Origin of the sequence: Paenibacillus sp. FSL H8-0122, from assembly GCF_038005345.1 — a bacterium.
In the GTDB taxonomy this organism is placed as follows: domain Bacteria; phylum Bacillota; class Bacilli; order Paenibacillales; family Paenibacillaceae; genus Paenibacillus_AQ.
This window is the reverse complement of record NZ_JBBOTB010000001.1, coordinates 1,267,660-1,325,330: the sequence shown is the minus strand read 5'-3', so window position 1 is coordinate 1,325,330 and position 57,671 is coordinate 1,267,660. Positions and strand designations below refer to the sequence as shown.

Genomic DNA, 57,671 nt, shown 5'->3' with positions numbered 1-57,671 from the left:
GCACCGTTCCGGCGGGCGGACAGAGCGTGTGGTTCAAGATTGATAAGAAGGCCGCCGGCAAAACCATGACCGTTACGGCTCCCTCAAGCGGCGGATACGTTGTCTATGATGCGGACGGGATGATCGTAAGCCACTCCAGAGTGAGCCAGGCCCCGTCGGTCAAGTTGCCGCAAGGCGGAATGGCCGTCTTCGGCGGTCAGGCGGGCGATGTGTTTAGGATTGAGCTGAGATAACGCTTTCATATTTTCATTCACTATTTTTCCCTTTTCCCAAACTTGCTTAATGGTATACAGGTGTGTTTTAATGTTATCAAATTGAATAATACTCTTATCCAGAGTTCGGTGGAGGGCTTCGCCCGATGATACCGCTGTGACCGGAATGCTAATGAGCATCTCAGGTACAGCACTAGAGGCGTCCAGGATGCCTTGCAAAGATGAGAGGGTGCTGACAGTTGATGAGACTGCCCCCTTTAATTAGGGGGCTTTTTGTTTGAGAAGGGAGAGAAATGCATGACAGAATGGATCACGGAATTTATACTCTTTTTCAAAGATTTGTCGTATGCAGGAATCGTTATCGCCTTGTCGTTTGAATTCGTACCTGCCGAAATCGTGCTGCCGCTTGCCGGGTATTGGGTGTATCTGGGGGACATGAAGCTCATTCTTACGATTCTTGCCGGTACTGTTGGAGGGACATTCGGCCCGCTTACGCTCTATGCCCTTGGCCGGTTTGGCGGCAGACCTGCGATTGCTAAGTACGGGAAGTATTTTTTCATCCGTCCGCATCACCTGGAGGCCTCCGACCGTTTCTTTGATAAATACGGCAGCGGTGTGGCCTTCTACGGGCGCTTCATTCCCGGTGTGAGAACACTCATCTCCATCCCATGCGGCATTGCCAAAATGAATGTGTTTGCCTTCAGTCTCTACACCTTCCTTGCCATGCTGCCGATTACCTCGATCTACGTCTACCTGGGCTACAAATTAGGGGCGCAGTGGGAGCATGTGGACGAGATTGTCAAGCCTTACATTCTTCCGGCGGCAACCCTGTTCCTGCTCGGCTTCGGGCTGTACGTCTTTTCCAAACGGTACCGGAGACGGCAGGCTTAATAATGATGCGTTTCAACTTTAGGAGGAAAATATGGAATCTGCATTCGATTGGCTGAAATACCTGCTCTTAGGCCTGGTCCAGGGGGTTACGGAACCGATTCCCGTCTCCTCCAGCGGGCATTTAATCATCGTACAACGTCTGCTCGGCATGAAGCAGAATGGGCTATCTTTTGAAATCTTAACCAATACGGCTTCCTTGATCGCCATCTGTTTCATTTTCCGCAAAGATATCATGGACTTAATCACAGGCTTCTTCCGTTATCTGAAGACGCGCGATACGAAATACCGGTCTGAGTTCATGTTCTGCATTTACATCGTTATCGGCACGATCCCCGCAGCGGTTGCTGCCGTATTCTTCAAGGATACGATCGAACGTGTCTTCACTTCCGTACATACCGTATCCATCAGCTTACTCATTACCGGGGTAGCCCTCTGGCTGATCCGCAATCTGCGCGGCCAGAAAAGAGACGGCAATCTCACCGTGCGAGACGCCATCATCGTCGGGCTGGCTCAGGCGGTAGCGCTGATTCCCGGCATCAGCCGTTCCGGTTCTACTGTGATCGCCTCCATAGCCGTCGGCATGAAGCAGGAGACCGCCTTGAAGTTCTCCTTCATGCTGTACATCCCCATCAGTATCGGGGGCCTGATCATGGGCGCGTCCGATATCGTGCATGACCCTAACCGCTCCGCGCTGGCGATGCCCTACCTGATCGCCTTCCTCACCACGCTGGTCGCCACCTACTTCGCCATGCGCTGGTTCATCGGCATTATGGCGAAGGGGAACCTGATTTACTTTTCCTATTACTGCTTCGTGGTGGGTACGCTGCTGCTGATCTTCCTGTAAAAAGGAGCCGCCCTGGCGGAAATCCACCTCTTGCCCGAATAGCGATACTCTCAACTAAAAGAGCAGCACTTCTTCCATCTCAGGAAAAGTGCTGCTCTTTTTATTGTCACACTATTCTATTGTCCCATCAGTATCTTCGCATATGGCGAATCGATCGGGATCATGATGACCGGCTCATTCTTCAGCGTGGTCACATAACTCTGCAGCGTACGGTAGAAGCTATAGAACTGTGGAGACTTGCCGTAGGCCAGATTGTAGATTTTGGCGGCTTCCCCTTCCCCTTCGGCAATAATCTTCTTGGAGTCGGCTTCTGCCTGGGCCATCAGCTCCCGGGAAGCGCGGTCTGCCTTGGAGGTGATCTTCTTGGATTCCTCATCCCCTTCAGACAGGTAACGCGCAGCAATGGATTGGCGGTCCGAGATCATCCGGTTGTATACGCTCTGCTTATTCTCTTCCGGCAGGTCGGTACGTTTGATCCGAACATCAATGACTTCAATGCCATAGTTATCACGGGATAGGGCGTCACTTACATCCTTGGTAATCTCATCATTAATATTGCCCCGTCCGGTATCCTCACTGATAATATTCTCATAGTTAATCTCCGACAGCTTGCGGCGCACCGAGTTATAGACGGCTTCATCGATACGCTGAACCCCGCCGCCTACCGATTGCACGGTTCTGAGGAACTGTGAAGCGTTGGTGATTCTCCAGACCGTATAATTATCGACCACAATCGGTTTCTGGTCTTTGGTCAGAATGCTGGTCGGCGAGCTCTCGTATGTCATCTGATACTTGGGAAGCTCCGAGACATTCTCGATAAAAGGAAGCTTGAACTTCAGCCCCGGCTCCTCCACCGCACGCATCGCTTCACCGAAACGGAGGACGACCTTATACTCCCCTTCCTTCACGATGTACATAGAGCCGGCCAGCAGAATAATCAGGACGATTGATGATATCAATAAGATGATCGGGTTTCTTTTCACTTGGCATCTCCTCCTTGCGGTGCGGCTGAAGGTGCCGGATTCACAGCAGCAGGAGCAGAGGGGCTGTCCTTGGTGCTGCGCATCAGCTCATTCAGCGGCAGATAGTTCACAGTATCACTGTTCGAGTTGGTAATGAATATTTTGGCGTTAGGCAGGATCGTCTCCAGGGTCTCCAGGACCAACCGGCTCTCGGTGACACTCTGATTATTGGCATATTCGGCAAAAATCGCATTGAACCGCGCCACATCCCCCTGCGCATTCAGGATACGCGACTTCTTCTCGCCTTCGGCCCGCTCCAGCAGAGCCTGCGCTTCACCTCGCGCCTTCGGAATGATATCGTTCTCATACTTCTTGGCGTTGTTGATCTTCGTATTCTTCTCTTCGCGGGCATTAGTGACTTCGCGGAAGGCCTCCTCGACCTGGCCGCTTGGCGGCTCAATATCCTGGAATTTGATGTCGATAATCTGAATGCCGGTGTTGTATTTCTTCTGCAGATCGACGAGCAGCACCCTAACCTTATCCTGAATTACTGTCTTACCGTCGGTAATTGCATAATCCAGCTTCTCGGAACCAATGACTGCACGGATTGAGGAGCTGGCAGAGTTGCGCAGGAATTGCTCGGGGTCATCAATGTTATACAGATAATCACGGATATTGCTGATCTTCCACTGGACTACAGCGTCGGCAGAGACGATGTTCTCATCACCTGTAATCATCATGGCTTCTTCATCCACCGGCACAGCTCCTCCAGCCTCCTGGCGGTACCCGATATGTATCCGCTGGGTCAGCTCCGCAGGTACGGTAATTACATCCTGGATCGGATAGGGCCATTTGAAATGAAGTCCGGCCGAAGTCTCATTCGTATACTTGCCGAAGGTCAGAATTGCTGCACGTTCCTGCTCCTGCACCGTATAGAATGAGGTAGCGCCGATATACAGCAATACAGCCGCAGCGGCTACCCCCACCCCTATCCTCTTGTACATGCCCGGCTTCAACTTCGGCAGCTTGAACCCTGGGATATTATCGCCATTCTGGTTCATGAAATTCAAGATGCATCGCTCCTTTTGGCGTATTTTAGTCTTATTAAAGGTATATATACGGATACAAAACAAAAAAGTCGCAAAAATTGCGACTTTAATGATGGTAGCTGATTATTGCTGCGTTTCTCGCGGGTTTGACTGGTTGGTTTACAAATTCCTCCTGAGGAGTGAGTCACGCTGGCGGCTCTTCATGCGGCACCCTGGCCATCGGAAATGTGGTCGGTTTTTCATGTTTATTTGGCCCGTACTCCCTCGCTTGGCGCAAATGTGGTCGGTTTTTCGATTACATTCTGTCTGTACATCCTCATTTGGCACAATGTAATCGGTTTTTCGATTACATCCAGCCTATACGCCCTCGCTTGAGGTAGCGTCAAGAAGTTTGTGTAAAAGAGTAGAAGTACCTCCCCCGGATTATAGGTTGGGGTGTAGTGTTTCTGGGGGGAGGGGGAACCCCGACCCCCAGAAACTGGATTTCTCTGCTACTCCTCTTCCGGTGTGGGTAAAGAGGGATAGCGTGTTTCGAATAGCTCTTTTAGCTTCTTTTTAACGGCATCCATGCCAAAGCCTTGGGCGACCCGCCCTGCATGACGTTCATTGTATTCCAGCATCTCCAGGTACACGATTTTCTCTGCCGCATCCATGTTCGTCAGACTGTTCATCGGTTTCAGACGCTTGCGGATTTCCTTGTTCATCCGCTCGATGGGGTTCGACGTGTAGATCGCTTTACGGATCGATTCCGGATACTTGTAGAACGTCAGTAGTGTGGATAACTGTTCCTCCCAGGACCTCATTTCCTTCGGATACAGCTTGTTCCACTTCGCTTTGACCGTATCAAAGTTAGCCCGGGCTACCACTTCATCCGGTGCGGTATATACGGTTTTCAACGCTTCAAGGACATCGGTTTTGTGCTCCATCCGGATTTTAGGGAACGTGGCCCGCACTTTGTGCACTACGCAATGCTGTACATCTGCCTGAGGATAGGTCTCTTTAAACGCCGCATCCAGCCCCGGTAGTCCGTCAAACACACCCAGCAGGACTTCCTGCGCTCCGCGGTCGTACAGGTCTTTGAGTACCTCCCGCCAGCCATTTGAACTCTCTTGGCCGCCCACGTAGAACCCGAGAATTTGACGCTGCCCCTCCTCGTCAATTCCCATCGCAAAGTAGACCACTTCGCCACGAACCGTGCCCCGTTTCAGCTTCACGTACAGCCCATCCAAGTAGATTACGGAGTACCGTTTGCTCAGTGGCCGTTTCTGCCACTGGTGGATATCGTCTAGCACCGTAGCCGTAATATTGCTGACCGTGGTGGGGGAGTAGTGGCTGCCAAACATACTTTCAATGAACCGGGCCACATCCCGCGTACCCATGCCCGATTTGTACATTTGGATGACGGCCTCTTCTAACCATCCGTCCCGCCGCTGGTACGGCTCAAACATCTGCGTCTGGAAAAGGCTTTGGCGGTCCCGGGGCACCTGAAGATCCTCGATATGGCCGTATTTCGTGTGTAAGTCTCGCGTATAGTAGCCATTGCGACTATTGCTGGCACCGGCTTCTTCACTCTCCATAAACCCCTGGATTTCGGCGCGCAACAGGCGTTCCATGTTGTCTTTTACAAAATCTTTAACAAGTTTTTCAAATAGATTATTCAGAGAACTTTCGGGTAAAATATTCATTGGTAGGGTTCCTCCTTGGTGGTTTCGCAATCCCGAGGATACCCTACTTTTTTGGTGCCTGACTAGGCTCCAAATCTTGGTACACAACTTACTTTACGCCATCGCGCTTGACGAAATGTGATCGGTTTTTCGATTATATTTGGCCCGTACGCCTTAAATTCGCGCAATGTGGTCGGTTTTTCGATTACATTCCACCTACACCAAAAACCCCCGGAAAAGCGCAAACCTGCGCCCTCTCCGGGGGTTTTACTATAATGCTTTTAAATACTCGATTTATTACGGAAATAATTCTGCAGGAACTCCTTCGCCCGCTCGGACTTGGGATGATTGAACACCTCGTCCGGCGTCCCCTCCTCGACGATTTTCCCTTTGTCCAGGAAAAGCACCTTATTCGCTACTTCATAGACGAAGCTCATCTCATGGGAGACCAGGATCATCGTCTGACCGGTAGCTGCGGTCTTCTTGATCGTCTGCAGCACCTCGCCCACCAGCTCAGGGTCAAGCGCTGAGGTCGGCTCGTCCAGGAGCAGCAGCTTCGGATTCATTGCCAGGGCGCGGGCAATGCCCACGCGCTGCTGCTGGCCGCCGGACAGATGCTTCGGATAATAATGCGCCCGGTCCGCAAGACCTACTTGCTCCAGCTGCTCCTGTGCAATCTGCGCGGCCTCGCGGTCGTTCATCCGCTTCACAATTTTCAGGCCTTCCTTGACATTATCCAGCGCCGTCCGGTGCTGGAATAGATTAAATTGCTGGAAAACCATCGCCGTCTGCTTCCGCAGCTCCAGCCGCTGCTTGTTCGTGATCGTGCTGAAATCGACCTTGAAGCCTTCGAGATCCAGCATGCCCTGATCCGCCTGCTCCAGGCAGTTGAGCGAACGCAGGAAAGTGGACTTGCCTGCACCGGATGAACCGATCAAGGCTACGACATCGCCCTTCTCAATCTCCAACGACAGATCGTCCAGAATCAGATTGCCGTGGAAGGACTTCGATAAATGACTTACCTTGATCATCAGATTCCTCTCCTTCCCCAAGAGAACCAGCCGCGGTTCATAGCCCCGGCAGCGGAGTCCGGAATGGAGAACCGCTTCTCCAGGAATCGGAGAAGCTGCTCAATCAGAATCGTCATGATCCAGTAGATGATCGCCAGCGCGAGATACACCTCGAAGAAGCGGAAGTTGCTGCCGGAGATAATTTTCCCCTTAGCCGTCATTTCAATTACACCCGCAACGAAGGCCAGTGAGGTCCCCTTCAGCAGTCCGATCAGTGCGTTGCCCAGTGGCGGAATCGCCACCACCAGCGCCTGTGGAACGATGACTCTTCTCAGCACCTGAAGATAGGTCATCCCCAGGGATTCAGCGGCCTCGATCTGGCCCTTGTTCACCGATTGCAGCGCAGCGCGGATCGTCTCCGAGTTGTAAGCCGCTTCATTGAACGCGAAGGTGACCAGCACGAAGATCATCGCCGGAATGGCATTGATATTATAGTCCGTCCCGTACTGCTGATTAATGAATTTCAGTAACAACGGAATTCCGTTATAAGTCAGATACAACTGCACAATGATCGGCGTTCCACGAATGAACGAGATGAAGACTGTGACTAACTGGCTTAGCACAGGAATTCGGCGCATACGGATAATGGCGAACAACAGAGCAAAAACAAGGCCGACGATCATCGAGATGACCGTAATCTGCAGACTCACAGGAAGGACCTCTAACAGGCGAGGAATCGCTGAGAACACCGCGTTGATATCAAAAATCTCTCCCATACCGTTTTACTTCCTTCCACGTTCAATTTACACGACACCGGCTCAGCAGGGTCTAACGGTCAAATGCTTTCCTTCGTATATAATCTGGGTATGATACCGCTCTTGGCTCACCGCATTCAGCCGCTCCACCAGGGAAGCCGCCGCTTCATCCGAAGCCAGCACAGGCAAGCCCCGCTTGGTCACCGTAGGATGGGTCAGTCTAAGATCAATCGGAATCAGCTCGTAATCAAACCGGTTCTCCTCCACATTCAGATCGAACATGACCAGGAAGTTCTCCGAGAACTTGCGGTCGCTGTAGAAGCCCTGCCAGTTCCCTTCGCTGTCCTTGGTTCTGTTCTTGTGCAGGGTAGAAGGAGCTTCATTCTCTGCATATCCGTAGGCGGTGAACATCTCTGGAGATACAATTGACTCCCCTGCCTCGAACTCCATGAACAGACTGCCTATGTTATAGAAAATAGGCTGGCCCTTGTACAGCTCCACCCCTCTGGTGAAGTGGGCGCCATGTCCGAAGACACAGCTCGCCCCGGCATCCACGGCCCCGCGCGCGAAGGTCTCGATGAACTCTGCCGGATAATCGGAGTACCAGTTCTCATTCTCCCCTTCATGGGTATGCAGGCTGACGAACACAAAGTCACTGCGTTCCCGTGCATCCTGAATGCTGCGGTAGATTTCCTGCTGATCCTGCTCATGCGCGGCTGTTTTGACACGGGACTGCTCTCCCTTTTCAAAGGTTAAATAGCCTTCAAAAAATGAACCGAATTCATAGTAATTCTCCGATTTGCTCTTAAAGGTCTCAATCCGCTTGCCTTCCTCCATGCTGGAAGCAATGCCGATGCGCTCACTGATCTCCTTCAAGGTGCTGAAGTCCTGATCGTTCACGACATAGGTCCGCGACCAGCGAAGCGGGTTAACGCCCGGGCGGGCAGGCACGCCGTTCCCCGGATTCGAAGCAGCGAACACCTCGCTTCTCGTCACATCGATAGTGATGATGGCAATCCGGCCGTCTGCGGTATCCACAAATACCGGCTTGCGGGCTTCATGCAGGCTCATGCCCACCCCCAGAGGGGTTAGTCCGCGTGCTTCTGCCTCTTCGATCGTATCCACAAGACCCTGGGTCCCGTAGTCCCCTGTATGATTATTCGCAAAGCTGACATACCGGATGTTCAGCGGTCCGAACTCGTCCAGCGCCTTGGGGCGCACACTGGTCTGATAGCCGCGGCCTGAGGCCGGAGCGGTATTCAATCTCGGCGTGACAAACTCGGCATTCGTGAACACCTCATCCGCCCCCTTGAGCAGTTGAAGCAGCTCCGGGTCCATCGTCTTATATAAATTGCTGCTGGAGAATAATGCATCTCCCGAAACTAGAAATTTCATGCGATCACCTTCCTTCGGTTACTCCATTAGCTCTTTCTTCGGCAAATAGTCGCCGCCAAGCTGCTCTTGGCTGATCTTCAGTAATGTGCCATCTGCATACATTTCCTTGATTCTCTTGTTGACTGTGTCCAGTAATGAGCTGTCCGCAGACTTGGAGAGCAGGATGTAAGATCCGGGATCACTATTCTCTGTAGAGAACGCAACCACCTTCAGGTTGGTGAAGCCATGCTCCTTGATCGCCTTCTCGGCAGAGACACGGGAAATGATACGCACATCGTACTTGCCGGCTTCAATACCTTCAAACTGCTTCACGAAATTCTCGTCAGTGTAGATAATCTCTGCTTTGGCATCCGCGTTCGCTTCATTATAATTCTCCAGCAGTGTGGCACCGGAGTTGCCTACTTCTGTTACGGCTTTATAGCCCTTCAGGTCTTCTACCGCCTTAAGGGTATTATCGTCCTTGCGGACTACGAATACATTCGCATTCTCAATAATCGGGAGTGAGAAATTGTACTTGCCGCGTCTCTCGGGGTTGGAGCTGAAATTGTTCGCCCCCAGCTGGAAACGGCCATTATCCAGGCCAGTCAGAATCCCTTCGAATTCAATCGCCTGAACCTCTAGCTTATATTCCGGAAGGTCCTTGAAGATCGCCATCATTACTTCCACATCGTAACCTGTCAGCTGCCCGTCCTTCTCGTAGCTAAAAGGGTTACTGACCCCGCTTGTAGCAGCAATAATGGTCTTCGTACCTGCTCCAGCACCGTTTGTCTCTGCGGAGCCTGCGTTATTCTTATTTCCATTACCGCAGCCTGCAAGGACCAACCCGAGCAACACAATCAGAACGCCTGGCACAAATTTCTTCTTCATTATAACTTCCCCCTCATCTAGTAAAAGCTCTCTCTCGTTGTCCTATGATGTCCAACTTATCATAGTCATTTAGTCTGGAATTATTATGTCACGGGGTATACACGGTGTCAAGGTGAACGGGCAAAGGATTGACGAATGGTGGCGAAAGAAGTCGATTGAGGGCAGCGGGTGTGCTGCCTAATATAGGTATCCCCCCGGCGGCTGGGGAGTATTCCCCTGGCTGCTAAGAAGACCGCACCACTCTCTTCCGGCGCGCCGGAACCTTGACGCCTTCCTTCATAAGCTTACTCCAGTTGCCGGGATTGGTCAGGTCCGGGATGTGCTGCTCCAGAATGGCCTGATATTGAAGGGCCTTCTGTTCCAGATGGGCAACGCGCTGCTTGGCTTCTTCCAGTTGAAGGAGCGCCGCTTCCCTGTATTCCATCATCATGGCAAAGCGCTGCGCAATCGTCGAATCTCCTTCGAGACAGAGATCGACATAGGTTTTGATGCTTTCTATCGGCAATCCTGTCTGCTTGAGACATTTGATGCCATACAGCCAGTTCATCGATTCATCGTCGAACAGCCGGATGTTATTTTTATTGCGCTGAATACTTGGCACCAGGCCTTTATCCGTGTAAAAGCGTACAGCATGCTCAGTAAGTCCAGTCATAGCGGCAGCCTCTTTGACAGTATACATGATATGCCTCCCTAAAAAAATTGTAAGCCCTGCTTGACTTCGTGTTACACGAAGGCGATAGGCTTATAATATAGCAAAACGGCAGCCAGTGGAATCCCCGCTGTGGCGTCTGCTGTTCGGGATGAATTTTCCCCGGGGCGGCTAGCCGTCTGCCATTACACTAAATATACCTTAGGAGGACAAGACCATGCAGACTGTAACCTTGAATAATGGAGTGAAAATGCCGATCCTCGGCTTCGGTGTTTATCAGATTCCAGATGCTGAAGAATGTGAGAATGCGGTGTACGAAGCCATTACCGCCGGTTACCGCTTAATTGATACTGCCGCCGGATATTTAAATGAAGAAGCTGTAGGGCGCGCAATCAAACGCAGCGGCGTCCCGCGTGAAGAGCTGTTCATCACGACCAAACTGTGGATTCAGGATGCCGGATATGAGAGCGCCAAGCTGGCTTTTGCCAAATCGTTAAAGAAGCTGCAACTGGACTACCTCGATCTGTACCTCATTCACCAGCCGTTCGGCGATTATTACGGGGCATGGCGGGCAATGGAAGAACTCTATCACGAAGGCAAAATCAAAGCCATTGGCGTCAGCAACTTCATGCCCGACCGGCTGATGGACCTTATCGTGCACAACGACATCGTGCCAGCCGTCAATCAGGTGGAGACGCATCCGTTCCACCAGCAGATCGATAACGCTGCTTTTATGAAGGAACAGGGTGTGCAGATTCAATCGTGGGGACCGTTCGCTGAAGGACGCAACAACCTGTTCAGCAACGAAGTGCTGTCCGGGATTGCCGCTAAGTACAACAAATCCGTCGCACAGGTTGTGCTGCGCTGGCTGGTTCAGCGCGATATTGTTGTGATTCCGAAGTCCGTGCGCAAAGAGCGGATCGTGGAGAATTTCGATATTTTTGATTTTGAGCTGAGTCCGGCGGATCTTGATCAGATTGCCGCGCTGGATACAGGCGAGAGCCTCTTCTTCTCCCACCAGGACCCGGAAATCGCCAAGCGGCTGGGCAACTGGAAGGTTGAGCTGTAAGCCTGGACCAGGCTGGTAATTGACAATATCTTTGCCACTCTTTAATTAAGAAGCATAATACCTCAGGAAAGGCCCATGCACTGGTTGCATGAGCCTTTTACAATTATATACAGACAGGTCAGCATATACGGCTCTTTACCCTCTCCTGAGCCGGAACACGGTAAGCCTCCCTCCCTTACTTACGGATTCCGCACAAATTTGACAGCATCGGCGGCTACATACCCGCTTGTTCCGTTGTTACGGATGGTCACGCTGCCCGAGGTACCGGCTGTAAAGGTATAGGTGCCGATGAAATTCCATACCCCGCCGTTTGAGGTCTGGTCTATACTGTGCGTAGCCGTCCCTGCGGCATGAACGATATCTGTGGGAATCGCAGTGGAGCGGTTGATATGCTGCGGCCACATCATATAGACGCTGTAAGCAGCCGTGACGGGTAAGTCTGGTGTGAAGGTCACACTTTTGCTGCCTTTGCCGCTGTTGTCATCATGCAGATAGTTGACGCCGTACCGGTCAGCCTGCACCGCAGCGGTCTTCCAGCTTCCGGTCTTCAGTACTCCTGTGGTGTCATTATTGTCTATAATCACCTCTTCACCAGGCAGGATCGGCGGCGTGCCGCTGCCCAGGTCAAAGGAAGCCTTGAACGTCTTGCCCTTGGCCGCGCTGACATTCACCGTTACTTTAATGGTCGGGCTGAGCTGCGTTACAGTAACCCCGGAATCTGCTGTGTACCCGCTTGCCGAACGGTCCAGCTCCACCTCAATTACGCCGGTGCCCGCCTGGGTCGGATCACTGACAGACAGCTCCAATGTATCTCCGGCTTCCCGGGTCATAACCGCCGATTTCTTGTTGACGGTGATCAGATCGGCGGAGCTTAGCCCATCCTCCCAGAAATTCGCTCCGATGATGCCGAGCTTCGTTTCTTTTACCGCCTGAATACTGGTTGAATTCGCCAGCACTTCAATGTCTGGAGCAGCAGCATAAGCGGCTACTTGAGCGGCTGTCTTGCCCGGCAGCAGGACATATTGATATTCACCGTTACTCATATTGACACCATGATCCAGCCATAAGGTCATATAATTGCGGGTGATCGGCGTGGAAGGTGTGACCGGACGGGGGTTGATCTGCTTCCAGTTACCTGTTCTGGCCTCTCTCTTAGCGGCAAGCGATACCGTCTGCGGAAAATAATACCCCGTATCCGCACCGGCGGCGCTTCCCGACAAATGAGCCCACTCTACCTGATCCATGGTATCTGACCATGCCAGCGTGGATGGCCTCACTTCACCATTTACAATGAGCGTATTGCTGCCCGCCGTGTTCAGCTTCCGGTTCTCGACGATCGTCTCCACAGCTATATTATCCGTGCTGATGATTCCCGCACCGAGAGCAACTACTTCGTCATCGAACATAAACCATGATTTCTTGGCTCCAAGTGTATGGCCCGCATACTGCAAATCCATACCTGAGCTTCCATATAGATTCTGGATATCGGTGCCGCCGGCCCACTGCCTGGTACTGGTGTGGCTGCTTGAAGAGGTCTGGGACAGCACTGTTGTTCCCGGCAGTCGGTAATTATCCACAGTCGGCCAGTAGTCATCGCTGTATTGTCCAAGATCACTGTTATATAAGCTGGTCATACCGGCTGAGGTATACCAGGCTTTGGCGTTCTCGCTGTTAATCGCTTCATAGCTGCCGATGCGGCTGGAATACATCGCAAGTCCGAAGCTGTAGCCCGGCCGGTGCTGCACGGCCCGGTCCATCGCCGAGAACTGCTTATAACCAATAAGCTCTGCCGCCGGTTCGATTAACGGGTCCGCAGTTATAGTCTTGGCCTGAGCAATAGCGGGTACGGGGGCATCGGCATAAAAAGACTTGAACGTATCCGATATAATCCAGCCCTTAAGCATCCGTTTAAAATCGGCTGACTGAGCGGGCGGTGCGATCTTGGACAACAACAGAATGCCTTGCATCACCCGATGGCCCGCATCATGGTCCTGACTATAATTCCTGGAGATTTCTCTGCCACGGACCATGTCCATTATCGCCCCCTTGTACATCACCGGCTGATACGAGTTATACACCCATTCCCACACGTTGGATTCCTTGGGATCGGTGACCTGCCAGGAAGAGCCGTGCAGCATCACCATGAGATCACTGACAGCCAGCAGCAGGTCAATGCCATAACCTCCGGTGTAGGGGATGTTGTTGTGCTGAATAAATGAACCATCCCGGTAGAAGCCGTCTCCGCTAAGCGTATAATTGAAAATGGAGGACAGGCCATCGCGGGCTGCGGCGATTTTGGTCCCGTCTTTGACCAGAATGCCCCGCACGCCTACCACCATCGCCTTCCAGGTACGGTTAGCTCCTGTCAAGGTAACTGCGGGCGAGAAGCGTTCCACCGCTGTCATATAATTAGCGATTTGAGCCGGGCTTAGGACGTCATACATCAACACCGCCGTATCGTTAAGCTGCATGGGAATGCCGATTTGCCAATCCCACCAGTTGCTCGTTCCGCTGGCCGTCGGCGTTACCGCCTCGTGATATCGGGTCGTGTACATATAATCGAGTGCAGCCACGATATCGCTTCCGAGCTGACTATTCTCATGCAGCGCCGTACCGGTAGTGGCATACGCAAGCGCCATCGTCTTCAGCCGTTCATAGGTTACCCGGATATGAATCGAATTCCCGATGCCCGGGTTATCGCTCCACAGATAAGTACGGCTCGGCGAGGTATTCATCGTCTGCCAGTAGCCGTCCGCTTCGTTTGCCAGCCCGGTGAGGGCTGCGGCAATATCAGCATCCGCCGTATTCAGGGTGGCCCCTCCTGTAAGCATCACCTTCCGGTTCTCCCGCATCCTGTCGTATTCATCCGCAGCACGGGCGCGTTCCGCTACTCCTCCCAAGCCGCTGACCAGCAGCAGTAGCACTAACGCCACCAAGCCGCTTTTCATGAGTAACCTTCTCGTTAACGTTCCTCTCATTAGCAACCTCCTCATCCATAATCCCCCTTTTCGCCGCATCCAACATTTTCACGTACAGGTAGTCTGGCTTTCCATCACACGTACAGCTAACTTGCTTTGCCTGCTCATAGTTCGGCGTTCCCACACATAAGCTCGCTTTGCCTGCTCATAGTTCAGCGTTCCCACATACGAACTAGCTGGTTGTAAAGCGCTTACATTTAATAGTATAGATAGGGTCCGGTAGTGAAAGAAACTACGTGCATTCGAGAAAAGGTATGATATTTCGAGCGTTCCGGCAAATATGCCCCTCATTCCCGCCTGCTGCCCACCTTTGACGGATTGGGGTGCACTTTTGCTCCTCATTTACGCTTACCGCACACTTTCGGTCTACTCAAAGGGATTTATACACCTCATTTCCTCATTTAGCCAACTTTCGGCCCAACCAAAGGGATTTATACCCTTATTTTCCTCATTTAGATAACTTTCAGCTTAATCAGAGGGATTTATCCCTCTCATTTCCTCATTTAGCTAACTTTCAGCTAATTTAGAGGGATTTATCCCTCCTGAATCTCCCAAAAAGCCGCAAAACCTTGCGGCCTGCGGCGTGCAGCTTGCGACATACCTCCTACAGCTTGCGGAGTGCGGTCTGCAGCTTGCGGTTACGGGTTACGGGTTACGGGTTACGGGTTACGGGTTACGGGTTACGGGTTACGGGTTACGGGTTACGGGTTACGGGTTACGGGTTACGGGTTACGGGTTACTGCCTACAGCTTACCAGCTTAGTACATTTCATAACTAAGCTTAGAGTCCAGCTCACCCTCATGGTCAAACGCTGCATAGATGCAGAGCTGACCAGCCGGGGTATCCCCGGCATCGTAGCCAATACGGAAGGAGTGGTCTTCGGCGAACGTTAAGTCGGCCAGCACCAGCTCGTTCACATCCTCATCAGGATGAGCGTCCGCAATTAGCTGCAATACCCGGTCAAGCAGCCCCTCCAGCCCGGCCCATACCTTCTGAATCCAGGGAGTCAAGCCGCTCATTGCGGCGTTGGTGGGAACTTCCGCTGTAACGGCAAGCTCACTCCCCCTGATTTGAAGCTGCGCCTTATAACAGGTAAAGGTAGTGTCATATTGAAAAATCCCTACTCCCTCTACCCTATGATCCGGCTGCGTAATGAGGTTATTGGCAACATCCAGTTGTACAAGCTGCGAATGAAGACTCGTATCCAGTACCGTAAGTTTGTTCTCAGAGCAATACAGTTCGGTCAACTGCATATTGTGACTGAGGTCCAGACTCCTGAGATGATTATTGAAGCACCGCAGACTCGTAAGAGCCGGAAGAGCGCTGGTGTCTAAGCGGGTTAAGTGATTATGATTGCAGCGGATTTCCGTCAGCTCTGTACAGCTTGCCATATCCAGCTCAATGATATAGTTGCTGCTGCAATCGAGCCGCTCCAGCGCCGTATTGTCACTAAGCTTCAATTCATGCAGCGAGTTATAACTGCAATTCAGTACCTTGAGCCGGGGATTGCTGCTTAACTCCAATTTGGACAATATATTCTCATGACACTCCAGCTTCTCCAGCGCAGTATTCTGGCTGAGGTCCAGTGTACGGATCTGATTCCTGCTACAGTCCAGTTCCTTCAACAGGCGAATAGGCTGAGAATTCAGCTCAATCAGCCGGTTGCTCCGGCAGTTCACAGTAACCAGTTCCTCATTCTGGCCAAGGTCAAGCACGGTTAACTCATTGTACGAACAATCCAGCTCCTGAAGCGCCGTAAAGTGTTCGATCCCCTGTAGACTTGAGAACTTGCAGCCCTCAAGCTTCAGTATGGTCACGCTGTCAAGATCACTCTTGAAGATTGAATCACGGCCACCGCAGAAGTTGTCCCTTACGAACTGCCTGAATCGTTCATCTGCGAAATCTTCGGTTATTGAAATCTGCATGGTACTCCCCCTCTAAAATCATTGGGATTATTCTACCATACTCAAGCAGTGTCATTCACTTGAAGCGCATATTCATAGATTCGCCAAGTCCCAAGCTCAAACAAGCTCCACATGGAACGAGGCGCCCCCGGCACCATCAGGGTCGAACACCAGTCTCACCTTTCCGGGGTCACCAAGGTCAACCATGATCCGGTCTGACTTGTGGATCACAGCCGTAACAGGCCGATCCACTTCGATATCAAGCTCCACTACGATGGGACGGCGCTGCAGTTGTGTCGGATCGGATATAGCCAGACTCCAGCCAGCCGGAGTCCTTTGCAGAACAATAGAGGCTGGACTGCTGCAAGCAATCCCACCGCAGCTATACCAGCCGGGCTGCCAGAAATGCACGGCGAATAGCCCTAATCCGGTATCTTCCACCGCATGCACCCGTTCATTCAATTCCACAATCCGTAGGCTTGAATCCCCGGCGAAACCAGCTGTTTCTTCTTCACTCCACCCAGGCAACAGCACATAGGCATAGGTATCGCCCTCCGGCGCTGTTCCATGATCGAACCAGAGCGTCTGATAGAATCTCTCGATTGCCGCAGAGGAACCGGCGTCGTTGATAGCCTTCCAGCTTCCTTGCCGGGCCTCGCATAAGGTATGGACACGGCAGCTTGCCGGAAAAATAATCCCCACATCCGCTTCCCTATCACCGCCAGCCATATGAATCCACTTGGGGTCAAGGAGTTCGGTCTCCGCATACCCCGGAGTCCGGCAAATCTCTGTTCCGTCTGTGGTAATCCTATTGTCTCCTGCCGGGTTCAATTTCCGGTTTTCTATAATCGTTTCCACTCTGGCGGAATTACGGCTCTGAATGCCCGAACCTAAGGCCACAATGCGGTTACCGAACAAAAACCAGCTTTTGAGCGCAGTCAGTCCGTCGGCTTCGTTCACAACATCCTGAAGCTCCATCGCAATGGCGCCGTATTGGTTATGAAGCACAGCCCCACCAACATAAGCCTTAGTGCTTAAGCGGCCTTGCCCGGCTCCATCCTCCTGCAATGTCTTCGTTACCGTAGTTCCAGGCAAGCGGTAGGGATCAACCGTCGGCCAGTAGCCATCCGCATATTGCCCCAGGTCACTATTGTACAGAAGACCCATGCCATACGAAGTATACCAGCCCTTCAGATGCTCCCTGTTGATAGATTCATAGCTGTAGATCCGGCTGGAGAACATACTGATAGAGTAGGCAAAACCCGGACCTTGCAGCACCGCCCGGTCCATATGGGCAAACAGCTTGCAGCAGGATTCCTCCGGGGCTGGCGGCATAAGTTCATCGTCCAACAGTGCTCCGGTCCAGGCTGCGGTATCCGGCGGAGCTTCGGCGATATACGATTTATACGTATCTGCCAGCACCCACTTTTTCACCCTGGAGAGCAGGCGTACTTGATCCGCCTCACCCAGTATGCGCGAGAAGCGTAAGCAGGAGGTAATCACGGAATGTCCGCTCTCATGATTCTGCGAATCCTCGCGCGAAACCTCCCGGCCGCTCACCATATCCAGCATAGAACCCCTGAACATAAGCGGTACAAAGGAACGCTCTATCCACCCGGCTGTCAGATCCCGGGCATCGCCCGGCAATGCCCAGGGAGTACCGTGAAGCCATACCATCAGGCGGACCACATCATGCAGCAGTGAAACCCCATATCCCCCGGTGTAGGCATACTTGTCATGCTGAATAAAGGAGCCGTCTTCATAGAAGCCATCCCCTTCACTGGCATTCCTGAACAGCGGAAGCAGCGCATTCCGGGCTGCGGACAGCTTCTGCCCGTCGCCCTGAATCACAGCAGTAAGGGCAGCCGCCGTAGATTTCCAGACCAGATTCGCTCCGGTACACGGCAGGGCCTCAGCCGCGAACCACCGCGCATGAAACGCCGGATCGCCCACATATTTGTCTACGGGGAGGAGCAGGTGCTCTAGGAACTCCTTATCCAGCAGCTCCTCCATGAGCAGCAGGGTCTCCAGCAGCGCGATCGGCACCCCAATCTCCCAATACCACCAGTTGCCATAGGGCTGACAGAGTTCGTTGTATCTATGCTCAGACAGCCATTCTAATCCATAAATGATCCTTAGCCTTAATGAATAGTCCATATAATAGGGACACTCAGGAGACTTCAGCGCGATGGCCATCTCCTTCAAACGGAGGATGATCTGAAATACATCCGCAGCATTCTCCTGAACCGGAATATCTGCCCACAGAAGTTCCTGTTGAATGAGCATCGTGTCCAGGTCATTGCTGACCCGCTTCAGCGATTCAGGGCGAAGCTTATCTCCAGAGATGTATTGCAGCCATTTGTTTTTTAAGCTCTGCATGGATATTCTCTCCTTGAGCCGACTGCCCTACCTTGACGGTTGTTTATCTGGCTCCCGCTCCGCGAGCGGAGAAGGTGGAATTAGGCTTCCCCACTCCCCGGGTTCAGCACCCAGCTCCAGGAGAATCGTGCCTCCTCCGGCGATTTCTTCATGGCGGACCCAGGCGCGGTTCAATGCCTGACCGTTAAGCGAAGCAGACAGAATATACCTTTTGCCGGACCCGCTGCCTTCTCCTATAGTCTCAATCGTCAGAGGAACCGGATTCGCCTGTGCGCCCAGCAGCAGCGTCACCTTATTGAATACCGGGGGAACGAGGAAATAGAGGTCTTGACCCATCAACGGATACAAGCCCATAGCAGAACAAATGAAGAAGGCACTCTGGCAGCCCATATCCTCGTTATCCCCTAGTCCATCACGTTCAGCCTTGAAGTAGGTCTCCAGACATTCCCGGACCCGGTCCGCAGCCTTATCCGGTCTTCCTGCATAAATATAGAGATAAGGAATATGCAGCATGGTTTCTTTGGAGTTATAGAATCCCCCGTCAAAAAAATAATCCAAATGCCGGATGAATGCCTCCTTCCCCCCATGCCGTTCAACCAGTCCATGAAAATCATGATGGGTGCTGAACGACCATTGCAGGCTGGTGCCCTCATAGAAATACGGATCATTCCATGAATCCGGCAGGCAGGATTCCGGGTCAAATGATTTCACCCATTCCCCGTCTGGCCGCCGAGGCGCGAAGGTGCGCAGATCCTCCCGCCACAGATTCCACAGCTTCTTCGAGCTGTCGTAGTACTCTGCTGCCGTCTCCGCCTGCCCAAGCTCCTCGGCTAGACGGCCGATACACCAGTCCTGATAGGCATATTCCATATGACGGGAGACACAGTTCTTCTTCACATCCGTGGACAGGTAGCCTAAGGAGTGGTAATCCTTCAGATGACGGCCGTAGAGCCAGGTATCCGGCGAGGGAACCTCATTATTCTTGCGCATCTGCTTCAGGGCCTTCGCATAGTCGATGCCCTCAAGCTTCTTCAGCGCAGCTTCACAGAACAGAATATCTGCGGAGCTTCCCCCTTGGATCATGGCGCTATGCCCCATGATCCAGGCGTCCGGCAGCCAGCCGGTATGATCCGCGATATCCAGCAGACAATTCAGGATATCCGCTTCAAGCTGCGGATCGAGCAGTGTAATCAACGAATTCGCGTTCCGCACACTATCCCAGAGCGCGTACAGGTCGGTATAATGCCGGACCCCTGATTCCCAGGCAAAGTTCTCATCGTCAACTCCGAGGTCACTCGGCATACAGAACAGACGGGTCATCAGGGTATAGAACAGCCGGGTATGCTCTCCGCTCCCCCCTTCCACGGTGGCCCTGCTGAGTTTATCCTCCCAGATGTTACTAGCCGCCTGGCGTATGTCATCGAATCCGGCGGACGCTTCCCGGTCCACACTGGCTCTGGCCTTGCCAGTACTTACATAAGAAATGCCAGTCTTCGCCACCAGGACTCCGCAGTTGCCGAAGCTAAGGGAGGCCTTGCAATTCGGGCCATCCACAGACGCCCCTTGGCGTACTCCGCCCGCATCCATCAGCATATGGCTCTGTATCGGCTGGTCGAAGCGGATATAGAAGTAGACGGAATAAGGGAATTCATGCCCCCAGCCTCCGCGCAGGTCGCAGCGGCCTGCCAGCTCATATTCGGATAGAACTTCAATATATCCCCCGGTCGAAACTCCGGTGGTCTTCCCCGGCTCATCCCCGCCAACCTGAATGACCGCCCCTCCGTCAATCAGCAAGCCCGCCGATGCATCAGCCGGATAGCTGTAACGGTGGACTCCGGTCCGCATCGTGCTGGTCAATTCAGCCTGGATAGCGGCAGGCAGCAGCTTCACACTGTAATACCCTGCTTCGGCATGTTCATCCCCCTTCTCATAGGGGTCTAACTGAAACCGCGGCATTCCGGTATAGGGGGTGAAGCCGACATTGCCATAACGCCCGCCGCCACCGGTTCCGCTGACATGGGTATGGCTGAACCGGATAATCGGCCGCGAGCTGTCGTACCCGTGGGATAGGTGCGGCGGCAGGGTATCCGGTCCAAGCCTTACAATGCTGTTCGGCAGATAAGGCCCGCACAGGCAGTTATTCTCCCCGTCCACGCCGATAAACGGATCGACATGGTCCACTCTTCTTTTACTCAAATCAGGTCCTCCTTCCTTGCCATGAATCTATTCCCTCTACCAAAAGATTTCATGCTCTCCCTTGAGCTTCAGCAAGGCTTCCAGGAAGAAATAGTCGCCGTAAATGATCGGCACCTCGACTTCCGCACCAGCCGGGAAGCTGCCGGTCCCCTTGGTAATGAGCGCTTCTTCCGCCGGGTCCTCCGGCGCGTAATGGCGGAACAGCGATTCCGTGATGGCACTGCCGAGCTTCCGGTACCGGTCGGCTTCTTCACCCTCCAGCAGATAAGCCATCTCCAGCATTCCGCTGGCCGCGCAGGCAGCAGCCGTGGAATCTTTGGCCCATAGCTGATCGGCAGGTGCGCGGAAATCCCAGGGCGGCACCAGATCCTCCGGCAGCGCAGCAGCGAAGAAATCCGCTGCCGCCTTGGCAGCATTCATGAACCGGATGTCACCCGTATACCGGTATCCGATCGCGAATCCGTAGATCGCCCAGGCCGATCCGCGCGACCAGGCAGAATCCGGACTATACCCTTGTCCGCCCAGCGCTTCGATCCGCTCTCCTGTCTCAGGATCGAACCGGACGATATGATGCACCGATCCGTCCTCCCGGATGAATTCCCGCAGCGCCATTTCCGAATGGGCGACGGCGATGTGACGGTACCGGGGGTCCTGCAGTTCCCCGCTGGCCCAGTACAGCAGTCCAAGATTCATCATGCAGTCGATGATTGCCAGACCTTCACTGCCTTCATGCAGCCAGGCACGGATGAAGTTCCCCTTGAGATTGAACCGGCTGGCTAAATGGCTGGCAGCGATCAGCCCTCTTCTCCTGGACAACCTGTTCCCGGTGAGCTTGTAATCGGCAACCGCTGACAGACTCCAGAGGAATCCGTTATCGTGATGGAGCTGTTCATATTCCTGAAGAGGCGCGTCTAATTGCTCCTCGCAGCTCTCGGCAATGCGCCGGTATTCCTCATCGCCCGTGGTCCGGTAAGCCAGCCACAGAATGCCCGGCCAGAATCCGTTGGTCCAGCAATCCGGGTCACGCGCATCATATTGTCCGCCGTAGGTGGCATTGGGGAAGGTGGCGCCGATCCGGCTCCGTGTGCGGCTTAATTTGTCCTGGGCATAGTCCCAGGCTTCGTTGATCCAAGTCTCCATAGTCTCTAGGTCTTCCTTTCTCGTCTACAAATTAGAGGGCAGGAAGTCCGGAAACAACGGACCTCCTGCCACCCTTTCCATGGTCTGTTATTGCGCTGCTTTCCAGGCATCAATCTGGGTCTGCAGTTCGGTCTTGACCTTCTCAATACCGGCTTTCTTCAATTTCTCATTGCGTTCCGTAAGCATCTTGGCAGGGTCAGGAATCGCCCCTGTGCTGGCAGCCCGGTATTCACCAATGACCGAGGTTAGCTGGGTAATCTCGTTCTTCACCGGCGATTCATCGAAGACGAAGCCCAGCAGCGGCGAACGTTTGGCCTCATCATTGAATTGCTTCCAGCTTGTATACAGATCATCCGGCTGGCCCGGCTTCAGATAATTGATCAGCTGATTGCCGACCACCCAGAACAGGGCAGAAGTGCCATACCCGGAATCGGCAATCGGCTCGATCCGGTTCTCGCTGATCTTCTTGTAATGGGTGCCTTCGATCCCGTTAACGAACAGGTTCACGGCATACGGATCGGTATGCAGCGCATTCAAGACCATCATCGCCCGCTCCGGGTCCTTGGAGGTCCGGGAGATGGAGAACATCGATCCGGCTGCCAGATCCGTGGTCACGATAGGCTCTTCAATTACCTTGGACACGAAATCATATTTATTGTCCGAGGCGATTTTCAGCTCAATATCCGCGCCCGGCTTCCAGACCGCCTGCTGCATCCAGATCTTGCCCTGCTTGCGTAAATCCCCGATCTCTGTCGTTGTAGTCGCAGCATCGCTGTTGATATAGCCCTTCTCGTAATAGCTGCGGTTCAACTCATACTCCGCTTTGGCAATCGCGGAAATCTCGGGATCGACCACCGACTTAATCTGGATGTTATCCGTATTTGTATAGTCGTATAAGAATAACGGAATCTTGTTCGGCGTCGGTCCGATGGCGCGGAAGTTCGAGCGGGTCTCATACATCATGCCTTCGCCCGATTCCTTGATGAAGTCCAGAATCAGCTCCGGCTCCTTCTCCTTCAGCAGCTTGAACCAGGGTTCAAAGTCCGACATCGTCTTAATGTCGTCAATCGGGATATTGTACTTGTCGATGATATCCTTGCGGTACGTGTAGGCCTTGCCCTGGGTAATCTCTTTGTTGGTCGGAATGCCGTATAATTTGCCTTTGTAGCGCGGAGCCTCCAGATAGATCGGATTCAGGTTCTCCGTAATGCCCTGCCCGTATTTGGCCAGCAGATCATCGAGATCGAGGAACGCGCCCTTGGCCACATTGCCGAAGAAATTAAGCCATGAGGCGGTAAATACCAGATCCATCGGCTCACCGGCATTCAGCATCAGCTCCGTCTTCTGCTTGTATTCGCTGGAGGCAATCGGCTGAAGATCCACGGTGGCATTGAATTTCTCTTTGAAATATTCACTGAGCTTGGCTTCCACAAGCGCATCATCCCGCTGCGGCGCCCCGAAGTAGATAATCGAGACCTCGTAAGGCTTAAGTGCTTCCGCGCCACCGGCAGGCTCTGCGCTGCTCGTGCTATTCGTGGCAGCCGCGCCGCTGGAAGCTGCCGGTTCGGCAGAACCCCCGTTATTGCCGCCGGAGCACGCATGCAAGGATAACGCCAGCATTAGAGCCATCGCCGTGAATAGCGTTCTGCGCCCTTTTAACTTTGTCATATGAACCCTCCTGTATGATCATGCTTTTATATAGAACGGCAGGCAGCCTGTGCTGATGCCGGTTCCACCGCGCTTTATCCTTTCACTGCCCCTACCGTCAGCCCTTTGACAAAATACTTCTGAAAGAACGGATACGCAATCAGAATCGGTCCCATCCCGATCACCGCCATAGCCATCTGCAGGGATTCGTTCGGAAGATTCTTCATCATATTGGGATTCTGGGCAGCCAGCTCCACATTATTGCGCAGATACTGCACATCGTTGAGGACACGCATCATCAAATACTGCAGCGGATATTTGTCCTCGCTGGTGATATACAGCAGCGCATTGAACCAGTCGTTCCAATAGCCGATCGTACTGAACAGGGCCATGGTCGCCAGGACCGGCAACGAGAGCGGCAGAACGATCCGCAGGAAGATTCTCAGCTCCCCCGCACCGTCAATTCTGGCCGATTCGATCACAGCCGGATGAATGGTCGTCTGGAAGAAGGTCCGCATAATAATAACGTTGAACGGCACAATCAGCATGGGCAGAATCAGCGCCATATACGAATCCTTGATATGCAGCGCCTGCGTATAGATCAGATATCTGCTGACCATCCCGCCATTGAACAACATCGTGAAGAATAAGAAGAAGGTAAACACATTACGGAACGGATAATCCGCACGCGAGATGGGATAAGCATACATTGCCATGAGCAGCACGCTAAGCGCTGTACCTGCAATAGTGATGGTGAAACTCACGCGATATCCCGACACAATCGTCATCCAGTCCTTGAAGATCGACTCATAGGCAATGAAGGACCACTTATTCGGAATGAAGCTGTACCCCTGAGTCAGAATGGACTGCCCGTCTGTGAAGGAGACAATGATCACAAGCAGAACAGGCAAAAAGCAAAGGAGTGAGAGGATCACAAAGGCCAGATTTAAAAGTACATTTGATAATGCGGAGTTTCCGCCGATCGAGCTGCTGGTGTCATTCGCCATGATGATTCTCCTTTGATTAGAATAATGCCTGTTCCCGGTCAATCCGTCTGACCATACTGTTGGTGGCAATGACCATAATGAAGCCCACCACCGATTGGACCAGCGCCGTCGCCGAGGACATCCCGATATCATTGAGCTGCATCAGGGCGCGGTAGACATACGTATCAACGGTATCTGTTACCGGATACAGCGCTCCTGAATTCATTGGTACCTGGAAGAACAGACCGAAGTCGGAGCTGAAGATGCTGCCCATGGACAGAATCGTCATAATAATGATGACCGGCCGTATAAAAGGGAGCGTGATATGCGTAATCTGCTTCCACTTGGAAGCTCCGTCAATCAGCGCCGCCTCGTAATATTCCGGATCAATTCCGGCAATCGCCGCGATATAGATCACTGCGCCGAAGCCTGCATGCTTCCAGGCGTTGACAAACACCAGGATGTAAGGCCAATATTCCTTCTCCGAGTACCAGAAGACCGGATCTTGCCCGAAGGCCTTAAGCACTGTGGCATTAATGAAGCCGTGATCCGGCTGCAGGAAAGCGTATACGAGATAACTCACCACTACCATGGACAGGAAGTGCGGCAGGATGATGAAGCTCTGGTACACCTTCGCCAGCAGCCGCCGCCGGATCTCATTGATGGCTACCGCAATCGATACCGACAGCACCAGGTTCATAATCATAAAGGTCAAGCTGTACAGTAGCGTGTTTCTTACAATTCTCCACATATCCCCCGAGGAGAACAGGAACTGGAAATTATCGAAGCCTACCCAGGGACTGCCCCAAATCCCGTCCAGATAATTCACATTCTTGAAGGCAATAAAGATGCCGAACATCGGCAGATAGCTGTGTGCCAGCAGGACAAGCACTGCAGGCAGCAGCATCAGTGTCAGCGCCTTGTACTTCCACATGGCATGGATAAATCTTGAGAATCCGGTGGTTCTACTCATGTCCATTACTCCTTTCATGGACTAATTATAGAACCATCCCGCCACAGCTTCGATGATGGATTCCCGTAAAAATGTGATCTTTTATCACTCAGTTACCGGCAGGTTCGGTCTTCGTCGGGCGCAGCGGCAAGGTAATGATCGCCCGTGTCCACCCCTCCCCGGTTCGCTCATAGGTTAATCCGTAGGCCTCGCCGTAATGGAGCTGGATACGCTGGTGCACGTTGCGGATACCGTAGCCTCTTGCACTATGCTCTTCCCGCAGAATGGCGGCAAGCTCCTCCAGATCTACCGGCAGATGCCCGTTGTCCTCTACGATGAAGCGGAGCGTTCCTTCCGCTTGAACAGCCGATACCCGGATCTCTCCTTCTCCATCCATCCCGCGTACGCCGTGAAGAATGGCATTCTCGATCAGCGGCTGGATAATGACCTTGGGCGTCTCATAGTCCCTCAAGGTATCCTCAATGTGCCACCAGACCTCAAAGGTCCCCGGATAACGTTTGGTTTGCAGCCGGGTATATGCCTGGGCATGCTCCAGTTCTTCCCCGGCCGTAATCATGGTCCGGCCCCGGCTAAGTCCGATGCGCAGCAGCATGGACAAGTCCCTGACCATCTCTCCTACCTCGATATTTCCGCTATCCAGCGCATACCAGTAGATCGAGTCCAGGGTGTTGTACAGATAATGGGGGGTAATCTGGGATTGGAGCATCAGCAGCTCATATTCCTTCTGCTTCAGCTTCATCCCGTAGTTTTCTTCTATCGAATGGTCCAGCCTGCGGGTCATTTTCACAAATGATCCCTGCAAAATGCCGAATTCATCATGCCGGAGCGGCTCCTCGGACAACGGCAGCTTAATGCCGGGCTCATAAATTTTCATCACAGAGACGAGCTTCACGACCGGCTTGACGACAAGTCTTACCAGATAGAGAACAAACATCAGGACAAAAGCCAGAAAAACAAAGGAGATGAGCACCAGCAGCTTTTGAAACCAGACTTGCTTGCCGGTTATGGATGCCAGCGGGATTTTGTACAATAACCGGGTGTGGAATCTGGAGCTGTCCGAATACGCATAGAGCCACTCCTCCCCGCCTTCCTCGGCGAAAGTATAGCCGTAAGCGGCGTCCGGTTCTACGTTCTTGTCAATTTCGGCCGCAGAAATGCTGCCTGACCCGGTGGACATCAGCAGCTCCCCGTTATCATTGAATAAGAAAGCTCCGGCCGCAGCAGGCAGCTCCACCGAGACCATATCCCGGGTCAGCATCACCTCAACCTTATGGACGACCAGCAGCCCGATCGCTTCGTTATAATTCCGGGGATTCAGAATACTGCGCATGAAGGAGACCGTTCGCTCGCCCGTAGCTGAAGGCATTACGCGCAGCGTCCCTGCCCCGCTGACATCCATCTGATTGACCATCACATCCGGCAATCCGCTGTTCACCTGATCCAGATATTTGAATCCTTTGGTCTTATGGGACAGATCGAACGGTGTATCTCTGCGCTCAATGTTCTTCATATATATCGCATATTCCGTGCCGCCGGTAGACCAGCTCTCCAGAATGTTGTCGGCCTGCTGGATTTCATTCAGGGTATCAATTCCCGTCCAGAAGCTGTACCCCGCCGGATTGCTGAAAAAATGATTATCCAGCAGCGTGATCGTCCGGTCATTGATCGCCGATATGGTTTTGTCCAGGGTCACATGATTCTGCTTCACCAGCTGCAGGGTGGTACTGCCGACCTCTTCCTTGATGGTGTGAAGCGCCACATAAGCTGAAATCCAGCCCACCACGATAAAAGGGAGAACGATGCAGAGCAGGAAGGCGAGGATGACTTTATGTTTGAGCTTGAGTTTGAGTTTAGGTTTCAGCTTCAGCCCGGTCCCCTCCTCTGGCCTTTTTGCGGAATTCTGCCGGAGTGAGGCCCAGCACCCGCTTGAACATCCGGCTGAAGTGCTCCGGCGATTCATACCCTACCGCATAGGCAACCTCATACCGCTTCTTGTCGGTAGCAATCATAAGGCGCTTGGCCTCTTCCATCCGCAGTGCGGTCACATAGTCCCAGAGGTTGGTTTTCATATCGCGTTTGAAAATATAACCCAGATGGGCCGCGCTGAAATGGACCTCCTCGGAGATATCCTGAATCTTCAGCGCCGGATTCCGGTAATGGTTCTGGATGTAGCTAGTAATCCGTGAGATGACACTCGGGTCTGCGGCCGGGTCCTGCGGCTGTTGCTGCGCCGAATCCGTCTGCTGCTGCTCTCTGTTAAGATGCTCCTGCATGACGATGTCGCCATAATAGAACACCTTTTGCCCGGGATGAACACTGCTCCGCCCGGCAGCCGCATCCGCTTCCTCCAGCAGTCCGGGAAGCGTGGAGATCCCCCCGCCAAGTGTGCTGAGTCCGATAATCGCCTCCGCATTCAAATGCTGCTTCAGGTTCATGGCGATCATCTGCCCGATCATCTGGATCTGGGAGTGCACTCTAACCTGGGGGTCCCCCATATCTTCGGCGGATAACTGGATGATGCTGATGATCGAATGGCCAAAGCCGTTAAAGGTTAGGCCGTCCCATTCGGACAACGTTTCGTTCATAATATTGAGGGCTGCATATTTCAGCAGCTTGCGGTCATGCAGCGTAACCTGCTGGCGGCTGAATCCGGCCTGGCTATAATCTATCCGGATGGTGATCACTCCGAAATAGGGTCCTTGCAGCAGGCCGCCCAATTCGCCGGTGATCTCTTCAATATCCTGCTGCGTCAGATTCCGCTCGGTAACCAGCTCCATCAGCCACTCCTCGCGCCGGGAATGATTCTGAATGTGATTGTGCTCCGCCTGCGTGCTTTTCTCCGGAAGCTCCTTCTGGGTTAACGCTTTGCGGACTACCCGCAGCAGTTCCGTCCGCTCCACCGGCTTCACCAGATAATCCTTGGCTCCCAGCCGGAGCGATTTTTTGGCGAAATCAAACTTCTCATGGGCCGAAATGACAATCACCGGAACATTCCACTGCTCCATATAGATATTCTCCATTAATTCAATTCCGCTCATCCGGCCCATCTGGATATCGGTAAGCACCAGATCATAATGGTCCATCCGTAAGTAGTCAATCGCTTCAAAGCCATTGATGGCCGTCTCTACCTCCGTGATGTTCAACTCCGAAGTGAGCAGGAAATTCCGGATCCCCGCACTCACTCTCGGCTCATCATCCACAACGAGAATTTTATACATGATGTCCCCCTCTTTCGATTGCCAATTCATCGCCAGGCAGCTTCAGGTTCTTCTGTGTACCACAGTACACTTGCAATAAATAAGCGTAGATGATCTATTTCCGCTTTTCTGTGATCTATTTCCGCATGTTGTGCCGCCATCTTCTATTCGTCCCCCGTTTCATAGGTATAGCCCCTTTACACCCCTAGTATAGATCACATATTTCCTGTAATTCATCATGGATTAGTGATAGTAACTCTTTTATGCTACTTTTGCAAGCGTTTTCATATAAAAGAAAGGAGAGCCGGGTTAACGATATTCCATTATGAGGAGGTTCTACGATGTTCATCCGAAGTCCATTCCCCCAGAAATTTAACAAACTCGTATCTGTAAGCCTCAGTCTGTTGTTAATTCTATGCAGTGTTGCTCTGTCCCCCCGGCCTGCCGCCGCTGCTGTCGCTCCCTTGCCGGGTCCCGCTCACCCTCTCTTGTATGATAATTTCGCCGGCGGAGGAGTGTTCAAGCAGAACTGGACCAACTGGTTCAATCAGAGCGGCGGGAGCGGAACCTTCACCAAGACCACACAAGGCACCCGCACCATAGGAAAATTCACGCAAACCCCAGCCTCCTCTTCCTCCTGGGCCAAGTTTCAGCCGATGAACGAGACCTTCGATCTCTCAGGCTACCGTTATATGAATCTGTCGCTGAACAATGCAGGGTATGCCCAGTCCCTTATTCGTGTCGTCATCAGCGACGGGATTACCAATTACAATCTGACCGGAGGCTATGTTCCCGCCACGGCTGCCTGGACCGATCTGCAGTTCGATCTCGATGCCTTGTCGCCCAAGATTCAGAAGAAGAAGGTGAAGCTGGAAATCTGGCTGCGGCAAGGCGGCGGGACTTACGGGGAGATGCTGGTCGATGATATTGTGTTCACTACAGCATCCAGCGGGTCCGCTCCCCAGCTAAGCCCGGCAGGGATGACAGCCAATACGGACGGCAGCTACAACCAGAACACCAATTTCACCTTTGAAGCCACGTATACCGACCCGGATAATGAGGCTCCTTTTGCCGTCCAAGTCATCATTGATGATACCGCCTATGCCATGCGCGAGACGGCCCCCGCCGATCAGACTTACACCGACGGCAAAAGCTACAGGTACTTGACGAAGCTTCCGGCCGGGTCCCATACCTACTATTTCCGCACTACCGATACGACCTCGGATGAAGTCGCTACCAGTGTCCAGACGCTGAGTGTTGTCCAGGCCTCCTCCGTAATTGATATTGCCGTGAGTCAGGCCGGATATAGCGCAGGTGATCTCAAGAATGCCAAGCTCATCTCAGACACCACCGTCACAGATGCCACTTATGAAATACTGGACGGGACTAATGTAGTCTATTCAGGGACCATGACCTATGAGGGTCTGCATTGGAACAAGCATGTCTACTCCATCGGCTTCGCACCTGTCACTGACTCAGGGAACCAGTATAGAGTGCGGAGTAATCAGGTATATTCCTACTCTTTTGAGATCGCTCCGAATCTGTGGGATCAATATAAGGATGAAATGACGGCCTTTTACCGGCTTCAACGGGCCTCCGTAGCGACCAGTGACGCTTATCCGGCAGGCTACAGCAGCGTCGCTCCTTCGGCCAAGCTCTACCATGCCGCAGGTCATCTGGATGATGCCCAGTCTGCTGACGGCCTGACCCATTATGATCTGACGGGAAGCTGGTATGATGCCGGGGATTACGGCAAATATGGCGGCAACCAATGGGTCGGCGCAGAGATTGCCTTGGCTTATACACGGTATGCTGACCAAGACAGCGTGAAGTACGATAACGACAGCAATGGTATCCCGGATCTGGTCGATGAAGCGATCTTCGGCAGTGAATACCTCATTAAGTTCGCAGATCAGCTCGGCGGGGAGATGTATAATCTGCGGAATAATGCTTCTTTCGTTCATCCCGAGAAATCTACTGACAACATCTCCGGCACCGCCGATGACCGGAAGCTGACGGACCTGAGTGTCGGCGGCTCCGCCAAGTCCGCAGGCACGCTTGCCGCAACCGCACGGGCCATCCGTACTGCGATTAGCGAAGGTGATATCGCGGCATCCCAGATTGCGGAGCTGACGGATTTCGCCAATCAATGCGAGAACGCGGCGGTTACCTTTTATGAATATGTGGTTGCCCATCCTGACGGTCCCATCGGATCTTACTCCACCAGAGGAGGCATCCCTAATTCCAAGCTGCTGGCAGATGTGGAGCTGTACCTGCTGACCGGCGAAGCCAAGTACAAGAATGCTGCTACAGCTACCATTAACGCGCTGACTCTGGGAGACATCTCCTCCACCAACTACTGGGATATGAGCCCGCTGTCCATGGCTGAATTCTATCCGGTTGCCGAGGCTGCAACGCAATCCCATATTCACAGCCTGCTGAAGGGGCAGGCGGATTACTTCCTCTCCATGACCGATGATACCCCGTATGGGGTCCTGAACCAGTTCAAGAACTTCGGGGTGAACGAGCCTCACGCTTCTTATCTGGGGGACCTGCTGCGGTATTACGAATTATTCGGTGACCCGGCAGCACTTCAGGCAGTGGTGAAAGGAATGTACTGGGTATTCGGAGAGAATCCGTGGAATATCAGCTGGGTATCGGGCATCGGCACCCATCATGTGATGTTCCCGCATACCCGCTACAATGAGGAATCCAATACTGCGGGTGACACCGGGATTATCCTTCCGGGAGCGATGGTCAGCGGGCCTAATATGAAGGACCCTAAGAATAAAAGCAGTGTAAGTCCGTGGTATGAGGACCGTTCCCTCTATCTGGATGATACCAATCAGTGGCGGTACAACGAATTCAGTATTAGCATCCAAGCCGGACTGCTCTATACAGTCATGGGATTAAGCGCCACTCCGGGGACAGGCACAGATCATGCAGCGGTGCCGCCTGCCTTGCCGGTCCTCTCTCCGGTGATTGGGGAATGGGTGCGCGGAGCGGTGACTGTTTTTGCCCAGGCGGGGGATGGGCTGAGCGATGTGGAATATGCGGCAACCGGATTGCCGTATCAGCCGATGACCGTCTCCGGGAATGTATATTCCTCGGTGAGCGGCGCTGTCTACGCTGCGCTCATTGATGAGAGCCAATCCTTGCCTTATACGAACCGGAGAGTCGATGTCCGCGCCAAAGACCCTTCCGGCGGCTACACCTATAGCTCCACTCATTACACCGTAGCTCCACCGTTGCCGGACCCTTCCACTCCGCTGTTATATGATGATTTTGGCGGGGCAGGGTTCTGGGGCGGTTCAGCGGCCAACACCACCTGGGTCAACTGGTATAATCAAAATGGCGGCACGGGAACGTTCACCAAGCTTACTGCTGATGGACGCTCTGCGGGCCAATTCGCCCAGACACCGGCCAGTGTGAATTCTGCGGCCAAGTTCCAGCCTTGGAACGATGTGGTCGATCTGAGCGGCTATCAATATTTGAATATTACGCTGAAGAATCCTGCCTCTCCTGATCTCAGGACCCGGATTGAGCTCAGTGACGGCAAACGAACCTACAATCTGACCGGCGGCTGGATCGAGGTTCCCTCCGACTGGAGTGATCTGCAATTCGATCTCAATGCCCTGACACCTGCCATCGATAAACGGACGCTGAAGATGTCCATCTGGCTGAAGCAGAATACCGTCACTCCGGGGCAAATGCTGGTTGACGAGATCAAAGCGACCAATAAAGTCAGCGGAAGCGTGCCGACCTTAACTTCAGGAGGTGTGGATCTTATAGAAGGCACTCCACAGACCGAGTTCACCTTCAATGTAACCTATACCGACGCAGACAATCAGCCTCCATTTGTGATGGAGCTTGTCCTGGACGGCGTTGTCCGCAAAATGCAGCCTCTAAATCCGGGAGACACGAATTATGCAGACGGCCGAATCTATCAATACAAGACCAAGCTGCCCCCGGGCCAGCATTCCTATTACTTCCACACCACAGACACCTTCACTGATGCGGTTAGCACCGGGGTGCAGAGTGGTCCTGAGGTTAGTGAATAACCGCAGCCACAGGATGCTTCGTTCAGAACGAGTGTTAAGTTGAAGGCGTAGTGTAATTGAATGTGAAGCACAAGGAGGTTATACTACAGTCAATAATACGGAGCCGGAGGGATTAATCTTATGAGCGATGAGGATATCATCTGGATGGCTAGTGACGACCCGCTGGTGATCTCTGTTGTTGAAGCGATTCATACGGGCGACGTATCTTCGCTTAAGCAGCTGCTTGCCGGGAATCCCAGGCTGGCTACAGCAAGAATTACCGGAATCGGCGCGGAGGTTGCAAGCAACGCTGTGACAGGCAATGCTGGAACAGACCACGCCGATAGCAGCGGGGGGACATCCAGCGGAGGATCGCGCACCCTGCTGCATATTGCCACCGACTGGCCGGGGCATTTCCCCAACAACGCAGCGGTTGTAACCGCGCTGATTGAGGCCGGGGCCGAGTTGAACACCCGGTTCGACGGGCATCACAGCGAGACGCCGCTGCATTGGGCGGCGAGCTGCGATGATGTCGAGGTACTGGACCTCCTGCTCGATGCCGGGGCCGACATTGAGGCCTCCGGCGCAGTGATCGCCGGCGGCACACCGCTGGACGATGCGGTGGCTTTCTCCCAGTGGAAGGCGGCGCACCGGCTGGTTGAGCGCGGGGCTAAGCCCGCGCTCTGGCATGCGGCTGCCCTGGGCCTGCTTGGGCTGATGGAGGCCCATTTCGCCGGTGAGTTGCTCTCCCGCCGCTATCCTTGGGGAGCAAGTGCTGCTTCCACCCCGGACGAGCTGACCGTCGCTTTCTGGTGTGCCTGCCATGGCGGACAACGAAGCGCGGCCGAATACCTGCTCGGCCGCGGGGCGGAGCTGAACTGGATCTCCGGGTGGGACGGCCTCACTCCCCTGGACGCCGCGAGGCGCAGCAACGCTGCTGAACTGTTGGAGTGGCTGCAAAGTCTGGGGGCCGAATCCGCGCAGCGCTAAATTACTAACCACACAAAGTAGACATGTATTTCTAAAGTATTACAACAAGAAGAGGACCGGCCATTTGGGCCGGTCCTCTTCTTGTTGCGGAAGCTATCTGTAGAACTAATCTTTGTGTTCCTTACCTGAAGCAGCCTCTCATCGAATGTGATTTCCAGCCTAAATCAATCCCATTACTCTTGCCACAAGCACCGCTGCTTCCGCCCGCGTGGCCTGTGACTTCGGAGCAACACTGCCTGAGCTTCTGCCTTCGATGAAGCCTCCTTCAGTCATGAGATTCACCGCATCCCGGGCAAAAGCCGAGATTAGCGGTGTGTCGCTGAACTTGACGGCTTCATGCTTCTTCGGCAGTTCGTCTCCCGCCGCCTTCAGGATACGGGTGGTGATGACTGCCATTTCTTCACGGGTAATGCTGCGGCGAATCTTCATCAATTACAGCCACATTGGCGATTGCTGGCACATCCGTGCCATAGACCGCTCCGGTTACCGTGAAGCTCCTAATGGTGCTGTATTGAACCGGGTCGATATCCTGCCATAGCACAGGCAGGGATCTGACCGTCTTATCGCTATACACTGCTTCTACTACCGACGGCAGCACCGGAGCTGTTCCCACAACTGTTGTGACTTCCACCTTGTTCAGACTGACAATGGCCGGTTGGACCACTAATTGCTCCATGGCTGTCAGCAAGCCGTTGGTTGCTGCGTCGATAGCCGATTGAGCAGCATCCGCAGCCAGGTCCAGTGCGGCAGCTTTTGCCGTATCCAGAGTTATAAGACTCTCTTCTGTGTAGAGGTCACGCCGCACACCTTCGGCCTGCTCTCTCAGATACTCCAGCAGCGTCCGGTCAGCTGTCTTCTGATAGAATTCCAGCTCAGCCACGTTGGCGTTCCCGCTGGGGGAATAATAACGCAGATAGCGGTAAGCTTGATCGCCGCTAATTACAGCACTATGCCACTCAGCGGTGGTGATACCGCTTATGGTGTATAGATCCGTGTAGCTCTCTCCATCTTCAGAACCCTGAAGAATCGCTCCATTGACCCGGCCGAGATGGGCCTGGGTGCTTCTCGGATAGAATTTGAAGCTGGATAACGCCTTGTCATTGCCCGCTCCCAGATCGGCAACAATCCAGCCCGGATTGGCTTTGGTATCAGTATAAGTAGCCTTGTCACTATCGAAGGCCTTCCAGCCGTTGGCAGCTTCGGATAATTTCCCGTCCCACGAGATATGGGACGCCTGCACCATCGACTCAGTAACTGCTATTCTCTCTGCCGGGAGCTCCGTCACCGTAACCAGCAGCCGCTCCGCCTGGAACAGCTTATTAAGCAAGGCCAGCATATCTGCGCCATGATCTCCGGCAGCTTCCACAATCCGGTCCGCCTCTTGCTTGTACTGGTAGTAGCTGAGACGGGTGTATCCTTCAGGCCCTTTCACCTTCGACTCAAGAACCCCGGCCGGAATTTTATGTTCGCCATATACTTCCACTTCAGCCACATTGCCGCTCCAGGAAGCAGCGTTGTATATTCTTAAATACCGGTAGGCACCGCTGTCCTTGATTTGTTCTTCATTTATATAGGTCCAGGACTGGTCAGCTGCTCCTGATACAGACGGAGTAAGATTATTCCAACTCAACTCATCATTGGAGCCTTGAATGATCAGGCCGTTCATCCGGGTGGCATAACCCGTTCTCGGCAGCAGAATAACGCCGCTGAGTCTGATTGACGCTTCTGGCCCAAAGTCTAGCGTATAATAAGCTCCGTTGCCGCTCACCAAGTCTCCATAGGTCGCGGTGTTACCATCAAACAGCAGATAGCCGACCTTGTCAGCGGGCAGACCATTACTGCCGTATTGGGCACTTGAAGCAGTCACACGGGCAAGCTTCGTGACATCCACATATTTGGATTTATTGACATAATAGAGCACTGTATTATCTGTAGTGAATATGGCAGGAGCGGCCGGCAAACCGCCTGCAGTTGTATAGTTAATAGAGAATTTGATCTTGCCTGCCGGCATAACGCTGTCCATGATTACAGAAGCCGTCCAATTGATCCGGTCGGTGGTGTGAACAGAGGCTTGCCTACCCTGTATGGTAACCTCTACACCCTCAATAGGTTCGGCAGATTGGAAGGACAAGTCAACCCTGCTGCCAGTTTCTACTCTGTTCTGAGTACTCTGGGGGGATCTGAGCGTTACAGACTTCAGCTTGTTATGGGTCTCATGCCGCAGGCCATAGATGCGAAGCTCGGACAATTCGAACATCGTGCTTGACGGCTCGATCATCTGAAGCTTCAGGAAACGGAACTGTCCTTCCCGCTGTGCTTCACCGACCTCCAGCGTCTGCATAGCGTCCGATACGGTAGTCACTCCCGGAGTAAGCCGGGTCCAAGACTCCTTGTCATTCGAGCCATATACTGCAGCCCCGCCTATCCGCTCAGGGAATCCGGTTCTGACCTGAAGCGCGAAGGCCGTGGCGGATACCTTGAAGTTCTCCCCGAAATCCAGAATATAGCCGAGACTGTCGGCCAGATAGTATCCGGCAAAGCTATCCGGCGCGTTATCGATCAGATTACCGATCTCTGTTCCGAAGGTGGAAGAAGTTATGGTATCAAAATAACGCATGCTTCCGTCTTTCATCAGAGGTGTCAATTCCTTCAGACCTTGGGCGGCTAGATTCAGCCCGGCCAGCTTCCGGTACATCTCTTCATCGGTTGCGCTTGTCAGCGCATTCGTCACATCGTCAATCATGGCCATATATTCCGCCAGTGTCGCGGAGATGTAGCTGGTTTCCGGATTGTACCTGCCGGCAGCGGCCGTTGCCGCCTCCTGCCGGCTCTCCCCTACAGTAACGGTTACGGCTTTGGCTGTTACCGAGACTCCATCGTCCGCGCTTAAGATCAGGGAATATACTCCCGGCTGCTCCGGCTTCCATGAGAAAGCACCCGTGCTCTCCTTGAATACAGCCCCTTCAGGCTTAGGGTCCAGCTGATAGGTCACAGTATCGTCTGCGGCTGCATCTTTGGCAGACAGATCAACCTGGAGTGCAGCTTCAGAGCCCGTATAGGCATATACATTCACATCTGCCGGTCCGGAAGTGAAGACCGGCGGGGTCAATCCGGCTGCCGGCGCCAGCAGCAGATGATCGATGTCGACCAGTGTTCCGGGACCCGTAACCTTGAAATAGATCAAATCGCCTAATCCATGATATTGATCCATGGTCAGCGTTATATATTTCCACTGGCCCTTCGTATCCGGCAGTACGAGCTCTGATTCCGTCCATCCGTTGACTTCCAGCCTCGCTGTTCCGTTCGTCCGGATGCGGAGGGCAACTGTTTTGAGGCTTGTGCTTGAAGCCACTACAGAAATCCGGCTGCCTGCTTCTGTAGCCTTAACCTGCACGTAGGAAATATCTTTTTCATGCTTAACTGCCGCATTGGAGTCCAGACTGGTAGCCCGCTGCTCGATTTCTGTCCAATCTGTACTAGGCGACACTTCAGGCAGTGTGGATGCTCCTTCAGACGCCGCTTCCTTCGGGATGAACAGCCAGTAGTCCGCCCCGCCATCGGGAGATTCCCAGTAATACGGTGTCCGCTTATTGAACATTTCGGCATAGTACGGAGCTTCCTTCTCCATATCCAGCCCCATGCTGTATTTATAGTAATAATACTGGCCGTATACATTGCCTCCAATCCTTCCCCGGTAGGCACCGGACAGCACTTTATAAATCACCGGATTGCCCTCCGCATCGTAGCGCGCCACCACGGGAGTCCAAGGTGTGTCATAGCCCAGCATATATTGGGCGAAGTAATCGGCTGCCTTCAGAATCCGGTTGCCCAGGAAGGCGTAAGCGGTTACAGCATTATCCGCAGTGGACAACGTTCCATCCTCCGGGTTAACCTTCGTGCCTTGGGCGTCCAGCAAACGTCCAAGAATCTCCACATTCGTAAGATCGCCTGCGCCGTGGGCCTGGTCCCTTCCCATCTCCACATGCTGAACTCTTGGTGTCTCCAGCTGCTCACCCGTTACGGCATCTTCTGTGACCAGCCGGAACAGCTGCCGGATCGCACCGTTCTGGCCCTGATCCACGGCAGTCTTATTAACCGTAAACCATTCAACGCCTTCCTTGTACCGGTCCGTATTGTCTGTGAAGATATAACCGGACATCGCGCCGAGCAGCGGATACAAATGCTGGTTCATGAAATAGTTATTGCCGTGCAGAAAGGTCTCCGTCATCGGTACAACCAGATTGGACGTGAATTTGGCGGTATCCGCTTCCGTCCAGCTAAGCGCCCCGTTCCGGGCAACGGTGTACCGGAGAATCTCCGCTGCGGTCACCATCCGGTTCAGCGGAATGCCCATATGGATATGCGAATCTGTAAAATACGTATATTGCGCCGGGTCCATCTGCTCCCAGATCCGTATAATAGCCATCGCATTAGCACGGTAAACTTCATCTCCGGTAATGTAATACATAAGAGCTTGCGTATACGCACTTAACCCGTCTGTAACGAATGCTCCTTTGCTGTTCACGGCAACGCTTTTCGGCTTGGCCGGATCTGCTGCGCTGGCCAGGTTTGAAGTAACGGTTCTGGAAGCATACGAGGACTTCGTCATGGCTGCATAATACGAAGCCCAGGGCTCCTGCCCCGCGATCACCTGCTCGCGCATATTTTCCAGAACAGACTTGGTCACTCCCACCCCGGGGTGGGTAAACCCGCCTCTGACCGTCTCATGAATAACGACCAGATCACTTGGTTCAGGAATACCGGCCTCCGCCTTAGCCGCAGGCAGGGCAATGTCTCCAATCAAGGTTACAGCTGACAGGATGCTTGAGATCATAATGACAAACACTTTCGATAACAGGGATTTCCGGATGCTCATATCCAACCTCCTTGGGAATGAATAACTTTATGTTCACAATCCAATTCCTCGCGGAAACACGGCTCATCATAGCAAATTCCCAAGCTGCTATCTATTGCAAATTCTTTTGTTTTCTTATGTTTTCAATTGAACTTTGACACAGCTTCCAATCCCCGCGCGGGGAAGATCCAGATTATGAAAAGCATAAATTATTGCACTCATTCTAATATAATTGGAATTTATTTCCGGACAGAAATGGACTATATTACTGAATGGAAGCGATTCCATAATAAGAAGGAGAGCTGATACATGAAAAAATTTGTGATGATCCTGTTTATCCTCACCCTTGCAGCCGGTATAACCGGGCTCATGCCGGTGAAGAAAGCGGACGCGGCAGACGCATTTGCACATCCGGGCCTGCTGCATTCGCAGGCGGATTTCAACCGTATGAGGCAGATGGTGAATGCCGGAACCCAGCCGGTTCTGGACGGGTGGAACCAGCTCATGAACAGCCCGCTCTCGGAGGCTGGCTGGACCCCGCGGGCAACCTCCACAATTATCCGAGGCGGTACCGGGGATAATGTGGCTCTGCTCTATAATGATACAGCCCGTGCTTACCAGAATGCCCTGCGCTGGAAGATCAGCGGCAGTACAGCCCACGGAGACACCGCGCGCGATATTCTGAACGCCTGGTCTTCCACCCTTACAGCCGTCTCAGGTAATGCGGACCGTTATCTGGCTTCCGGCTTGTATGGTTATGAACTGGCTAATGCGGCCGAACTTATGCGGGATTATCCCGGCTTTAATCTAACGCAGATGCAGGACATGCTGATCAATGTCTTTTACAAGCCGCTGAATGAACGGTTCTTGATCGGCAATGAATACGGCCAGGACCACAATGACGCCTACATCCAAAATTACTGGGCCAACTGGGATCTCGCTAATATGGCTTCGACTGTGGCTATCGGGATCTTCTGTGACCGTGCGGATATCTACAATATTGGAGTAGAATATTACAAGCATGGGGCCGGCAATGGCTCGATTTATAACGCGATTCCCTTCCTGCATCCGAACGGACTGGCCCAGTGGCAGGAATCCGGGCGTGACCAGGCGCATACCCAGCTTGGCGTCGGTCTGATGGCTGTGATTAACGAAATGGCCTGGCATCAGGGCGACGACCTCTATGGCTGGGCGAACAACCGCTTCCTGCGGGCCGCCGAATATGTAGCCAAATACAATAACGGAGCAGAGGTGCCGTTTGCCGCCTATGAGTGGGGCACGGGGACGAACGGCGCCGTCCAGTCCCAGACCATTGTCTCCGATGCCAACCGCAATGAGCCCCGCCCCATCTGGGAAATGATCTACAACCATTATGCCAGCCGGAAGGGAATGGCGGTCCCCAATATCGCCGCCCGTGCCGCGCTGGCAAGACCGGAAGGAGGCGCCAATACGCAGTATCCCTCTACCTTTGACCAGCTTGGATTCGGCACACTACTCTATACCCGCCCGGCTGGCTCCGGGGAATCGGCCTCTCTTCCAGGAGGCAATATTCCGGATGGTACTTACCGCTTCTCCGTCCGTTTGGACGGCAAGGCTATGGAAGCCGCCGGTACGGCGAACAACTCCCCGGTAAGGAAATCAACCTATACTGGAGCAGTCAGCCAGCAATGGACCGTAACTCATCTAGGCGGCGGCCAGTACAGCATTAAGAATGCACAGAGCGGGCTGTTCCTCGAGGTCGCAAGCGGCTCACTGAATCATGGAGCCAAATTCCAAGTGTACTCCGGCAACGGCGGAGACCATCAAAAGTTTGCTTTCATCCCTACGGGCAGCGGATATTTCCGGATTACCCCTGTGCATTCCAATAAGCCAGCCGATGTAGTCAACTCCTCAACTAGTGAAGCTGCCCTGATTGATCAATGGAGGTACACTCTCGGCAGCCACCAGCAATGGAGACTCGAACCGGTCTCCGTGAATGTCCGCCTGCAGTCGTATAACTATCCGGACCGCTTCCTCCGGCACAGCAGCTACCGCGCCCGGATAGACGCCGGCGTCTCCCCTGCTCAAGATTCACAATTCAAGATGGTAACCGGGCTGGCTAATGCGGGTGGTGTATCGTTCGAGTCTGTCAATTACCCGGGACGGTTCCTGCGGGTTCGTGCGAGCGGGGAGGTATGGCTGGACCAGAACGACAGCACAGCAGCCTTTAACAATGAAGCGACCTTCCGCCGTGTGGCCGGATTGGCCGACCCGCAGAAGTCCTCTTATCAGATGTGGGCAGACCAGACCAAATATTTGCGTCACAGCAATTATCTTTTATTCGCTCAGGCCGAGTCCGGTTCTGCATTTAACGCAGATGCTACCTTTACCGAGGTCACTCCTTAAGCCTGTTTGAGAAGGATGTACGTTGGCACTTGGATGGACGCTGCGTGAACGGACCGTTGTTTAAGCGGGGAATGCATCGCCCAAAACACAGAGCAGCGCTCCCCCCATAACAGGAGAAGCGCTGCTCTGTTGACTTGTATGCATTAAAAGAAGGTACCTGCCTCAGCTTGCAGACAATCCACTTTTAGGACGCTCCCTCACAACACCTTTATCCCCTGAGTATGCTTCCCGATAATGACATACGGCTCTTCTAATTGAAACGCGCTGCCATTCACGGTTACATTCTCGAAAGTAACGTCCTGGACAACCCGTGCATCGTCATACCCCTCAATATGTGAAGGGTTCGTGCAGGTACCGTTAAAGTGAATGTTCCTGAAGGTGATCTGTTCGATCCGCTTGCCCGGAGCCGGGTTATATTTCTCGTTCTGCAATACCCGCAGATTGAACAATTCACCAAGCTCAAACGATTCAATCCGGATATCCTCATACGCTACCTTACGGACGGTATTGTTGTCGCCTGCGTTAATCGCCAGACAGCCCCAGTAATCAGGCTGGGGCTCATGATGCTCCAGGATATCGAGCTCCGTGAACCGGATATTCTCAATCACATCGCCTTCCCCGTCATAATCACCGTGTGTGCCGATATTCACCGGATGGGCGACATCGGCCCACAGGATGGAGCCGCTGACCGAGACATCCCGTGTATCCCCCCGGAATTCGCCGCGCGAAGCATATACCGCGATGCAGTCGTCAGATGTGCGGAGGAACCCTCCTTCAATCGTGACCTGTTTGCAGGCCATCATATCGATACCGTCACACCAGCCGCGCGTACTGAACGATTTCAGGTTACGGATCAGGATATGCTCCGACTGGCCAAGAAGTACGGTGTAGTGCGGGGGATCAATCACGGTTATCCCTTCGATGTGGATATGACTTGAATACCTAATTTCGAAGCCCCGGTAAAAGGTATTCTTCTCGTAATCCGACATGTACAGGATGCCCCTGCCTTTAACCGTCACGTCATGAACCCCGTCACACACAAAACCTCCATAAACTACTGCACCTCCCGGAATATATACCGTGCTGCAGGATGGAAGATGCAGCAGCGGCTCACTCAGCCGGTGAATACCCGGTCTGAAGATCACGATTCGCTGGGCGCAAGCATCCGCAGGATGCTCCAGCTGTTGCTGAAGCTGCTCTGTGTTATGCAGTCCCGGCTCCAGTATCAGAAGCTCACCGCCTTCCATGTCCGGCAGCTGCTCTTCCGGCGGATTCGCAAAAATATGAAGATTATGAAACCGTTCGCCATTGACTTCAACCGACAGCAGCTTGGGCCCGTCTATGGTGAACGACAAGCTCCGACTGCCTATTTCAGCATGTAAACCGGCTGATAGCGGCCGGATCACGGCCTCGCGGATCGTCTCAGGATGATACTCCACTTCAATGTCCACCGTTCCGGAGCAATCGAACATAACCATTGATGCGTTCCGTACATTGTGCATATCCACTTTGACATTGTAGCTGAAGAGCGGCTTCCACTCCTCACCCGGCGTCCGGACGCGGACGGAGAAATCCGGGTTGTGCACAGCACCCTCCGGTACCGGATAGACATGAATCCAATTCTCAGCTGGCAACATTCCCACTCCGCTCTTCGTAGATCTTCTGGGCTTCATCAAGCTCCGCTTGTCCGCCTGACTTCAGCCACTGGGCTTTGAAATCATCGAATGCTTTGTCCGTGTCTGCTTCTCCTGTGATAGCTTTAATATAAAACTGGGTCTGAAGCGTATTCAGAATCGTCTCATATTGCGCTTTTGTAGTCATAACAGTCGATTGCATCAGGTCTGTCAGCACAGTGAGTCCGTCGATTTTGGTGTGCATGTCGCGGAAGGCAATTTTGTCGGCAGAGAAATGATACTTGGTCATCGCTTCCACCTTGCCGCCTAGCGGATTATAGAAGCCTACACCTAATGCGGCCAAGGTCTCCGCAGGATTCTCAATAGCAACGGCCAAATCGCCCTCCAGATTATACGTTACCCCTTCCTGGCCGAAAGTGGTGGTCAGATAGCCTTCCGCATCCGTGGCGACATACTCCAGGATCTCCAGAATTCTCTGTCTCTTCTGATCTTCCTTCTCAAGCTGGACGCCGAAGAAGATAGGAGGCTGCAAGGCGCCATTGGAGAATGCATACTTCTTGCCGTCCGGCCCGGTAAGCGGAGTCCCCGGAACCAGCTCAATTCCCTTATCTGCCGATACCTGTCCGAAGTAGCCGTCCTTATACAGATGATGCCACATGCCGGTATCGAACATTCCTGTACGCAGGCTGATGAACTTGTTCTGAATGGAGCCGTTGTCGTCTGTAACGAATTCCGGATCAATAATTCCCGCCTCGAACCATTTGTTCAGCAGTGCCAATCCTTGTCTGGCTCCCTCCGTAATCGCACCGTATTCCACTTTACCGTCCGAACCCAGCTTGAACTGGAACGGGTTCACACCGTAAGCGGCAAAAATGGGATTAAACATCTGCATTTGCGCATCTTTACCGCGTCCGGACATTCCGAAGGTATCCTTCTTGCCGTTGCCGTCCGGATCGCCATTCGTGAACTTGGTCAAGACCTCCTCCAGCTCCGTCAGATCTTTGGGAGCCTCGTTATAGCCAACCGCTTTCAGCCATTGTCCGTTATACGCCGGCATGAAGCCTGTGCTGCCGTTGGACCATACCTTTGGAACTCCCCAATTCTTGCCGTTATAGCTCCCGGCATCCCATGCCTTGGGATCAACACTCTCCACGTCTGCCACATATTTGGGCATATAAGTCTTAATATCCTCCTCCGGAATGCTGGCGATTACGCCCTGATCGGCCCATTGCACCATGTCCCCGACACTTCCATCGACCGCCAGAACATCCGGTATGTTGCCGGAGGCAAGCATGACCCCGAGTTGTTCTTTCCAGGTTGCCGTTTCAAATTTCACATTTTTAATTTTGACGTTGAATTTCTGCTCAATGAATTTCTGCACATAGTTATTGTCGGCTTCCGGCGCATTCCAGTTGTTCGCCCAAGTGATTTCGATCGGCGCTTCCGTTCCCGGATTCGCCGGAGCATTGGATGAAGAAGCACTATTATTCCCGTCATTGCTGCAACCGCCGGCAAGCAATGATGCGGACAGCAGCAACGCTGCCATGCCGGTCAACCCTGTCTTTGTTTTCATTTTTCTAATATCCTCCCTTTTTCCTCTGGTGCTTGTTATTTAAACAATACTGCCTGTACAGCAGATTGAGTACAACCTGTTACCCTTTGAGCGAGCCTACCATTGTTCCTTTGACGAAATACTTTTGCAGGAACGGATAGACAATGATAATCGGCAGAGCCGTGAACATCAGGGTGGCCGCCTTAATCGGCTCCTGATATCCCAAAGCCGTGTTTGTTGTATTGGAGGCGTACATGGAAAGATCCTCGCCTGTGATCACGACCCTCCGCAAAAAGGTGGTCAAGACCTGCTTGTTGGGATCCTGGATGTAGAGCACGGCATCAAACCAGGCGTTCCAGTGTCCAACCGCCGACCATAGAGAAAGTGTAGCCAGAACCGGCAGAGACAGCGGCAATACAATCTGGAAAAGAATCCGCAAATCGTTCGCCCCGTCAATTTTGGCTGAATCCTCAAGCTCATCCGGGATGGCCTGAAAGAAATTGCGCAGAATGAGCATGGAGAAGGTGCTGACCAGCCCCGGCAATATGTATACCGCACGGGTATCCAGCAGCCCGAGGTTCTTAATCAGGAAGTAGGTTGGAATCAGACCGCCGCCGAAGAACATCGTAAATACGATCAGGAGCGTAAACACATTGCGGTGGGGCAGATATCTTCTTGACAGGGGGTAAGCCCCCATGGACATGAAGAGAACGGAGCATACCGTACCCACTACGGTTCTGAAGACGGTATTGCCGAAGCCGATCCAGATATCCGTTTTCCCGAGTACCCGTTCCCATGCATACAAGGATACCTGCTTCGGGTACAGGTGGATGCCCAGTCTTAACGACTCTGCGGGACTGCTGAAGGAGATAGACAGCATATGAACGAATGGATATAACATGATCATGCAGAGAATAACCATGAACGAAATCAGAAAGATTTGAAACAACGTACTTCCTTTGCCTTGTCTCACTGCCTGGTGCTCCTTTCAAATTAGAATAATCCGTCTTGCCCCAGCTTCTTCGAGATATAGTTGGTGAACAGCACCAGCATGAAAGCGATCACATTCTTGAATAACCCTACCGCAGTCGTCAGACTGAATTGAAAATTCTGCAGGCCTACCCGGTAGACATACGTATCCAGAATATCAGCTACTCCGTAGGTTGCGGGCGAGTACAGGTTCAATATCTGGTCGAAGCCTGCGTCAAGAATTCCGCCCATGCGCAGGATAAGCATCAGCACAATAACGGGCAGGATGGACGGGAGCGTGATTTTGAGCGTCTGCTTCCACCTGCTTGCCCCATCCATGACAGCTGCTTCATATAAATCGGGGGAAACTCCCGTCAGCGCAGCCAGATAGATAATCGTCCCCCAGCCTACTTCCTTCCAGATTGCCGAGGTCACCAGTGTAAATCTGAAATAATGGGGATCACCAAGAAAATAGATCGGGTCCAGACCCACCAATGTAATAAGGTAGTTCACCACTCCGGTGGACGGAGAGAGTAAGGTGATCAGAATCCCGCCCAGAATGACCCAAGAGAAGAAATGGGGCAGATAGGTAAGCGATTGGGCGACCTTCTTAAACTTGGATGACCGGATCTCATTAATCATCAGCGCAAGAATGATCGGCGCGGGGAAGCCGAATACAATATGATAGATACTGATGACAACCGTATTCTCCAGAATTTTGAAGAAGTCAGGTGATTGCAGGAACAGAAATTTGAAATGCTTCAGTCCGACCCAGGGGCTCCCCCAGATCCCATCCATAATCCGAAAATCCTTGAATGCCAGCTGAATTCCATACAAAGGCGAGTATGCGAATACGGCGTACCAGATCAGTACGGGTGTAAGTAATAGAAAGAGATACCTGCATTTTTTATATTCTTTCCATACTGCTGCGATCTTTGAGGTTTTCCTCCCGGGCCGGGTTTTCCCGTCCGGAGTGACTAGCGAGGTCATTACAGTTGCTCCTTTCCAAAATAGACAAACTCGGTATATTCATCATGTGCCGCTCACAAATGTAAGTTTAGATATATGGAAGCGCTTTTTCTAGTTCAACTTCATTCATTTCCTTATACTTTCTTTCGTTTTTCAACCTGCAGAAGTTCAATTATGTCAGCCTTTATCCACTTTTATCTGCAAAAAAGACCCAGACTGTGTGCACAGCCGGGCCTGATCCGAAAAGAGCATTCAGTTCTCCAAAGTAATCCAATCCGCGTGATCCTTATGTGATTTCCTGTATTGGACAGGGGTGACTCCGTACCGGGCTTTGAATTTACTGTGAAAATATTGCGGATTACGGTAGCCGACCTGCTCGGCAATCCCTGCGATAGACAGCCGTGAATCGGCAATCAGCAGCTCGGCGGCCTTCTGCAGTCTCAGCTTCGTTACATATTCGGTGAACGGGGTTTTGGTTACTTCACTGAACAAGGTAGAGATATAAGCTGGTGCCAGCGAGACTTCCCTGGACAGAATCTGCAGCGATAAGTCCTCATGCAGGTGACTGGATATGAAGGCTTGTAACGTACGGATAACCTCTGCGTGGGCATGATTGCCTTCAGCATTCATCAGTTCTGTAATTTCTGTACACAGCTTCCGGATGCTTGTCATCGTTTCGTACAGGGTATCCTTCTTCAGCTCCTCAAACAGATTGGAATACGGAAGCAGATGCTGCAGCTTCAGCTCGATCACACACTGGTAGAGCCGGGCAATTAACTGAAGCACGGCCAACTCTGCGGCATCAATCTGAACCTCTTCTTTATGCAGCGCAGAGACAAAGGTATCCAGGAAATCATTCACTCCCTTAAGGTCCCCTGCCTTCAGTGCGTTGCTGTAATGCTCAAAATTGAAGAACAGAGGCTCCGCATTCAGGGACTGCGTCTTATGAAATGAAATAACCGTATGCCTGCCATAGATAAAATGATACCGGCTGGCCTGCTGCGCCGTCTGGTAGGAATCCGGAATGTCCTCAGCAGAGTTCACCTTCCGGCCGATGGCGGCCTGGAAGGTACAGCCTTCGCCGGATATCCGCTGCAGCCCCTGCAGATCATTGATAAGAACGGACAGTTCAAATTCACAGTCCTGTTCCAGGTAATACAGAATGACCGCTTCTTTTGCATTGAGAGAGATGAATTCTCCCGGAAGCGTGCTGTAGAGTTCATACCTAGCCTTTAATCCCTCCGGCTCTCCTGCGGTAAGCTGAAGGTAGACTGCGCAATAAGCGGTATCCGGCAGTACTCTCTCCTGATGTTCTTCGCTCTGGCTGACCCCCAGCAGCAGATTGATGAGTTCATTCTTCCTCGCCTGGGACTCCAGATCCACAATTTTGTCTTTCATTAAGGAAAAGGTATCCCCGATAATCATATACTCATTCCCGCGGGAGATATGTGAATGCGCCGGCTGGAAGCTGCCGATTTTGGCCATGAGCTGTTTAATGGGAATATAGAGCTGCTTGGAGAACAGGAACGAGATAAGGAGTCCGAACAGAATAATAACGGCCGAGGCGGTATACAGCCCTGTTTTTAGATGCTGGGTGAAGAGTTCTACGGTATTGGTCGGCCGGTACATCGCATAGGTCCATTGATGAGCCGAATGAACGGATGGAAGCTGTGATAAGACTCCCGGCACTCCTCCCTCCTTAATCCTTCTTTCCCGGGCAGATCCCGAACCCAGCGCTTCCTGCAAAAGCTCATCTATTCTGCTGTTCTCAGCACCGGCTGAGAACAGCACATGATCCGCTCCATCCAACACCAGCAGCTTATCTTCAGGAGAACTAAGCATCGGCGCCACAACGGTCTGCAAATAATTCACGCCAACATCAATGATAAAATACCCCGCAGCCTTCACGCTCGGTAATTGATAAGGAAGCTTCATCACATAGCTGATCACCTGCTCGCCGTTTGCGTTGGTCCGGACTGTCCATTGTTTCAAAGGCATATGGGCGATTTTCCAGTAGAATCCCGATTCCAGCGAATTGGCTGTTTTCATATAAAATTGGTCTGCATCCACCACATAATCATTCCCTGGGAAATATACAGCCACATTAGTGACACCCGTATTCTCCACCTTGAAGAACTCCAAATCATTATTAAAGGAAGCCGCCCGGCTCAGATTCCCCTTCCAGCCCCCATACAGCAGCTGGCTCAGGTTGGCGTTGCTTTGGATAAAATTGATGGATAAGGCCTTATTCTGCAGGTTATCCTCATATTTTTTGAGCAGTGTCTGTTCTATAAACGTCTGAACGGCATTCAGCCGGGTGACACTGTCCTTAGCAATTTCCTGATCCATCATACGGTTGGCCTGGGTATACCAGTAGCCGCCCATCGCACTGATTAGAACAACAGAAAGAATGGTATAGGATAAAACCAGGTGATTGAATATGGTTTTTTTATAACCGTATTTGTTCATGCTGCTCCCCCTTTTCTCTGTATACCCGCTCTTCATTCGGCACCTGCTAAATAAAACGCTTTCACGAATAACCTCCAATAACCTCTAAGGAAGCAAGCAGCTGCACTCTCTTCATGATACCAGCTTTTTAAATTTCTTTACTATTATAATATCTTTCAATTTATTCATTTTATTTGCGAAAACAGGCGATTCTGCCCGGCACCTAATTTACACAAGTAAAAGGAGCTGGAAAAGGAAGCGTTCAGGCGGTCGTAAAATACGGCAGCTGCTACAAAAAGAAAGAGCAACCATTCTCCAGTAACGGGAGAATAATTGCTCTTTTGACCTTTTTGCGGTTTTGAAAATAAGAAGGGGTTGTCTCTACTCGTAGATAAACTACTTTTGGGACAGCCCCGTCTTTGAGTTAGGATTATTTGCCCGCTTCCGCAGGCTTCTCCTTCAGTCCGGCGACGATCTGGTTGATCGGGTTCGTGAACAGCGCGTATAGAATCGCTGCGTTCTCTTTCTTGCTCAGCGCGGCTCTGGACTTGTAGTCCACAGCGCCCTTGGCATCCGGCTTGAAGTCCGGTCCGTACAGACCCAGGGCGACGGCCATTTTCACCGCCGGAACGGCCCACTTGTCCGTAGTGCCGGACAGCTTCACCTTCTCGAACAGCTTATCCGGGTACTGCACATTGTACAGTCTCCAGATCATGACTGCCGCCTCCTGGCGGGAGATGACCCGGTCCGGCTGGAATTCTCCGCTAGCCGTTCCTTCAATCATTCCCAGCTCAACCGCCTGCTGGATGTAAGCGGCATCGGGATGACCCTTCACATCCGGGAAGGCCAGCTTCTCAGTAGTGCTTCCTTTGAGCCCGCTGCTCTCCAGCATCAGCCGCACATACTGGGCGCGCGTAACGCCCGAGTCGGGCTGGAAGCTCACCGTGGCATCATTCGTCAGATACCCCAGCGACTGGAGCATCCGCACCGGAGTGGCATAAGCATGGCTGGCAGGAACGTCGGCATAACCAACGCCGTCCGGCCCCTTCTGGGCATAACTGAACGGATTGAGGTAAGGCTCCTTCATATACGCGCTTTGTCCGCCATCCTTCATGGCGAAGCCCGTTAATTTGCCGGTCAGCTCATCCTTGAACAGATTATCATCTATCTGGATCAGCTTGCGGGAACCCAGCAAAGCATCATTAATCGTTAGCGCACCATTCTGCACAGACACTGTAGATACCAGACTCTTGATCCGGAGATCCGCATAGTAGCCGGTGAATGCCTTCAGTGCATCAGCACTCATCGGCTTGTAAGCATCCAGCTTCACCGGTGCGGCATATTGCGGGAAGAACGTCTGGATAAAGGCCGGGTAGAACAGCTCCCGCAGTGCACTTTGCTGATTATAGCCAATGAACACCCCGGTATTCTGCTCGGGAATAAGGAACATATAAGAGCTGAAGCCAATCAAATCACCGGCCTTGGTGATAATCTTCGGGCTGCTGCCAGCGCCGGGAAGCTGGAAAGCCGATTCAAAGCCGTAAGTGGTATTCGGCAGCATCGGGTGAATGGAAGAACGGTATTCCTCCATCGATTGTACGGTATCTGCCTTAAGGATGCGGTTCGTGCCCGCTGCTCCCCCGTTCAGAAAAGCCGTCATGAACCTCCCGACATCATCGCCGGTGGACAACATGCCGCCATGCGGCATCACGGTCGGCGTCACGTTGTAGAGATCAACCTTTTTGCCCGTGGCGTCATAGGCTGTAGCAAGATTGTCCTTCAGCTTGCCTTCCAGCAGGAAGCCGCTTGAATCCATCTTCAGCGGGGCGAAGACATGCTGCTGCATATAATCCTCATAAGGCATACCGCTGGCCTTCTCCACCACCAGACCGAGCAGCAGCGAAGCGAAGTTGTCATACATGTAGGAAGTGCCCGGCTCACGAACCACCGGCGGCATATGCTTCACCACATAATCCTCAATGGACACCTTGGTGGTGAAATCCTCATTGATGTCTTCCGGCAGCGGGTCTTGAATGCGGAAGCCGGTGGTGTGGGTCAGCAGATCGCCCACAGTTACCGGAACCCCGAAGGGGTTATCGAAGGCCATCGGACCGGTATAGACTTGAAAATCCGCTTTCAAATCTAGCTTGCCTTGCTCAACGAGCTGCATGGCGGCAGTCGCAGTGAAGGTTTTGGATACCGAGGCCAGACGGAAGACTGTTTTGTCAGGGTCTACCTTACTTTTGGCATCCTTATCCGCGAATCCGAAGCCTTCTTCGATAACTGTCTTGCCATCCTTCACCACCACAACAACCGCACCGGATAGCTGCGCTTTCACCGCATCCGAACTGAAGAATTGCTTGAGGAAGGCCGCAGCATTCTCTGTTGTCAGCGGCTTGGCCGCTGCAGCGGCAGCTGCCGGAGGGGCAGAAGCAGGGGGAACGGCAGCGGCCTGAACAGCCGGAGCCGTAAGTGTCAGAACCAGTGCAGCCGATAGCACGGTCCTCGTCCAAAAGGCAGAGCGGCGGCGCAACAATGATAGTTTCATTCAATTCACTCCATTTCCATAGAATAACACGCATAGTGATAATACGTCTTATCCTGGAAATAGGTTCATTTAAATCTCAGCACCTCTTCCATCTTCTTCAGCTTTCTGTAGATTACCGACCGGTCAACGTTCAGGCGCTTGGCTGCCTCCGTGCCGTTCCCGTTACAATCCTGCAGTACTTTTTGGATATAATGTCCCTCCGCCACGGCAGTGAAATCCTTCAGACTTGCGAGCTGATGCTTATTCTTCTCAATGAAGTGGTCGAGGGAGAACCAGTCGCCAATCTGCTCCTCTTCCTGTACGCTCTGGCCCACATGCTCGGTCACCACCAGCCGCTCGATGTAATTCCTTAATTCTCTAACATTCCCATGCCAGGGCTGGTTCAGCATCTTATCGAATTCTTCGGCACTCAGCACATATTTCTTGCCGTACATCTCATTGAAGCTGGTGATGAAGCTGGAGATTAACCCTACCAGGTCCAGCTTCCGGTTGCGCAGTGGGGGAATATGAATCGGAATCACATTAATCCGGTAATACAGATCTTCGCGGAACAGCCCCTTTTTGACCAGACTCCACAGATCCCGGTTGGTAGCTGCAATCACCCGGCAATGGACCGGAATATTGGTAATGCCGCCCACGCGTCTCACTTCATTATTTTCAAGCACCCGCAATAATTTGGCCTGCATCTCCATCGGCAGATCTGCAATCTCATCCAGGAACAGCACTCCGCCGCTCGCAATTTCGATCATACCCGCCTTGACCTCGGTCTGACCTTCAAGGACGCCCTTCTCGTACCCGAACAATTCGTATTCGAATAGAGCCGGAGCAATCGCAGCGCAGTTAATCGGAATGAACGGCCCCTTCCACTTCTCGCTCTTCAGATGGATATACTTGGCGATCACCTCTTTACCCGTCCCGGATTCGCCATAGATCAGCACCTTGCTGTCGTAAGAAGCAATCTGGTTGCACACCTTGATAATCTGCTTCATCGCCAGACTCTCGGCCACGATTCCCTTCTTCTTCTCTGCGGCAGCACCGCCTAACTGCTTATGGATCTGCTGGGCCACTGGCACATTCGCTTCATAATAGTTATGCTCCTGGCTGAATTCATTGGAGGTGGTAACTACCAGCTGTACCTCCCCATCCTTATCCAGAATGGGAATCGCCGACGAGAACACATGGAAGCCTCTGGAGGTATTGACGGTATTGGTTACCTTTTGCTTCGTCGCAATAGCCTCCATCGTGATGGAATGACTGTAATAGCCCGCCTTCACCAGATCCTGGACATTCGCCTTGAGCAGCTCCTCCAGATGGATGCCGATGGTTAGAGCGGTGAATTCATTGGAAATCAGGATATTCCCGTTCTGATCGGTAACAAATAACGTTGACGGATATTCTTCCACGAATTCGTCGAGCGCGGGTTTCCCTGTATTTTTGTTTTTTTTGGTCACATTCATCAGTCCTATACCATAATATGAACGCTTACATTCCGGCTAGACAAAAAGCCAAACAGCATCATTATTTAAATGATACCACTTGGCTAATGCAGATCAAACTTTAATTAAGCATGAACTACGGATTCAAAGGTTACTTTCCCCATCTTCTCCATGACTTCCTGCGCCTCAGCGAACATGGTGGTGATCATCTCTTCCACGGTGGTAATCTTGTTGACCATCCCGCAGATCTGTCCGGCCATAACGGAGCCGGTATCGGTATCTCCTTCGAATACGGCTCTGCGCAGGGAACCCAGGCTTAAGCTCTCCAGCTCTTCGCGCGAAGCCTTCTCATTCTCCATTCTAAGGAATTCGGCAATCATGCTGTTCTTGATGCTTCTTACCGGACCGCCAAGGCTGCGGCCAGTTACGGTTGTGCTGGTATCATCGGCGTTAATGACTGCCAGCTTGAAATTCTCATGTGTCGGGCATTCCACGGTCGCGAGGAACCGGGTGCCAACCTGAACCCCTTGCGCTCCGAGTGCAAAAGCAGCGGCAATCCCGCGTCCATCGGCAATCCCGCCGGCGCCAATTACCGGAATGGATACCGCACTGGCGACTTGTGGAAGCAGAGCCATGGTTGTAGTCTCACCCACATGTCCGCCCGCTTCGGTTCCCTCGGCTACAATCGCATCCACACCGAGCGCTTCCATTTTCTTGGCGATTTTGACGGAAGGGACTACCGGAATCACGATAATGCCATGTTCCTTCAGAATGGGCATATATGGAGCCGGTGTACCTGCGCCTGTAGTTACAATCTTCACGCCTTCTTCAATAATAACCTGGATCAGCTCAGGGATATTGTTCATCATCAGCATCAGGTTGACGGCAAAAGGCTTGTCAGTGCTTGCTTTGGCCTTGCGGATCTCGTCACGGAGCCGGTCGGCGGTGAATCCGCCGGAGCCGATAATACCCAGCCCGCCCGCATTGGACACAGCGCCTACCAGCGGAGACACAGCAATCTGAGCCATACCGCCCTGGAAAATCGGATATTTAATTCCTAACAGTTGTGTAATCGACATTATAATTACCTCCATATATTAATTAATGTTGTGTTTAAGCTTATCCGTCGCTGCGGTAAAATTTGAACTTCCGGACTTCCTTAAGCCGCCTTAGCCACTTCCGGCTCGGGCTTCTGCTTCTCCATCGCTTTGTAGACGAAGGTTAGGGCGAAGCCGACCAGGGAGATGACCAGCGCAATGTAAAAGGCGTTCGTGAAGTTGCCGTCATTGGCTGCTGCCACACTGCCGGCAATTCTCGGGCCGAAGAACGCGGCTCCCGAGTAGCCGATGAAGGTTACCCCGTAGTTCACACCGTAATATTTCATGCCGAACTTCTCACCGACAATGGACGGGAAGATGCCCATCGTTCCGCCGAAGCATAAGCCGATCCCGGCAATGGCGACAGCAAATCCGGCTACAGAAGATGATAGAGCAATCGTAAGCATCATCGCCGCAATGACGAGATAAATCATGAGCAGGCATTTCACGCGGCCGATTCTATCGGACACTGCGCCCCAGAATACACGGCCAAGGCAGTTGCTCAGCGAGTACAAGCTTACGTAGAGTGCTGCTGCTGCTGCGGTTAAGCCGAACATTTTCTGACCGATCACTGATGCATTTGCGGTTACCATCATACCAGACAGCGCTCCGATCAGGAACAGGCAGGCAATCACATAGAATAACGGCTTCTTGATCATTTCATGCCATGGTACATTCACTCCCGCCTTGGCTGCTCCGGTTACCGGAGGGGTCCAGCCTTCAGGAGCATAACCCGCCGGGGCAGGTCTGACGAGCAGGCCAAGACCCAGAATAATCACCAGGAAAGCTACGCCGAGCGTAATTAGAGCAGATTGTACACCATTGCTGGTGATCAGCGCATTAGCGATAGGAGCAATAGCGATGGTGCCGCCGCCATATCCGGCTGTAACAATCCCTGCTGCCAGACCTCTTTTATCCGGAAAGAGCTTCACGCTGTTGCCAATGGTCGAGGAATACACGATTCCCTGGCCAATCCCGGTAATGACACCATAGGTGATATACAGCATCCAAGGTGCAGTAGCCAGGCCGGAGAGAATGAAGCCAATCCCGAACATCGCACCGCCGATGAAGACCGCCTTCCTCGCTCCCCCTTTATCCACCAGCTTACCGCCCAGGATCATCGGAATCGGGGAAATTGCTGCATTAATGGTAAAAGCAATCATAATATCCGGCATGCTCACGCTGAAGACCTTCGTTAATGGCAGTGCGAAAATACTGAAAGCATAAATGGCGCCTACACAGATATTAATGATCGTTGATGCAATCAAGATCCTCCAGCGGTTCAACTGTACGTTCATGGTATCATCCCTTTTTTAGTTAGTTGTATAAGTTCAGCTTACGGTGATTACATTGACTACACTTCCTGCAGCACCCGGTTCTTATCTGCGATCATCGACTTCAGCTTGCCCCAGTTCTCCTGGAACATGGCCGCGTCCATCTCCTTCAGGTCCGGTGAAATGACCGGCTTGAAGTCCATCTGATCCAGAATCTCTGTCTGCAGGTCGATGCCTGGCGCGATTTCGGTTAAGGTCATTTTACCGTTCAGCAGTTCAAAGACGGCGCGTTCCGTCACATACACAACCGGCTGCTGTACCTTGGCGGCATAGGATCCGCTGAAGGTGATCTGCTGTACCTTTTTGATGAATTTCTTGGCTTTGCCCTCTTGAACGATGTGTAGCTTGCCGTTCTCTACCTTAATCTGCAGCCCGCCCGCTGTAAAAGTACCCGCGAACACCAGCTTCTTCGCCGCCTGAGAGATATTGATGAATCCGCCGCAGCCCGCTACCCGTGTGCCGAATTTGCTGACATTGACATTCCCCGACTCATCCGTCTGGGCCAGGCCAAGGACGGACAGGTCAATGCCGCCGCCGTCATAGAAATCGAACTGGGCATCATGATCTACAATCGCCTCAGAGTTGTACGCATGGCCGAAGTCCTTCAGCCCTGCGGGAACCCCGCCGATCGAGCCTGCCTCTGTCGTCAGAATGAGCTGGTCGTCTACGCCCTCTTCAGCCGCAATGTTCGCTACATTCACCGGGATGCCGACTCCGAGATTCAGAATGGTATTCGGCTGAAGCTCTACGGCTGTGCGGCGGGAGATGATTTTGCGCTCATCGAGCGGCAGGATCTCAATCGAATCCACCGGCACTTTGACATGACCGGAGAAGGCCGGATTGTACTGTGTATTCTCGGTCTGGTAATGATTCTCCGGGGTGGACACGACGAGATAATCTACCAGAATGCCCGGAACCTTCACATCCTTCGGATGGAGCGTGCCGTTCTTGGCTACGGTCTCTACCTGGGCGATCACGATGCCTCCGGAGTTGCGGACCGCTTGGGCGATCGGCAGAACCTCCATGTGCAGGCCTTCTTTTTCCAAGGTGAGATTGCCGTTCTCGTCCGCTACGGTTCCACGGATCAGGGCGATCTGAATCGGGAAGGCCTTGTAGAACAGCCACTCTTCACCTTCAAGTTCAATCACCTTCACAATGTCCTCCTTGGTGGACGGGGACATCTTGCCGCCCTCAACGCGGGGATCAACGAAGGTCTCCATACCCACCTTGGTAATCACACCCGGGCGCTTGGCGGCAATCTCCCGGTAGAGCTGGGTAATCACACCCTGAGGCAGGTTGTAGGCTTCGCATTTATCCTCTTCAATCAGCTTAGCTAGCCCGGGGGAAGCGATGGCGATACCGCCAATCCAGCGTTTGATGAGGCCTTCATGTCCCAGGTGGCTCATGCCCTTATCGCGGCGGTTGCCGACTGCGCTGGCATGCATTACGGTCAGATTCTTCGGTTCGCCGGTCTTCACGAAGCGCTCTTCAATGGCGATCCCCATCTCTTCTGCCCAGCAGGATAATCCGAATCCGCTTGCTGCTACGGTATCCCCGTCCTTGATAAGTTCCGCTGCTTTGGCGGCTGAAATTACTTTTGTCATTTCATCTGCTCCTCTTTATGTGAATTATTTCACTACAGTTGTTAAAAAAATAATGACCCTTCTGTGTGTCTCCTAATTGCTGCTCTGTGCGTCTCATTTTCCTTGTGAAAGTTTTCTCAATGTCATCGTAATACAGAAAAAAAGACCGGTCAATAGCTCCAAAATGCCTTGAATTCAAGGTATTTTTCTGTTGTTTTTTTGCGACTGGCTTGTTTGAACTCAAAGCTTGGTCGTCGCTGCGGTGAACATTTGGACTTCCGGCCGCTGCCCGCCACCAGATTTCTTGATTTTTACCGCTAATAGCGGTTGAAATCCGGTGACAGCTGATGCTTCCGATGCTAGCTTTCCTATGGAAAGCTTTCAGGCGGACGCTACCGCTCCTCCAGCTCCAAATTCCCCCTCCGCTTCTTTTTGCTTTTCGTTAATTTCTTTAGTGCTTCATCTGTATTCCCGCGGGGCCTGCGAGTCGCAAAAAAACCACACTTTTTTTCTCCAGCCGGGTTGGCTGGGTATGAAATCAAGCGTTCCATGACATATCCTGCCCGGCCGATCAGACAAAGTGTTGGAGATGAGACTTCAAGACATTGTAGCGCGGCCAAAAAAAATAAAATATTTTTCTTACGGAGGGCTAATTGCAGATTTGCAACAGCAGATCAGGGGAATGTCAGTTCAAAAAAAGAGCCGAAAGGGTTGTACACTATTGCTTGTATATGTTATATTCTGGACAATTTTAGCTAGAGAGGGGAAGCGCTATTGTGGGGTATTCAGTTAAACAAGCGATTGTCCGGGGAGAAACGTCGCTTGGGATGGAGTTCGGGTCCACGCGAATCAAGGCTGTGCTGATGGATCACCACTTTGCACCGATTGCATCCGGTACGTATGAATGGGAGAATCGATTCCTCGGGGGTTACTGGACCTATGATCTCAGTGAAGTGATTCAAGGGCTGCAAGCCGCCTATCAGCAATTACAGCAAGCGGTTCAGCAGACTTATGGCGTCACTCTGCAAACCGTCGGCTCTATAGGCTGCTCGGCCATGATGCAG

General features: G+C 52.6%; 38 protein-coding genes (2 of these 38 only partly in view). 8 read left to right on the top strand and 30 right to left on the bottom strand.

Annotated features, from left to right (window positions below; all coding sequences use genetic code 11):
* From NSS64_RS05820 to NSS64_RS05810, 3 genes are all read left to right on the top strand, one after another.
* Positions 1-233, top strand: partial view of a serine hydrolase domain-containing protein gene (locus NSS64_RS05820; RefSeq protein WP_341142767.1) — the final stretch only. 1,810 nt of this gene lie to the left of the window's left edge; only the last 233 of its 2,043 coding nucleotides appear in the window; the start codon falls outside the window, past its left edge; the stop codon is at positions 231-233.
* Between the two features lie 276 nt (positions 234-509).
* Positions 510-1,103, top strand: a complete 594-nt coding sequence (locus NSS64_RS05815; RefSeq protein WP_076076325.1) for a DedA family protein — start codon at positions 510-512, stop codon at positions 1,101-1,103.
* A gap of 31 nt (positions 1,104-1,134) precedes the next feature.
* Positions 1,135-1,947: an undecaprenyl-diphosphate phosphatase gene (locus tag NSS64_RS05810; RefSeq protein WP_341139504.1), complete on the top strand. Its 813-nt coding sequence runs from the start codon at positions 1,135-1,137 to the stop codon at positions 1,945-1,947.
* A gap of 116 nt (positions 1,948-2,063) precedes the next feature.
* On the opposite strand, the gene hflC is transcribed toward NSS64_RS05810, so the two are convergent.
* The 8 genes from hflC to NSS64_RS05770 form a co-directional block, all read right to left on the bottom strand.
* Complete coding sequence (hflC, locus tag NSS64_RS05805; RefSeq protein WP_076076320.1) at positions 2,064-2,930, bottom strand: protease modulator HflC; 867 nt, start codon at positions 2,928-2,930, stop codon at positions 2,064-2,066.
* Positions 2,927-3,970: an FtsH protease activity modulator HflK gene (hflK, locus tag NSS64_RS05800; protein WP_341142766.1), complete on the bottom strand. Its 1,044-nt coding sequence runs from the start codon at positions 3,968-3,970 to the stop codon at positions 2,927-2,929. Before hflK ends, hflC begins: the two co-directional genes overlap by 4 nt.
* Before the next feature lie 479 nt (positions 3,971-4,449).
* Positions 4,450-5,643, bottom strand: a complete 1,194-nt coding sequence (locus NSS64_RS05795) for an IS256 family transposase (protein WP_339256485.1) — start codon at positions 5,641-5,643, stop codon at positions 4,450-4,452.
* A 260-nt stretch (positions 5,644-5,903) separates the two neighbouring features.
* A complete protein-coding gene (locus NSS64_RS05790; RefSeq protein WP_076076317.1) occupies positions 5,904-6,653 on the bottom strand; it encodes an amino acid ABC transporter ATP-binding protein in 750 nt (249 codons plus the stop codon).
* The gene (locus tag NSS64_RS05785; RefSeq protein ID WP_341139503.1) at positions 6,653-7,408 is read right to left on the bottom strand and encodes an amino acid ABC transporter permease; all 756 of its coding nucleotides are present in this window, start codon (positions 7,406-7,408) and stop codon (positions 6,653-6,655) included. Before NSS64_RS05785 ends, NSS64_RS05790 begins: the two co-directional genes overlap by 1 nt.
* A 42-nt stretch (positions 7,409-7,450) precedes the next feature.
* On the bottom strand, positions 7,451-8,782 hold the full coding sequence (locus NSS64_RS05780; protein ID WP_341139502.1) for a CapA family protein: 1,332 nt from the start codon (positions 8,780-8,782) through the stop codon (positions 7,451-7,453).
* Positions 8,783-8,800: 18 nt separating this feature from the next.
* Complete coding sequence (locus tag NSS64_RS05775; protein ID WP_341139501.1) at positions 8,801-9,649, bottom strand: transporter substrate-binding domain-containing protein; 849 nt, start codon at positions 9,647-9,649, stop codon at positions 8,801-8,803.
* Between the two features lie 223 nt (positions 9,650-9,872).
* Positions 9,873-10,328 carry a MerR family transcriptional regulator gene (locus NSS64_RS05770; protein WP_076076307.1) on the bottom strand — a complete coding sequence of 152 codons (456 nt, stop codon included), beginning with the start codon at positions 10,326-10,328 and terminating at the stop codon, positions 9,873-9,875.
* Between the two features lie 187 nt (positions 10,329-10,515).
* Between NSS64_RS05770 and NSS64_RS05765 the strand changes: the two genes are divergently transcribed.
* Positions 10,516-11,367 carry an aldo/keto reductase gene (locus NSS64_RS05765; protein ID WP_341139500.1) on the top strand — a complete coding sequence of 284 codons (852 nt, stop codon included), beginning with the start codon at positions 10,516-10,518 and terminating at the stop codon, positions 11,365-11,367.
* Positions 11,368-11,546: 179 nt separating this feature from the next.
* Here NSS64_RS05765 and NSS64_RS05760 read toward each other — a convergent pair whose 3' ends face one another.
* The 10 genes from NSS64_RS05760 to NSS64_RS05715 form a co-directional block, all read right to left on the bottom strand.
* On the bottom strand, positions 11,547-14,345 hold the full coding sequence (locus NSS64_RS05760; RefSeq protein WP_341139499.1) for a polysaccharide lyase family 8 super-sandwich domain-containing protein: 2,799 nt from the start codon (positions 14,343-14,345) through the stop codon (positions 11,547-11,549).
* Positions 14,346-15,103: 758 nt separating this feature from the next.
* Positions 15,104-16,270, bottom strand: a complete 1,167-nt coding sequence (locus NSS64_RS05755; RefSeq protein ID WP_341139498.1) for a leucine-rich repeat domain-containing protein — start codon at positions 16,268-16,270, stop codon at positions 15,104-15,106.
* Positions 16,271-16,366: 96 nt separating this feature from the next.
* Positions 16,367-18,628, bottom strand: coding sequence for a polysaccharide lyase 8 family protein (locus NSS64_RS05750; protein ID WP_341139497.1), 2,262 nt, complete (start codon positions 18,626-18,628; stop codon positions 16,367-16,369).
* A gap of 27 nt (positions 18,629-18,655) precedes the next feature.
* On the bottom strand, positions 18,656-20,824 hold the full coding sequence (locus tag NSS64_RS05745; RefSeq protein ID WP_341139496.1) for a GH92 family glycosyl hydrolase: 2,169 nt from the start codon (positions 20,822-20,824) through the stop codon (positions 18,656-18,658).
* 36 nt (positions 20,825-20,860) lie between these two features.
* Positions 20,861-21,964, bottom strand: coding sequence for a glycoside hydrolase family 88 protein (locus tag NSS64_RS05740; RefSeq protein ID WP_341139495.1), 1,104 nt, complete (start codon positions 21,962-21,964; stop codon positions 20,861-20,863).
* Positions 21,965-22,051: 87 nt separating this feature from the next.
* Complete coding sequence (locus NSS64_RS05735; protein WP_341139494.1) at positions 22,052-23,632, bottom strand: ABC transporter substrate-binding protein; 1,581 nt, start codon at positions 23,630-23,632, stop codon at positions 22,052-22,054.
* Positions 23,633-23,706: 74 nt separating this feature from the next.
* The gene (locus NSS64_RS05730; RefSeq protein WP_340939057.1) at positions 23,707-24,618 is read right to left on the bottom strand and encodes a carbohydrate ABC transporter permease; all 912 of its coding nucleotides are present in this window, start codon (positions 24,616-24,618) and stop codon (positions 23,707-23,709) included.
* Between the two features lie 16 nt (positions 24,619-24,634).
* Positions 24,635-25,570 carry an ABC transporter permease gene (locus NSS64_RS05725; protein ID WP_216857130.1) on the bottom strand — a complete coding sequence of 312 codons (936 nt, stop codon included), beginning with the start codon at positions 25,568-25,570 and terminating at the stop codon, positions 24,635-24,637.
* Positions 25,571-25,658: 88 nt separating this feature from the next.
* Positions 25,659-27,329, bottom strand: a complete 1,671-nt coding sequence (locus NSS64_RS05720; RefSeq protein WP_341139493.1) for a sensor histidine kinase — start codon at positions 27,327-27,329, stop codon at positions 25,659-25,661.
* A gap of 91 nt (positions 27,330-27,420) precedes the next feature.
* Positions 27,421-28,788, bottom strand: coding sequence for a response regulator transcription factor (locus NSS64_RS05715; RefSeq protein ID WP_341139492.1), 1,368 nt, complete (start codon positions 28,786-28,788; stop codon positions 27,421-27,423).
* 320 nt (positions 28,789-29,108) lie between these two features.
* Here NSS64_RS05715 and NSS64_RS05710 point away from each other — a divergent pair, with 320 nt between their 5' ends.
* Positions 29,109-32,828, top strand: coding sequence for a glycoside hydrolase family 9 protein (locus NSS64_RS05710; protein ID WP_341139491.1), 3,720 nt, complete (start codon positions 29,109-29,111; stop codon positions 32,826-32,828).
* Positions 32,829-32,948: 120 nt separating this feature from the next.
* Entirely contained in the window at positions 32,949-33,797 is an 849-nt protein-coding gene (locus tag NSS64_RS05705; RefSeq protein ID WP_341139490.1) for an ankyrin repeat domain-containing protein, read from the top strand.
* Positions 33,798-33,956: 159 nt separating this feature from the next.
* Here NSS64_RS05705 and NSS64_RS05700 read toward each other — a convergent pair whose 3' ends face one another.
* Together NSS64_RS05700 and NSS64_RS05695 are read right to left on the bottom strand one after the other, a co-directional pair.
* The gene (locus NSS64_RS05700) at positions 33,957-34,226 is read right to left on the bottom strand and encodes an S-layer homology domain-containing protein (protein WP_341139489.1); all 270 of its coding nucleotides are present in this window, start codon (positions 34,224-34,226) and stop codon (positions 33,957-33,959) included.
* Positions 34,198-38,673 (bottom strand): Ig-like domain-containing protein, encoded by a 4,476-nt coding sequence (locus tag NSS64_RS05695; RefSeq protein ID WP_341139488.1) that lies wholly within the window; start codon positions 38,671-38,673, stop codon positions 34,198-34,200. Before NSS64_RS05695 ends, NSS64_RS05700 begins: the two co-directional genes overlap by 29 nt.
* 288 nt (positions 38,674-38,961) lie before the next feature.
* On the opposite strand from NSS64_RS05695, the gene NSS64_RS05690 reads away from it, so the two are divergent.
* Positions 38,962-41,037: an RICIN domain-containing protein gene (locus NSS64_RS05690; RefSeq protein ID WP_341139487.1), complete on the top strand. Its 2,076-nt coding sequence runs from the start codon at positions 38,962-38,964 to the stop codon at positions 41,035-41,037.
* Positions 41,038-41,234: 197 nt separating this feature from the next.
* Here the strand turns inward: NSS64_RS05690 and NSS64_RS05685 are convergent, their stop codons facing one another.
* From NSS64_RS05685 to NSS64_RS05640, 10 genes are all read right to left on the bottom strand, one after another.
* Complete coding sequence (locus NSS64_RS05685; protein ID WP_341139486.1) at positions 41,235-42,674, bottom strand: glycosyl hydrolase family 28 protein; 1,440 nt, start codon at positions 42,672-42,674, stop codon at positions 41,235-41,237.
* The gene (locus NSS64_RS05680) at positions 42,661-44,244 is read right to left on the bottom strand and encodes an extracellular solute-binding protein (protein ID WP_341139485.1); all 1,584 of its coding nucleotides are present in this window, start codon (positions 44,242-44,244) and stop codon (positions 42,661-42,663) included. Before NSS64_RS05680 ends, NSS64_RS05685 begins: the two co-directional genes overlap by 14 nt.
* A gap of 79 nt (positions 44,245-44,323) precedes the next feature.
* Positions 44,324-45,196, bottom strand: a complete 873-nt coding sequence (locus tag NSS64_RS05675) for a carbohydrate ABC transporter permease (RefSeq protein ID WP_341139484.1) — start codon at positions 45,194-45,196, stop codon at positions 44,324-44,326.
* A gap of 20 nt (positions 45,197-45,216) precedes the next feature.
* Positions 45,217-45,990, bottom strand: coding sequence for an ABC transporter permease (locus NSS64_RS05670; RefSeq protein WP_341139483.1), 774 nt, complete (start codon positions 45,988-45,990; stop codon positions 45,217-45,219).
* Between the two features lie 423 nt (positions 45,991-46,413).
* Positions 46,414-48,630, bottom strand: a complete 2,217-nt coding sequence (locus tag NSS64_RS05665) for an AraC family transcriptional regulator (RefSeq protein ID WP_341139482.1) — start codon at positions 48,628-48,630, stop codon at positions 46,414-46,416.
* 409 nt (positions 48,631-49,039) lie between these two features.
* Positions 49,040-51,157 carry a serine hydrolase gene (locus NSS64_RS05660; protein ID WP_341139481.1) on the bottom strand — a complete coding sequence of 706 codons (2,118 nt, stop codon included), beginning with the start codon at positions 51,155-51,157 and terminating at the stop codon, positions 49,040-49,042.
* A 65-nt stretch (positions 51,158-51,222) separates the two neighbouring features.
* Positions 51,223-52,608 (bottom strand): sigma-54 interaction domain-containing protein, encoded by a 1,386-nt coding sequence (locus NSS64_RS05655; RefSeq protein ID WP_340939051.1) that lies wholly within the window; start codon positions 52,606-52,608, stop codon positions 51,223-51,225.
* 110 nt (positions 52,609-52,718) lie between these two features.
* Positions 52,719-53,672 (bottom strand): DUF561 domain-containing protein, encoded by a 954-nt coding sequence (locus tag NSS64_RS05650; RefSeq protein ID WP_209994621.1) that lies wholly within the window; start codon positions 53,670-53,672, stop codon positions 52,719-52,721.
* A gap of 80 nt (positions 53,673-53,752) precedes the next feature.
* The gene (locus NSS64_RS05645; protein WP_340993847.1) at positions 53,753-54,988 is read right to left on the bottom strand and encodes an L-lactate MFS transporter; all 1,236 of its coding nucleotides are present in this window, start codon (positions 54,986-54,988) and stop codon (positions 53,753-53,755) included.
* Positions 54,989-55,044: 56 nt separating this feature from the next.
* Positions 55,045-56,628 (bottom strand): acyl CoA:acetate/3-ketoacid CoA transferase, encoded by a 1,584-nt coding sequence (locus tag NSS64_RS05640; RefSeq protein WP_340939049.1) that lies wholly within the window; start codon positions 56,626-56,628, stop codon positions 55,045-55,047.
* Between the two features lie 806 nt (positions 56,629-57,434).
* Between NSS64_RS05640 and NSS64_RS05635 the strand changes: the two genes are divergently transcribed.
* A protein-coding gene (locus tag NSS64_RS05635) for a xylulokinase (RefSeq protein WP_445667831.1) crosses the window boundary here: on the top strand, positions 57,435-57,671 show its beginning. It continues 1,338 nt past the right edge of the window; the window shows 237 of its 1,575 coding nt (coding positions 1-237); it begins with the start codon at positions 57,435-57,437; the stop codon falls past the right edge of the window.

Excerpts from the sequence above, each read along its gene's own strand:
- NSS64_RS05815 (WP_076076325.1), top strand. The coding sequence starts at position 510 with ATGACAGAATGGATCACGGAATTTATACTCTTTTTCAAAGATTTGTCG.
- NSS64_RS05810 (WP_341139504.1), top strand. The coding sequence starts at position 1,135 with ATGGAATCTGCATTCGATTGGCTGAAATACCTGCTCTTAGGCCTGGTC.
- hflK (WP_341142766.1), bottom strand. The coding sequence starts at position 3,970 with ATGAACCAGAATGGCGATAATATCCCAGGGTTCAAGCTGCCGAAGTTG.
- NSS64_RS05795 (WP_339256485.1), bottom strand. The coding sequence starts at position 5,643 with ATGAATATTTTACCCGAAAGTTCTCTGAATAATCTATTTGAAAAACTT.
- NSS64_RS05790 (WP_076076317.1), bottom strand. The coding sequence starts at position 6,653 with ATGATCAAGGTAAGTCATTTATCGAAGTCCTTCCACGGCAATCTGATT.
- NSS64_RS05785 (WP_341139503.1), bottom strand. The coding sequence starts at position 7,408 with ATGGGAGAGATTTTTGATATCAACGCGGTGTTCTCAGCGATTCCTCGC.
- NSS64_RS05780 (WP_341139502.1), bottom strand. The coding sequence starts at position 8,782 with ATGAAATTTCTAGTTTCGGGAGATGCATTATTCTCCAGCAGCAATTTA.
- NSS64_RS05775 (WP_341139501.1), bottom strand. The coding sequence starts at position 9,649 with ATGAAGAAGAAATTTGTGCCAGGCGTTCTGATTGTGTTGCTCGGGTTG.
- NSS64_RS05770 (WP_076076307.1), bottom strand. The coding sequence starts at position 10,328 with ATGTATACTGTCAAAGAGGCTGCCGCTATGACTGGACTTACTGAGCAT.
- NSS64_RS05765 (WP_341139500.1), top strand. The coding sequence starts at position 10,516 with ATGCAGACTGTAACCTTGAATAATGGAGTGAAAATGCCGATCCTCGGC.
- NSS64_RS05760 (WP_341139499.1), bottom strand. The coding sequence starts at position 14,345 with ATGAGAGGAACGTTAACGAGAAGGTTACTCATGAAAAGCGGCTTGGTG.
- NSS64_RS05755 (WP_341139498.1), bottom strand. The coding sequence starts at position 16,270 with ATGCAGATTTCAATAACCGAAGATTTCGCAGATGAACGATTCAGGCAG.
- NSS64_RS05750 (WP_341139497.1), bottom strand. The coding sequence starts at position 18,628 with ATGCAGAGCTTAAAAAACAAATGGCTGCAATACATCTCTGGAGATAAG.
- NSS64_RS05740 (WP_341139495.1), bottom strand. The coding sequence starts at position 21,964 with ATGGAGACTTGGATCAACGAAGCCTGGGACTATGCCCAGGACAAATTA.
- NSS64_RS05735 (WP_341139494.1), bottom strand. The coding sequence starts at position 23,632 with ATGACAAAGTTAAAAGGGCGCAGAACGCTATTCACGGCGATGGCTCTA.
- NSS64_RS05730 (WP_340939057.1), bottom strand. The coding sequence starts at position 24,618 with ATGGCGAATGACACCAGCAGCTCGATCGGCGGAAACTCCGCATTATCA.
- NSS64_RS05725 (WP_216857130.1), bottom strand. The coding sequence starts at position 25,570 with ATGAGTAGAACCACCGGATTCTCAAGATTTATCCATGCCATGTGGAAG.
- NSS64_RS05715 (WP_341139492.1), bottom strand. The coding sequence starts at position 28,788 with ATGTATAAAATTCTCGTTGTGGATGATGAGCCGAGAGTGAGTGCGGGG.
- NSS64_RS05710 (WP_341139491.1), top strand. The coding sequence starts at position 29,109 with ATGTTCATCCGAAGTCCATTCCCCCAGAAATTTAACAAACTCGTATCT.
- NSS64_RS05705 (WP_341139490.1), top strand. The coding sequence starts at position 32,949 with ATGAGCGATGAGGATATCATCTGGATGGCTAGTGACGACCCGCTGGTG.
- NSS64_RS05700 (WP_341139489.1), bottom strand. The coding sequence starts at position 34,226 with ATGAAGATTCGCCGCAGCATTACCCGTGAAGAAATGGCAGTCATCACC.
- NSS64_RS05695 (WP_341139488.1), bottom strand. The coding sequence starts at position 38,673 with ATGAGCATCCGGAAATCCCTGTTATCGAAAGTGTTTGTCATTATGATC.
- NSS64_RS05690 (WP_341139487.1), top strand. The coding sequence starts at position 38,962 with ATGAAAAAATTTGTGATGATCCTGTTTATCCTCACCCTTGCAGCCGGT.
- NSS64_RS05685 (WP_341139486.1), bottom strand. The coding sequence starts at position 42,674 with ATGTTGCCAGCTGAGAATTGGATTCATGTCTATCCGGTACCGGAGGGT.
- NSS64_RS05680 (WP_341139485.1), bottom strand. The coding sequence starts at position 44,244 with ATGAAAACAAAGACAGGGTTGACCGGCATGGCAGCGTTGCTGCTGTCC.
- NSS64_RS05670 (WP_341139483.1), bottom strand. The coding sequence starts at position 45,990 with ATGGATGGGATCTGGGGGAGCCCCTGGGTCGGACTGAAGCATTTCAAA.
- NSS64_RS05665 (WP_341139482.1), bottom strand. The coding sequence starts at position 48,630 with ATGAACAAATACGGTTATAAAAAAACCATATTCAATCACCTGGTTTTA.
- NSS64_RS05660 (WP_341139481.1), bottom strand. The coding sequence starts at position 51,157 with ATGAAACTATCATTGTTGCGCCGCCGCTCTGCCTTTTGGACGAGGACC.
- NSS64_RS05650 (WP_209994621.1), bottom strand. The coding sequence starts at position 53,672 with ATGTCGATTACACAACTGTTAGGAATTAAATATCCGATTTTCCAGGGC.
- NSS64_RS05645 (WP_340993847.1), bottom strand. The coding sequence starts at position 54,988 with ATGAACGTACAGTTGAACCGCTGGAGGATCTTGATTGCATCAACGATC.
- NSS64_RS05640 (WP_340939049.1), bottom strand. The coding sequence starts at position 56,628 with ATGACAAAAGTAATTTCAGCCGCCAAAGCAGCGGAACTTATCAAGGAC.